Annotated in this window: 47 protein-coding genes and 1 riboswitch (1 of these 48 running past the window's edge); of the genes, 32 read left to right on the top strand and 15 right to left on the bottom strand. The window is 41.8% G+C overall.

What is annotated here, in order from left to right:
- Nucleotides 1–810 carry the 3' portion of an efflux RND transporter permease subunit gene (locus tag ACIQCO_RS06625; protein WP_400426911.1) on the top strand. 2,313 nt of this gene lie to the left of the window's left edge, so only the last 810 of its 3,123 coding nucleotides appear in the window; its start codon lies beyond the left edge, outside the window; the stop codon is at nt 808–810.
- Between the two features lie 142 nt (nt 811–952).
- Nucleotides 953–1,957 (top strand): DUF3231 family protein, encoded by a 1,005-nt coding sequence (locus ACIQCO_RS06620; RefSeq protein ID WP_400426910.1) that lies wholly within the window; start codon nt 953–955, stop codon nt 1,955–1,957.
- A 138-nt stretch (nt 1,958–2,095) separates the two neighbouring features.
- Here the strand turns inward: ACIQCO_RS06620 and rpiA are convergent, their stop codons facing one another.
- Nucleotides 2,096–2,782, bottom strand: coding sequence for a ribose-5-phosphate isomerase RpiA (gene rpiA, locus ACIQCO_RS06615; protein ID WP_400426908.1), 687 nt, complete (start codon nt 2,780–2,782; stop codon nt 2,096–2,098).
- Nucleotides 2,783–3,027: 245 nt separating this feature from the next.
- Between rpiA and ACIQCO_RS06610 the strand changes: the two genes are divergently transcribed.
- Complete coding sequence (locus ACIQCO_RS06610; RefSeq protein WP_400426906.1) at nt 3,028–3,498, top strand: SRPBCC family protein; 471 nt, start codon at nt 3,028–3,030, stop codon at nt 3,496–3,498.
- Nucleotides 3,499–3,631: 133 nt separating this feature from the next.
- Here ACIQCO_RS06610 and ACIQCO_RS06605 read toward each other — a convergent pair whose 3' ends face one another.
- Entirely contained in the window at nt 3,632–4,885 is a 1,254-nt protein-coding gene (locus tag ACIQCO_RS06605; RefSeq protein WP_400426904.1) for an SH3 domain-containing protein, read from the bottom strand.
- A 336-nt stretch (nt 4,886–5,221) separates the two neighbouring features.
- On the opposite strand from ACIQCO_RS06605, the gene ACIQCO_RS06600 reads away from it, so the two are divergent.
- From ACIQCO_RS06600 to ACIQCO_RS06585, 4 genes are all read left to right on the top strand, one after another.
- Nucleotides 5,222–6,172: a hydroxyacid dehydrogenase gene (locus tag ACIQCO_RS06600; protein WP_400426902.1), complete on the top strand. Its 951-nt coding sequence runs from the start codon at nt 5,222–5,224 to the stop codon at nt 6,170–6,172.
- A gap of 111 nt (nt 6,173–6,283) precedes the next feature.
- A complete protein-coding gene (locus tag ACIQCO_RS06595; RefSeq protein WP_400426901.1) occupies nt 6,284–6,628 on the top strand; it encodes a UxaA family hydrolase in 345 nt (114 codons plus the stop codon).
- A gap of 3 nt (nt 6,629–6,631) precedes the next feature.
- A complete protein-coding gene (locus tag ACIQCO_RS06590; protein ID WP_400426900.1) occupies nt 6,632–7,789 on the top strand; it encodes a UxaA family hydrolase in 1,158 nt (385 codons plus the stop codon).
- Between the two features lie 85 nt (nt 7,790–7,874).
- Complete coding sequence (locus tag ACIQCO_RS06585; protein ID WP_400426898.1) at nt 7,875–8,942, top strand: Ldh family oxidoreductase; 1,068 nt, start codon at nt 7,875–7,877, stop codon at nt 8,940–8,942.
- A gap of 46 nt (nt 8,943–8,988) precedes the next feature.
- On the opposite strand, the gene ACIQCO_RS06580 is transcribed toward ACIQCO_RS06585, so the two are convergent.
- Nucleotides 8,989–9,684: a FadR/GntR family transcriptional regulator gene (locus ACIQCO_RS06580; protein ID WP_400426897.1), complete on the bottom strand. Its 696-nt coding sequence runs from the start codon at nt 9,682–9,684 to the stop codon at nt 8,989–8,991.
- A gap of 472 nt (nt 9,685–10,156) precedes the next feature.
- On the opposite strand from ACIQCO_RS06580, the gene ACIQCO_RS06575 reads away from it, so the two are divergent.
- The 4 genes from ACIQCO_RS06575 (at nt 10,157) to ACIQCO_RS06560 (ending at nt 13,683) form a co-directional block, all read left to right on the top strand.
- A complete protein-coding gene (locus tag ACIQCO_RS06575; protein WP_400426896.1) occupies nt 10,157–11,158 on the top strand; it encodes a TRAP transporter substrate-binding protein in 1,002 nt (333 codons plus the stop codon).
- Between the two features lie 19 nt (nt 11,159–11,177).
- Nucleotides 11,178–11,756 (top strand): TRAP transporter small permease, encoded by a 579-nt coding sequence (locus ACIQCO_RS06570; RefSeq protein WP_400426895.1) that lies wholly within the window; start codon nt 11,178–11,180, stop codon nt 11,754–11,756.
- Between the two features lie 16 nt (nt 11,757–11,772).
- A complete protein-coding gene (locus ACIQCO_RS06565) occupies nt 11,773–13,047 on the top strand; it encodes a TRAP transporter large permease (protein WP_400426894.1) in 1,275 nt (424 codons plus the stop codon).
- Nucleotides 13,048–13,506: 459 nt separating this feature from the next.
- Nucleotides 13,507–13,683, top strand: a complete 177-nt coding sequence (locus ACIQCO_RS06560) for a hypothetical protein (RefSeq protein ID WP_400426892.1) — start codon at nt 13,507–13,509, stop codon at nt 13,681–13,683.
- 99 nt (nt 13,684–13,782) lie between these two features.
- On the opposite strand, the gene ACIQCO_RS06555 is transcribed toward ACIQCO_RS06560, so the two are convergent.
- Both ACIQCO_RS06555 and ACIQCO_RS06550 read right to left on the bottom strand, forming a co-directional pair.
- The gene (locus ACIQCO_RS06555) at nt 13,783–14,535 is read right to left on the bottom strand and encodes an ABC transporter permease (protein WP_400426891.1); all 753 of its coding nucleotides are present in this window, start codon (nt 14,533–14,535) and stop codon (nt 13,783–13,785) included.
- Nucleotides 14,532–15,263, bottom strand: a complete 732-nt coding sequence (locus ACIQCO_RS06550) for an ABC transporter ATP-binding protein (protein WP_400426890.1) — start codon at nt 15,261–15,263, stop codon at nt 14,532–14,534. Before ACIQCO_RS06550 ends, ACIQCO_RS06555 begins: the two co-directional genes overlap by 4 nt.
- Before the next feature lie 252 nt (nt 15,264–15,515).
- Between ACIQCO_RS06550 and ACIQCO_RS06545 the strand changes: the two genes are divergently transcribed.
- On the top strand, nt 15,516–20,444 hold the full coding sequence (locus tag ACIQCO_RS06545; protein ID WP_400426889.1) for a bifunctional 2',3'-cyclic-nucleotide 2'-phosphodiesterase/3'-nucleotidase: 4,929 nt from the start codon (nt 15,516–15,518) through the stop codon (nt 20,442–20,444).
- Nucleotides 20,445–20,581: 137 nt separating this feature from the next.
- Here ACIQCO_RS06545 and ACIQCO_RS06540 read toward each other — a convergent pair whose 3' ends face one another.
- Nucleotides 20,582–21,901, bottom strand: coding sequence for a cell wall-binding repeat-containing protein (locus ACIQCO_RS06540; RefSeq protein WP_400426888.1), 1,320 nt, complete (start codon nt 21,899–21,901; stop codon nt 20,582–20,584).
- A 363-nt stretch (nt 21,902–22,264) separates the two neighbouring features.
- Between ACIQCO_RS06540 and ACIQCO_RS06535 the strand changes: the two genes are divergently transcribed.
- Nucleotides 22,265–26,014 carry a S8 family serine peptidase gene (locus ACIQCO_RS06535; RefSeq protein WP_483873835.1) on the top strand — a complete coding sequence of 1,250 codons (3,750 nt, stop codon included), beginning with the start codon at nt 22,265–22,267 and terminating at the stop codon, nt 26,012–26,014.
- A 200-nt stretch (nt 26,015–26,214) separates the two neighbouring features.
- Here the strand turns inward: ACIQCO_RS06535 and ACIQCO_RS06530 are convergent, their stop codons facing one another.
- Nucleotides 26,215–27,249 carry a C40 family peptidase gene (locus ACIQCO_RS06530; RefSeq protein WP_400426885.1) on the bottom strand — a complete coding sequence of 345 codons (1,035 nt, stop codon included), beginning with the start codon at nt 27,247–27,249 and terminating at the stop codon, nt 26,215–26,217.
- 670 nt (nt 27,250–27,919) lie between these two features.
- Between ACIQCO_RS06530 and ACIQCO_RS06525 the strand changes: the two genes are divergently transcribed.
- Both ACIQCO_RS06525 and ACIQCO_RS06520 read left to right on the top strand, forming a co-directional pair.
- Nucleotides 27,920–30,517, top strand: coding sequence for a bifunctional 2',3'-cyclic-nucleotide 2'-phosphodiesterase/3'-nucleotidase (locus tag ACIQCO_RS06525; protein WP_400426884.1), 2,598 nt, complete (start codon nt 27,920–27,922; stop codon nt 30,515–30,517).
- A 210-nt stretch (nt 30,518–30,727) separates the two neighbouring features.
- The gene (locus tag ACIQCO_RS06520) at nt 30,728–31,447 is read left to right on the top strand and encodes a DUF421 domain-containing protein (protein WP_400426882.1); all 720 of its coding nucleotides are present in this window, start codon (nt 30,728–30,730) and stop codon (nt 31,445–31,447) included.
- 55 nt (nt 31,448–31,502) lie between these two features.
- Here ACIQCO_RS06520 and ACIQCO_RS06515 read toward each other — a convergent pair whose 3' ends face one another.
- The 4 genes from ACIQCO_RS06515 to ACIQCO_RS06500 form a co-directional block, all read right to left on the bottom strand.
- Complete coding sequence (locus ACIQCO_RS06515; RefSeq protein WP_400426881.1) at nt 31,503–31,688, bottom strand: hypothetical protein; 186 nt, start codon at nt 31,686–31,688, stop codon at nt 31,503–31,505.
- A 109-nt stretch (nt 31,689–31,797) separates the two neighbouring features.
- Nucleotides 31,798–32,016: a TM2 domain-containing protein gene (locus tag ACIQCO_RS06510; RefSeq protein WP_400426880.1), complete on the bottom strand. Its 219-nt coding sequence runs from the start codon at nt 32,014–32,016 to the stop codon at nt 31,798–31,800.
- Between the two features lie 71 nt (nt 32,017–32,087).
- Nucleotides 32,088–32,978, bottom strand: a complete 891-nt coding sequence (locus ACIQCO_RS06505; RefSeq protein WP_400426878.1) for a GGDEF domain-containing protein — start codon at nt 32,976–32,978, stop codon at nt 32,088–32,090.
- A gap of 408 nt (nt 32,979–33,386) precedes the next feature.
- Nucleotides 33,387–33,542, bottom strand: coding sequence for a hypothetical protein (locus ACIQCO_RS06500; protein WP_400426877.1), 156 nt, complete (start codon nt 33,540–33,542; stop codon nt 33,387–33,389).
- A gap of 295 nt (nt 33,543–33,837) precedes the next feature.
- Here ACIQCO_RS06500 and ACIQCO_RS06495 point away from each other — a divergent pair, with 295 nt between their 5' ends.
- From ACIQCO_RS06495 to ACIQCO_RS06420, 16 genes are all read left to right on the top strand, one after another.
- Entirely contained in the window at nt 33,838–34,470 is a 633-nt protein-coding gene (locus tag ACIQCO_RS06495; RefSeq protein WP_400426876.1) for an FMN-dependent NADH-azoreductase, read from the top strand.
- A 450-nt stretch (nt 34,471–34,920) separates the two neighbouring features.
- A complete protein-coding gene (locus tag ACIQCO_RS06490) occupies nt 34,921–35,649 on the top strand; it encodes an amino acid ABC transporter ATP-binding protein (protein WP_400426875.1) in 729 nt (242 codons plus the stop codon).
- Between the two features lie 17 nt (nt 35,650–35,666).
- Nucleotides 35,667–36,482, top strand: a complete 816-nt coding sequence (locus ACIQCO_RS06485) for a transporter substrate-binding domain-containing protein (RefSeq protein WP_400426874.1) — start codon at nt 35,667–35,669, stop codon at nt 36,480–36,482.
- A 72-nt stretch (nt 36,483–36,554) separates the two neighbouring features.
- Nucleotides 36,555–37,208: an amino acid ABC transporter permease gene (locus ACIQCO_RS06480; RefSeq protein WP_400426873.1), complete on the top strand. Its 654-nt coding sequence runs from the start codon at nt 36,555–36,557 to the stop codon at nt 37,206–37,208.
- A gap of 12 nt (nt 37,209–37,220) precedes the next feature.
- Complete coding sequence (locus tag ACIQCO_RS06475; RefSeq protein WP_400426871.1) at nt 37,221–37,871, top strand: amino acid ABC transporter permease; 651 nt, start codon at nt 37,221–37,223, stop codon at nt 37,869–37,871.
- Nucleotides 37,872–38,322: 451 nt separating this feature from the next.
- A complete protein-coding gene (locus ACIQCO_RS06470) occupies nt 38,323–39,435 on the top strand; it encodes a sugar ABC transporter substrate-binding protein (protein ID WP_400426870.1) in 1,113 nt (370 codons plus the stop codon).
- A 93-nt stretch (nt 39,436–39,528) separates the two neighbouring features.
- Nucleotides 39,529–41,049: an ATP-binding cassette domain-containing protein gene (locus tag ACIQCO_RS06465; RefSeq protein WP_400426869.1), complete on the top strand. Its 1,521-nt coding sequence runs from the start codon at nt 39,529–39,531 to the stop codon at nt 41,047–41,049.
- Nucleotides 41,050–41,068: 19 nt separating this feature from the next.
- On the top strand, nt 41,069–42,241 hold the full coding sequence (locus tag ACIQCO_RS06460) for a sugar ABC transporter permease (RefSeq protein ID WP_400426868.1): 1,173 nt from the start codon (nt 41,069–41,071) through the stop codon (nt 42,239–42,241).
- A gap of 134 nt (nt 42,242–42,375) precedes the next feature.
- Nucleotides 42,376–43,353 carry a sugar ABC transporter substrate-binding protein gene (locus ACIQCO_RS06455; protein WP_400426867.1) on the top strand — a complete coding sequence of 326 codons (978 nt, stop codon included), beginning with the start codon at nt 42,376–42,378 and terminating at the stop codon, nt 43,351–43,353.
- Nucleotides 43,350–44,795 carry a sensor histidine kinase gene (locus ACIQCO_RS06450; protein WP_400426865.1) on the top strand — a complete coding sequence of 482 codons (1,446 nt, stop codon included), beginning with the start codon at nt 43,350–43,352 and terminating at the stop codon, nt 44,793–44,795. Before ACIQCO_RS06455 ends, ACIQCO_RS06450 begins: the two co-directional genes overlap by 4 nt.
- Entirely contained in the window at nt 44,789–46,342 is a 1,554-nt protein-coding gene (locus tag ACIQCO_RS06445; RefSeq protein WP_400426864.1) for a response regulator, read from the top strand. The genes ACIQCO_RS06450 and ACIQCO_RS06445 overlap by 7 nt, the downstream gene beginning before the upstream one ends.
- A gap of 20 nt (nt 46,343–46,362) precedes the next feature.
- Nucleotides 46,363–47,433 (top strand): D-xylose ABC transporter substrate-binding protein, encoded by a 1,071-nt coding sequence (gene xylF, locus ACIQCO_RS06440; RefSeq protein WP_400426863.1) that lies wholly within the window; start codon nt 46,363–46,365, stop codon nt 47,431–47,433.
- A 258-nt stretch (nt 47,434–47,691) separates the two neighbouring features.
- Nucleotides 47,692–49,227, top strand: coding sequence for a glucose-specific PTS transporter subunit IIBC (ptsG, locus tag ACIQCO_RS06435; protein ID WP_400426862.1), 1,536 nt, complete (start codon nt 47,692–47,694; stop codon nt 49,225–49,227).
- Between the two features lies 1 nt (nt 49,228).
- Nucleotides 49,229–49,909: an N-acetylmannosamine-6-phosphate 2-epimerase gene (locus tag ACIQCO_RS06430; RefSeq protein WP_400426979.1), complete on the top strand. Its 681-nt coding sequence runs from the start codon at nt 49,229–49,231 to the stop codon at nt 49,907–49,909.
- 14 nt (nt 49,910–49,923) lie between these two features.
- Nucleotides 49,924–50,715, top strand: a complete 792-nt coding sequence (locus ACIQCO_RS06425) for a MurR/RpiR family transcriptional regulator (RefSeq protein ID WP_400426860.1) — start codon at nt 49,924–49,926, stop codon at nt 50,713–50,715.
- A gap of 161 nt (nt 50,716–50,876) precedes the next feature.
- Nucleotides 50,877–51,374 carry a PTS sugar transporter subunit IIA gene (locus ACIQCO_RS06420; RefSeq protein WP_400426858.1) on the top strand — a complete coding sequence of 166 codons (498 nt, stop codon included), beginning with the start codon at nt 50,877–50,879 and terminating at the stop codon, nt 51,372–51,374.
- A gap of 75 nt (nt 51,375–51,449) precedes the next feature.
- Here ACIQCO_RS06420 and ACIQCO_RS06415 read toward each other — a convergent pair whose 3' ends face one another.
- The 4 genes from ACIQCO_RS06415 to ACIQCO_RS06400 form a co-directional block, all read right to left on the bottom strand.
- On the bottom strand, nt 51,450–52,610 hold the full coding sequence (locus tag ACIQCO_RS06415) for a M20 metallopeptidase family protein (protein WP_400426856.1): 1,161 nt from the start codon (nt 52,608–52,610) through the stop codon (nt 51,450–51,452).
- A gap of 203 nt (nt 52,611–52,813) precedes the next feature.
- Nucleotides 52,814–53,278 carry a flavodoxin domain-containing protein gene (locus ACIQCO_RS06410; RefSeq protein ID WP_400426854.1) on the bottom strand — a complete coding sequence of 155 codons (465 nt, stop codon included), beginning with the start codon at nt 53,276–53,278 and terminating at the stop codon, nt 52,814–52,816.
- Nucleotides 53,275–54,321, bottom strand: a complete 1,047-nt coding sequence (locus tag ACIQCO_RS06405) for a ribonucleotide-diphosphate reductase subunit beta (protein WP_400426852.1) — start codon at nt 54,319–54,321, stop codon at nt 53,275–53,277. The genes ACIQCO_RS06410 and ACIQCO_RS06405 overlap by 4 nt, the downstream gene beginning before the upstream one ends.
- A 17-nt stretch (nt 54,322–54,338) precedes the next feature.
- On the bottom strand, nt 54,339–56,627 hold the full coding sequence (locus ACIQCO_RS06400; protein WP_400426850.1) for a ribonucleoside-diphosphate reductase subunit alpha: 2,289 nt from the start codon (nt 56,625–56,627) through the stop codon (nt 54,339–54,341).
- A 132-nt stretch (nt 56,628–56,759) separates the two neighbouring features.
- Nucleotides 56,760–56,959, bottom strand: a riboswitch (cobalamin riboswitch).
- Nucleotides 56,960–57,351: 392 nt separating this feature from the next.
- Here ACIQCO_RS06400 and ACIQCO_RS06395 point away from each other — a divergent pair.
- A partial coding sequence (locus ACIQCO_RS06395) for a hypothetical protein (RefSeq protein WP_400426847.1) occupies nt 57,352–57,671 on the top strand: 320 nt, incomplete at its 3' end.

Raw genomic sequence — 57,671 nt, 5'->3', positions numbered from 1 at the left:
AATCCGGAAAAAACGATTCTTTCAAAAATTGGACATGAAACGTTTACTGCCAAGGATGGTTCACAGGTGTCGCTGGCGGAAATTACGACGTTGGAGACGAGCAGCCAAACAGTTATCAGTGAACGGGAAGGCCGTCCATTTGCTGCCGTTACCGGTAACATTGTCACAAGAGACATTGGCAAGGTAACGAGACAAGTTAACGAAACAATGAAAGGGTTGAACCTTCCTTCTGGTGTTGACTATTCGCTTGGCGGAATCTCACAGCAAGTCACGCAAATGGTAATGGAAATGAGTCTCGCGCTCATCCTGTCACTTGCACTCGTTCTGATGATTGTAAGTGCGGTATTTCGTGGCTGGCATGCACCGGCTGCCGTATTGATTTGTATTCCGCTGGCCTTAATTGGGTCTGTTTGGGGCATGGCGATTCTTGGAATGGAATGGAATCTTGCCGCCTTGATTGGAATGTTGATGCTTGCTGGGATTGCCGTCACCAACGGAATTGTCCTCGTCGATAAAATTGAACGGAATCTTGCTGCAGGAATGGAAGTGAGACAGGCAATCCTTTTCGGAACTGCTACAAGGGCGAGGCCGGTGTTCATGACAGCGGGAACGACGATCCTGACCCTGCTTCCCTTAGCGGCCTCAAGTAATGGAAACACACTTGTTTCTCAAACCCTCGGGGTTGTCGTTGTCGGCGGCATGATCAGTTCCACTCTTATCTGCCTCTTAATTATACCAATTATGTATGAATGGCTGAGTGTAAAGCGGATTAAACGAAACACCGTTCAGCGGCAACAGGTATCAGCGTAAATAGGGCCGGTGCCTGTCAACCGCCCGATTACCGTTGTATCAGCGGAAATTCCCTCCAAATGAACTTGGGGATTTTTTCCGCTTACATATTTTATTTGATATAGGGAAAAATATGCCAATGTTACCGGTAGGAGGAAGAGATATGACGAGGGATCATGAGGTTGGTTTGACATCAGCTGAAATAACAGGATTATGGACCACCTATATTGGTGAATCTATGTCGATTTGCATGACCAAACATATGTTGAAATATTTGGAGGATGCCGACGTAAAGCCCCTCTTGGAGGAGTCTTTAGCAGTGTCTCAAAAGCAACTTAATGAAATTCAAACGATCTTTATGAAAGAAAAGTTCCCGATTCCTAAGGGATTTACCGATGATGATTATAATTCCGATGCGCCAGCTTTATTTTTCAATTTATTGCCGCTAAGCTACGTTTATGGCATGAGTCGTTTATCTATTGTAAATTATGGAATGATGGTTACGGCCATGGCGCGAGAGGATATACGTTTGTTCTTTTCAAAATGTTTGAATTCGTCCCATGACCTATTTAACAAGGCCATTACGATTATGCTGAAAAAGGGAATTTATGATCGGCCAGCGATGATACCTTATCCTGAAGGTATCGAATTTGCCAAGAATCGTGAAACTTTCTTGTCCAAATGGTTCGAACCGCAAAGACCCCTTAATGTGCTGGAGCTAACAGCTATTTTTTTCAATAGTGAAAGAAATTATTTTGGCTTGGTTTTTCTAACCGGGTTTATTCAGGTCGTAAAAGACGAGAGGATCAAGAAGTATTTGATAAAGGGGAAAAAATTAGCAGAAAAGCAAATTAAATTCTTAAATGATACACTAAGAAACGATGATTTGCCCGTGGCATCTATGGTTAATACGGAAATATCGACGTCTACCATCTCACCTTTTTCAGAAAAGCTGATTTTAAATTTGATTACAACGCTTAACTCAACGGCGTTAACCTTTTTAGGACATTCACTTTCCACGTCTTCAAGAGCAGACTTATCCGTTGAATATTCGAAACTTATGGTTGAGATTATGCAATATGGGAAAGAAGGAATGGATTTACTGATTGAAAGGCAATGGTTCGAGGAACCTCCCCATGCACCCAATCGAAAGGAATTGGCGAAATAGTGTTGGGATGTAGGACGAGGGACAGGGACCTCGTCCCATTTTATTTAGATCCACAGTCTCCTCCTCGAACATTCTTGTTTCACGACGTAAATGTGTCAAACAAACTCCAATTGTGGATTAGGGGCAGCTTCTCCCTATTTATTTATTTATGACTTTTACTCCGCTTTCTCCACCAATTATGATAGTGTCCGTCATTCCGATGAATAGACCAGTTTCTACTACCCCCAATAGGAGTTTTAATTGATTATGCAGTTCTGCGGGATTAGGGATGGACTGGAACTGGCAATCTAAAATATAGTTTCCGTTATTGGTAATAAAAACTTTCTCATCCGTTTTTCTTAAATGCGGAGTGACGCCAAGCTCTGCAATCCTTTTAGCTGTCAGTTCCCAGCCAAATGGGACAACTTCGACCGGGAGGGGGAAACCACCTAAGGTTGTGACCATTTTTGATTCATCGGCAATGATAATTAACTTCTTCGCATTGGCAGCTACGAGCTTTTCACGCAAGAGGGCGCCGCCCCCGCCCTTGATCAAGTTGAAATTGAGATCAATTTCATCGGCTCCGTCAATCGCAATATCAAGACATTGCACTTGGGAGAAATCAGTTAACGGAATATTAAATTCCTTGGCCCAGTCCTCCGTACCTAAAGAGGTAGGAATGCCTTTAATAGTAAGCCCTTGATCGACTAACTCGCCCAATTTTTTCAACAGCCAATAAACAGTTGAACCAGAACCTAAGCCAATCGTCATTCCATCCTGAATAAATTCTGCTGCTTTCTCACCAGCTGCTTTTTTTCTTTCATCTGTCGAGTTTAAGTTTAACAATGGGGTCACCTCACGTTTTTATTTAAATAATAGCATATGTTGTATTTACCATGAAATCTGCCACCCCTTGAACATCATGTTAGCTGATGAATGTTTCCGGATGTTCAGCACTAAAATCCCCAAAACTTTCACCTCTCTCGTTGTTCGAGTTTTTCATTTTGAACAGGCTCTTAAAGGAATTCGCCAATTAAAGAGGAATACTTATTAAGTAAGCATTTTTTAATGCAAATAAAAGAGGTGTTAAGATGAAGTCATGGTCAAAAGAAATAGAAATAGAGGCACCGATTGATCAAGTTTGGGGACTATTAGAAGGACCATTAGAGGAAATGCAAAAAATTATGCCACAAGTAGTAGATCATAAACCAGTAAAAGTGACGGACGTGGGCGTTGGAAGTATCTATCGACAAAGATATAAAGAGGGGAAACGTATAGAGGAGTACGATGTTGAGACATTAGAATATGATAATGCTCCTGATAAAAAGAAATTAAAGGTAGGCTTCACGCTTGCAAAAATGTTTGAGATTACGGCCTTGTATGAACTATACCAAATCAACCAGCAGAAAACGCGGTTTACTTATACCTGTACGAATCGCCCGTTGAAATCGTTCCTTAAATTATTTTTACTATTTGCAAGTGATAAGATTGTCGTGCAGTTTTGTGAGAGAGTCAAAAAAGTGGCTGAGGAAGATTATAAAAAAACAAATTTGTTAGTTTAATTGGGGCAGTCGATGGTATTTAAAAGTTTCCGTGAATTCGAGCCAAAAAAGTTGAAGCGGGACGAGGGGACGCCCGTCCCGCTTCATTTTTATTTTTTGAAGCACAAGAATCGCCATGACTCGCGTCCCTTTGTTATTGAAGAGAATGTAAAGTCATTTGTTGACCTCTGTTGCCTTCAAGTGTTAGTGTTACGTTTTTCCCTTGGTGGTTAAATAATTCATTAATCATGTTGCCTGAGGCTTTTGCCATATGAGTGTATCCATCAGGCGTGATGAAACGAAAAGTCCCCCCAGGGTCTACTCCACTTATTTGTACGGATGCTACTGTTATTTGATTTGGAGTAGATGCAGTTGTGGCAGGGATATTGATTGTTTGGCCAATTTTCAGCTTTGTTGGGTTTACTGTTGGATTTAGTGCTTGAATGGCCGAGACAGAGACCCCTAATGTTTTACCGATTTTTGTAAACGTATCACCGCTCTTAATCACATACACTGTGCTGTTCGTTTTAGTAGGCTCAATTTTTGTATTTGCCGGTGCGGTATTCGTTAAATAGGTTGCACTAACAAACGCTTTTTTTCCGCCCCACTGAATCTGTGCCCAACCATTGGAGGTTGATGTCACAGCTACATGATCGTTTAATTTTAACGAACCTAGTATAGGACTGCTCGTAGAAGCAGCTTCTCTTACCCTTAACGATGAGGCAGTGACAACCATTGTTTTTGCTTGAGATACAACTGCATGTTTTTGTGTAAGATAGTCAGCGCTGACAAAACAAACCCGGCCCTTGATCAGAATGCCGGCCCATCCGTTTTCTACGAATGCAACTTTGACAACATCCCCTTTTTTATAGGTTCCAATAATACTACTTGCAGTGGTTGGCTGCGAGCGAACATTCAGTGTTGTCGCGGTAACAGTCCTGTCTTCTACTTTTGGTAAAAGAATTTTTTTACCGTTAATGGAAGTAAGCCCATTGGCATCCAATATTTCCTGTGCAGTGACCCCATGTATCGCAGCGATTGTTTCAATTTTTTCGCCGCTTTTTACTTGATATGTATATTCCTGAATATATGCTGCATCCGCAGTGCTTGAATATAAGCCAAGCACAACGGTAAAAATGCCAGTCACAATCATTTTTTTTACGACATTTTTTTGAATCCATTGGTTAACCTGTGAAACATATGTATTCCAATCTGCTCGAATATCTTTTAAGAATCCTTTCACATCTAGTACATTTCGCAGATCAAACTGTATGCTTTTATAATATTCACGTTTTTCCATCCTCGAAGTGAAAACCGGTACACTTTTTGTGTGCTTGCTTTTTCCGTAAGTTTCTTTCCTGCTTAATGTTAATTCACCATTTACAGTTAATTCCTTCGTCAAATTCATCATTTCTCCAATTCTCTCTCTTTAGTTATAAATTAGACCATGACTCAGATGATCTCCCCATTGTAATATTCGAAATGTGAAATCGTTTTCTGTCTTAAAATTGTAATAATTAGTTGGAAATACATTGTGGAGGACTGTGTACCATTTTCGGATCACTTTACAGTAAAAAAGGAGAAGAAGGCTACTATCACATCAGCTATCTACCTTTTTAGTTTACTCATTTAATTTTTCGTTAGTAAGTTGAAAATGCTTGCCTCCTATTGACCAAACCAATCGAGGGTGTTTTAATATTGTTATAGTGGTTGGGTCACTGAACCAATGGTGAGGAGGGAATTTATGAAAGCCTTAATTACAGAATTAATTTGGAATGAAGGAATTGCGGAGTTGACTAGTCATGGGTTTGAGGTACATTATGATGAGGGCCTATGGGGGAACCGCAAAAAGCTGCTAGATGTGGTCAAAGATTATGATGCGATTATTGTTAGGAACCAAACAAAGGTGGATCAGGAACTATTAGATGCAGGAATACGCCTGAAAGCAGTTGGCCGCTTGGGAGTTGGAATGGATAACATTGATCTCGCTGCAGCGAAAAAAAGAGGGATTCAAGTGGTGTATGGCCGTCATGCTAATGCCACATCCGTTGCAGAATACGTGATGTCCGCAATGTTAAGTGCGAATCGGCCGCTTTATTCAGCAGCTGCTGAAAGTAGGGTGGGAAATTGGAACCGTATAAAGTTCACTGGTGGCGAGATTGCGAATAAAACACTCGGTTTAATTGGTTTAGGTGAAATCTCTCATCGTGTAGCGAAGCGGGCACTTGCTTTTGGTATGCAGGTGATTGGATATGATCCATTTATCACAGAGTACGACCACATAGTTTCAGAAACAGGTATCCAGCTAATAAAGTCTTTAGAAGACGTATTAACAGAGTCCGATTTCATTTCCTTACACGTTCCGTTGACAGCTGCAACGCATTATTTAATTTCGAAATCAGAACTGCAGAAGATGAAACCTACAGCGTATATAATTAATACTTCTAGAGGAGGTATTATCGATGAAACTGCGCTGGCAGCTGCATTGAATGAGCAAACGATTGCCGGGGCGTTTTTAGATGTCCTTGAAGTAGAACCTATCTCACAGTCTAATCAACTATTATCCTGCGAAACTGCCGTAATCACACCTCATATTGCAGGACTCACCAACGAATCTCAAATCAGAACATCATTATTAGTAGCCAAAGAAGTGGTGAAAATCCTAAAAGGTGAACGCTCTTTATGCGCCATTTAAATAAAATATTTTGAAAATTAAAACATTAATGTTGACTATCCGATGGTAAGGTGATTTAATAAATATATAGAAATTGGTTGGGTCACTCAACCATAAAAAGGAGGCTTTCTAATGAGTTTCAATAGCCAAGCAAGTACGATTACGGAAAAGCAGTCAGAGGCAGCTGGAAATGTAAGCACTCACAAGTTTTTAATCCATCATCGGGGTGATCATGTAGGTGTTGCTACCAGCCCGATTCAAGTGGGAGAAAAAGTAGTCGGGATTTATATGGATGATAATTCCGATGTGGTCGTAACGTCTAAAGGGGATATTCCTCTTGGCCACAAAATTTCCTTAGTCAATTTAGAAAAAGGGGAACCAGTATTAAAGTACGGCGTTCAAATTGGCTTAACAACAGAAAAGTGGGAAATCGGCGATTACGTTCATACCCACAACATTAAAACGGCGAGGTGGTAGAAAATGAGTCAACAGCTTTTTGGATATCGCAGGGAAAATGGTAAGGTCGGAATTCGGAATCACGTCATTATTTTACCGGTAGATGATATTTCTAACGCAGCTTGTGAAGCTGTTGCAAGACAAGTTCAAGGAACGCTGGCTCTTCCTCACGCATATGGCAGACTTCAGTATGGTCCAGACTTGGATTTACATTTCAGAACGATGATTGGAACGGGTTCAAATCCTAACGTAGCAGCCGTCGTCGTCATTGGGATTGAAGAAAATTGGTCGAAGAAAATCGCTGATGGGATTGCCGAAACTGGTAAACCAGTATCCTATTTTTCTATCGAAGGAAATGGTGATTTAGAAACAATCCGTGCGGCATCCTGGAAGGCGAAGGAGTATGTTCAATGGGCCACTGAACTTCAAAAGGAACCAATTGAATTAAAAGATTTAACGATCAGCATTAAATGCGGCGAATCGGATACAACCACCGGCATGGGCTCATGTCCAACTGTATCACAGGCAGTTGATCGTTTAATTGATGCTGGTGCGACCGTGTTCTTCGGGGAAACCTCTGAATTAACTGGCGGTGAGCATTTGATCAGCGAACGGATGGCAACACCGGAACTGCGTGACCGATTCATGTCCATCTATGATCACTACGTTGGAGAAATTGAGTCTAAAGGTGTTGATTTACTAGGATCGCAGCCGACCCAAGGGAATATCGCCGGCGGTCTGTCAACAATCGAGGAAAAAGCTTTGGGGAATATTGCTAAAACAGGATCGAAGGAAGTCGTTGGCGTCCTAGACCCTGCTGAAAAACCACTGAATGGAGCTGGACTTTACTTCATGGATACGTCTTCTGCAGCGGCAGAATGTATTACCCTAATGGCAGCCGGGGGAGCCGTACTCCACTTATTCCCGACCGGCCAAGGAAATATTATCGGCAATCCCATTGAACCGGTTGTGAAGATTACGGCCAACCCAATCACTGCTGCTACGATGAGTGAACATATTGATGTGGACGTGCAAGGTTTGTTATCCCGCAATATCTCTCTGGAAGAAGCTGGGGATCAATTGATGGAAATGATTTGCCGTACCGTAAATGGCCGTCTTACCAGTGCAGAGGCATTGGGCCATCGCGAATTTGTCATGACAAAACTATATCGCAGCGCTTAAATCACTTCTCCCTACACATGTTTATGCGTAGGGAGTTCCCTTTTTTGAAGCTTTTTTTATCATAAAAAACATGAGGAGATTACAAATGGGTACCTACCGTGAATCTGATCTTAAGAGGTTTTGTGAAAATGTACTGAAAAGTGTGGGGATGAATCAAGAGAATTCCTCTGTGGTTGCTGATTCTTTAGTCAAAGCAAATCTAGAAGGTGTTGACAGCCACGGAATCAGCCGGCTTCCTATCTATGTAAAACGGTTTAATGATCAGCGAATGAATGTGAATCCTGACATCCAAATGGCCGAGCCAACCGCATCTGTTTTGCTTGTTGATGGCGATAATGGCCTTGGCCATGTGGTCAGTTATCACGCAATTTTAAAAGGAGCAGATATGGCTAAACAAAGTGGACTGACGGCCATTGCGATTAAGAATAGCAATCATTTTGGCACCGCGTCTTATTTTTGTCAGCTGGCTTGTGAGCAAAATCTGGCCTGTATTGGATTCACCAATTCTCCCCCGGGAATTGCTCCTTGGGGAGGAAAAAATGCCTTTTTCGGAACGAACCCCATTGCATTTGGCTTTCCTACCGGAAATGAGCAGCCGGTCATTATTGATTTATCCACCAGCATTGCAGCAAGAGGGAAAATCATTTTAGCTGCAAAGCAGGGAAATCCCATTCCTGATGGATGGGCAATGGATGAAGACGGTCTCCCGACTAATGATGCAGAAGCAGCCTTAAGGGGTTCGGTCCTGCCATTAGGTGGAGCGAAGGGTTCTGCGTTAGCTTTAGCTGTCGAAATCATGACCGGTGTCCTTTCCGGAGCCGCTTTTGGCCCTCATGTTAAAAATCTTTATGATGAAGCGGAAACCGAACAGGCAAATGTGGGCCATTTCTTCCTCTTGCTAGATATCGAGAAATTTATGCATCTATCCACTTTTTTTGAATCGCTTGAACATCTGTTAACAGAGATGAAGGAAGTCCCCAAGGCACCAGGGACGAATGAAATAAGATACCCAGGGGAAAGAAGAAGGAGGGACAGGGAGCGGCGCCAGTTAGAAGGAATTGTCTTATCTCCTAGTGTGGAAGAGGAACTCTCCAAGCTTGGGGATTTTTATAACGTCCGATTTCCAGAGCCACTATCCTTAGAAAAAATATAAAATGAAAAGGCTGTTCTGAATCTTGCAGAACAGCCTTTCTTCATTATTATTCTATTAAAGCATTTGCCGTAATGGAACGTTCAACGCTTTCTAGATGTTCCTTCATACAGTGCTGCGCTAAATCTGGATTCTTTTGTTTGATGGCTTGTAAAATTTCCGTATGTTCCTGAACGGATTGTTGGGCTCTGCCGGGAATTTGAATCGATTTATTCCTTGCTTCAGATAATAAATCGATTAAATAATTCATAATCCCGATTAAGACTACATTTTTCGAATTATTGGCTAAGGTGATATGAAATTTATGGTCTAATTCCGCTAGACGCTTATAATCCACATTGCCTTGGACGATTTTATTTGCTTCATTGACAATTTGTTCTAACTCGGTCCATTGGTCTTCATTCGCATTTTCAATCGCCCACTTTACTGTCCATTCTTCTAGAATTTTGCGGACAGAGAAAAAGTCCTTGATTTGTTCAGTTGAGACAAAAAATGCTTCCGTCATCTTTTGAATTTGATGTTCAGGTGAGGCAATAAATACCCCAGTTCCATGTTTCACTTGTAGGTATCCGTAGGCTTCGAGGATTTTATAGGCTTCCCTCACCGTATTTCTGCTGACTGAAAGCTCAATCCCCATTTCTCTTTCACCTGGTATCCGCTCACCTGCTTGGTATTCTCCCGTTTGGATCTTTTTCTTTATACTGTCTGCTACTTGTTCAGAGATCCCTTTTCTATTAAATTCCATTTGACCCCAACCTCCTCCGTGACAATCAAAGTACGTCTCCTTTTTAAAAAAATAGTACTTTTTCCCTAGTGGCTCAACCTTTATTTAAACATTACGTTACTAGCTTGTAAATGAGCTATTTAACGAAAAGTATTACAAATTTAACATAGTGCATCTGCCGGTAGCATGTTGCTATACGGCGGATAGTCTCCTTTTTAATATTAGGAAGGTTCTATTTATAATATCGAATTTAGTTGGTTAGGTGACCCAACCAATATAGCTTCATTAAACCATTTTTACCGTTGCTAAGCAATAAATTTATTTATTGAAGAAATAATGTTTGATTTTTTAGAAAATTTAAATATAATTAAATTAGTGGTTGGGTGACTGAACCATAAAAGGAAGGAGGAGTACATAATATCTTCAGCTTACCTATGTCTAGGACTAATTTTAAAATATGAAAGGGCTTACAAACTAGTAGGGAGGTTAGGAAATGAAAAAATGGTCTGTCTTCATTCTAATAGGGTTAACCTGTTTATTCATGATTAGCGGCTGCTCCAGTATAGCGTCAAGTAAGGGAACGGATGCCGAATATGTTTTAAGGCTCGGGCATTTGCAGACAGATACTCATCCATATCATAAAGGAGCTTTAAAGTTTAAAGAGCTTGTTGAGGAAAAATCAAACGGAAGAATCAAAATTGATATTTTCCCTAGCAGTCAGTTAGGGAACGGACGGGATCAGATTGAGGGTGCCCAAATTGGCTCGATTCATTTTCACATCGGTTCCGTTGCTCCCGTTACCAATTTTGCCCCGCAGTTTAATGTACTCAACCTGCCTTATTTATTTGAAAGCCGTGAGCATGCCTTTAAGGTTCTCGATGGAGAAATCGGTGAGGAGCTAGGAGCCAATTTGGCGAATAGAGGGTTAATGAATTTAGGTTTTATGGAAAATGGCTGGCGGCATATGACCAATAATGTAAAGCCGATTAAAACAGCTAAAGATGCGGCTAGCTTGAAAATTAGGGTCCAGGAATCGCCGCCCTATATTTCATTTGTTAAGGCCCTAAAATCTACACCTGTACCAGTGCCATTCGGGGAACTTTATACCGCGCTTGAGCAGCATGTAGTCGATGGCCAGGAAAACCCGCTTGCGCAAATTTACTTGAACAAATTTAATGAAGTTCAAAAGTATTTGACGTTAACCAATCATAATTATGATGCAGCTGTTTTTATCATGAGTAAAACAACCTATGATACCCTTCCAAATGATCTACAAAAAGTGATAACGGAAGCTTCCAAAGAAGCGATCCAATTTGAACGAAAATCCGCTTTGGAGGATGAGGAAAAGCTGTTAGAGGATTTACGCAAATCGGGCATTCAAATTGAGGAAGACGCCGATTTAGACTCCTTTAGAGAAGCTGTTAAACCAGTATACAAAGAATTTGAAGCCTCAATTGGAAAAGATCTGCTGGACAAAATAGAGGACTTAAAATAAGCGTGTGGAGGTGCGATAAATGAAAGGGTTTATGACGGAAATGAGTAAAAAGGTTGATAAAGCCAGTAAATATCTCTTGATTTTATTTTTCGTTATTGCTTTCGTTTCTACTGTTTATCAAGTATTTTCCCGGTTCGTTTTACAGAGTTCCATCGTACAAAAAATGCTCCCAATGATTGACTTTTCCGTATTTAATTTAAGCTGGATTGAAGAACTGATTCGGTATATGTTTGTCTGGATTGTTTTCTTAGGAATCGGAATTGTTTATAAAAGCAAGGAACACGCTCAGGTGGAAATTTTGCTTCATTATATGCCTGAGAAGTTTAAGGGTAAGCTGCAAGTCCTCGTCGAAGTCATCAACTCCGCTGTTTTTCTATTTTTAATCGTTTATGGCTGGAGTATTTTAAAATTTACCAGTCAACAAATATCCCCTTCTATGGGATGGAATATGACCCTGGTTTACGGCTCGGTGCTTGTCTGTTCGCTCATCTGTCTTCTTCATTCCATTGATAATATACTTGGTTTGGTACTTGCAAAGGAAGATAAAGCTGAGATTGTACAGGTAGACGTGGCAAACGAGAAGCCCTTTTTAGGATAATGAAGGAGGAATATGAATGACAGTAGCAATTGTTGTCCTGGTCGTATTGTTTTTACTGATGTTTCTTGGTGTTCCTATTGCTATTTCGCTGATTTTAGCATCTATTTCCGGCTTTTTGACAAGTATCTACTATATTCCATTAGAAGTCGTTCCGCAAAGACTGATCACCTCCGTAGATTCCTTTCCGCTTCTGGCGATTCCATTTTTTATGCTCACGGGTGAATTCATGATGTCCGGCAGTATGGGGAAAAGGATTGCCGGGTTTGCTTTTGCATCGGTCGGCTGGGTCCGGGCCGGCTTAGCTCAGGTTTCTACATTAACAAGTATGTTTTTCGCTGGTATTTCCGGTTCCGGAGCAGCAGATACGGCCGCTGTTGGTAAAATGATGATCCCGATGATGGAAAAAAAGGGGTATGATAAAGGATTTGCGGCTGCCACGGTAGCAAGTGCAGGAACGATCGCAGTCGTGATTCCGCCTTCGATTCCGATGATTGTTTACGGTGTGACAGCAGGAGTTTCGATTGGTGATTTGTTTACGGCGGGAATTGTCCCCGGGATTTTAATTGGTATCTCGATTATGCTGGTAAACTATTGGCTGACCAAAAAGAATAACTATTCCCAGGAGCATACGAAATTTGAATTCGCCTCTTTCAAAAAGACTTTTTTCGAAGGAATATTGGCTTTGATTCTTCCATTGATTATTATCATTGGAATCCGCGGAGGTATTTTCACCCCGACGGAGGCTGGGGCGGTAGCTGCCGCGTATGCATTTATTATCAACAAATTTGTCTATAAGGATATGGATTGGAAGGATATCCCCGAGGCATTTATTAAAGCAGGAAAAATGACGGCGATGGTTGTGTTTATTATTGCGGCTGCTAACCTATTTGGCTGGCTCCTAACCGCTGAACAAATCCCGCAGCTGCTTGTTAACTTGGTAACAGGATTCTCTGATAATCGTTATCTGGTCCTGCTTATGTTCACGGTCATATTCTTTATCGCAGGCTGCTTCCTAAATGCATCAGCCGCTATTACGATATTAACACCACTATTGTTGCCAATTGCCTTAGCAGCAGGAATTGATCCTATCTTCTTTGGCCTTATCATGGTCGTCAACCTGTCAATCGGGCTCATCACACCACCAGTAGGGTTAGACCTCTTTGTCGTAAAAGGCATCGCCGACGTTTCTTATGATAAACTGATTCGATCCGTTGTTCCGTTTATCGCCGTCATGGTCGTCGACCTGTTAATCATCACCTACTTCCCAGCACTATCCATGTTTTGGGTTTAAGCACGGGGCAAGTTCTTTTGTTTCTATTTCACCTCCATTATAACAAGAAAGGGTCAGCCCTCTGCATTCGCAAAGGGGCTGACCCTTTTTATATTGTTGAGTAAATGATTGGGTTACCCCCAATCCGATTCTTTTGTCGCAAACCTCGTGAAGATTTAAAATATTATTATTTTTCCAAGCGAAGTTTTTATAATATAATGTGTTTCGGACGAGGGGATATACAGAAGAATCCTTATAAGGCACATGGCAAAAGAGATTGATATATCAATATTATTTACGGTTTTTGTAATATTTTTACTTTTCGCTTTCGCGTTCACATTCGCCCGTAACTGTGCTATTATCATTACGATTTTGGGCTGATTTTTTTAAAAAATAACTACCATGATGTTCGAAGGAATCTCTTCAAGCATTGATGCCTAAGGTAACATCGTGGGAAAATAATCGAGGAGTAGGATGGAAGTGAACACGATGGGTCTGGAGCAAAGTGAGAACCGGAATATCTTGGTGGAAATCAGAGAACTGAAAAGCAGGCTGAATGAACTGTATCGGCAAAAAGGTCCGGCCAGTTCCGATTATATTTCCATGTCATTAAAGCTGAATTATTTAATGAACGAATTTTTTGAGGCGAATCTTTAAGTACATTGGAGGTTCAACCGACAGTCTAAGAGGGATGGAAAATCCCCTCAGACTATAGCTAAACTTTATCCATTTTATCGCTAGAAAAGGTCTTACTATCTATCGCGCCCGTAGCATCTGCATTCTTTGGTTGAATAGTGATGGATAGGATAAAGTCCCAAGCATGATACTAGTGACGGCTGCGGTGGTTAAGAGCAAAAATAATATAAGCAATTGGAATTGTACGGCTTGAATTGGATCGGCCCCGCCGATGATTTGGCCGCTCATCATGCCTGGAAGCTGGACGAGCCCAATGGTTTTTTGGCTTTCAATTGTCGGTATCATGCTTGCTTTTATAGAAGTGATCAGCTGGGTGTTGATGGCCTGTTTCGGTGTTCCGCCAAGGGACAGGATGAGTTCCGTTTCGTCCTGACGTGATTCTATCTCGGCAGAAAACCGGTTAAGGAACAAAATGGCGAGGACCATGGAGTTGCCAATGACCATACCGCTGAGCGGGATGATATATTGGGCCGCCCGCGGCGTAATGTTGAAGCCGAGTATAATCCCTTGCGTCAGTACTTCAATAAAAATTAAAGTAACTGCCACTTTCCATGTGATGCCTTTAATCGCACTCCCTTTTTTCCTAGCATTTTGCGTGGCTGCGCCAATCATGACCATCACCATCAGGAATATATAGAGAGGGCTATCCGCTTCGAAGATGAATTGGAGAATATAGCCGACCGCTAACAGCTGGATGACGGAGCGAATGGTTGCGATCATCGTGTCTTTTTCCAGCCCTAGGTGGAGTGTTTTTGATAAAAAAAGCGGGATTAGGACGAAAACAAGCGCGATGGTTAGTGCGAGATAACTCATTGGCCTTCCCCTTTCACAAAACGTTTCACTTTTTCATTAACCGGCGCCTTCAGCAAGCTGCTTTCCCCCGTTTCAATCACTTTCCCACCCATCATCACCCAGGTGTATGCCCCGATTGTCAACGCCTGCTCCAGATTATGAGTAATCCAGATGATGGTCGTGTTGAATTTCCGGTTTATTTTTACAATCAATGCTTCGATTTCCTTCTGGGATGCCAGGTCGAGCGAAGATGTAATTTCATCGAGCAAAATGACGCGGGGACGGTTAACCAGTGTCCGGGCAATCGAAACCTTTTGGCGCTGCCCGCCCGATAGATCTTTACTATGTCGGTGCAAAAATGAAGCATCCAGGCCTACATCGGTCAATAAATTTATCGCTTCTTCCTCCGCTAGTTGTTTCCCCTGCAGTTCCATGGGCAGAGCCAGATTTTTGAGTACGCTGCCGCTGATCATTGGTGCACTTTGAAGCGCCATTCCCACGTAGCGCCGCAATTGGACCGGTTCGCAGCTATCGATGTTTTGGTCGTTAATAAAAATTTCCCCTGAATCAGGCGACAGCAGGCCGTTGCATAGTTTAAGCAGTGTCGTCTTTCCAGCTCCTGAAGGCCCGACCAAAGTGGTGATTTTACCTTCATGAAACGATCCGGTAATATCTTTTAAAATCGGCTGATTGTCAACGGAATAATACACATCCCGAAAATGTACAGCCGGTTTATAGTCCGCTGACATTATTTTCACTTCTTTCCAAGTTCCTTTTGGGAATGAATTATATCACAGATGTTACCAAATCCCCTACCCCAATTTATTATCCCACTATTTTTGATTCTCTAAGATGTAAAATGATTGCAATTAATGAATTTTTGTAAAAAATATTATATAATTTTAAAATTGTGTAAAATTTTATGAAATTTCTATCATTCTTCCATAAAGGTTAGTACAATAGGTTTGAAAGATCATAAACTCTTGAAAGGTGGGAAAAAGTTGAAAAGAAAGATTGCAAGAAACATTCGCAGCAAACTATTAAAAAGTTCTCTCGCATTAACTCTCGCAGCAAGTATGATCCCCTTCTCATTTAGCCCTGGAGCGGCTTATGCAGAGGCAGCAGGAAACACGGCGACTCTTCGCATCTTAGAAACGACGGACCTACATAATAACGTGTTGTCCTACGATTATTATCAGGATACGGGTGCAGGTCTCAACTATGGTTTATCCAAAACGGCAAGCTTGATTGGGCAGGCGAGATCAGAGGTACCAACGGAAAACTCCATGCTGTTTGATGCAGGTGACACGCTTCAAGGCAACCCTATGGCCGATTATGTGGCAAAAGTGAAGCCAATCACCAAGGCAGACACACACCCAATGTTTAAAGCGATGAATCTATTAAAATATGATGCTGCGATTGTCGGTAATCATGAATTTAACTTTGGTTTAGACTTTCTCGACACGGCGCTGGCAAATGCTGCATTTCCAATTGTAAACGCTAACATTTATATTGATGATAAGGACGGAAATCCTGATAACGATAAAAACTACTTTACACCATATGAAATCATTGATAAAAAAATCAAGGATAAAAATGGTCAAGAACAAACAGTTAAGGTAGGGGTTATTGGCTTTGCTCCTCCGCAAATTATGCAGTGGGATCGAGATAAAGTTGAAGGAAAACTAATCATTAAAGACATTGTTAAAACCGCAAACAAGTTTATCCCAGAAATGAAGGCAAAGGGCGCTGAAGTCATTGTCGCCATTGCTCACTCTGGCTGTGACATTGCCTCAGAAGGAAAAGAAGCGGCTGAAAATGCTGTTTTTGACTTAACGAAAGTCGACGGCATTGATGCCATGCTTTTTGGACATTCACATACGAATTTCCCTGGCTCTTCTTTTAATGGTAAAAAGGGAATTGATAATGAAAAAGGACATATTAACAATACACCAGCTGTTGAAGCCGGTTATTGGGGAAATAACCTAGGTGTTCTCGATTTAGAATTGGTTCAACAAGCAGATGGAACGTGGAAGGCTGACAGAGCTAATTCAAAATCTGTTAACCGCCCTGTTACCGCTGCAACGACTGCTGTTGACGAGATTGTAAATGCAGTAAAACATGAGCATGAAGCTACACTAGATTATGTACGTGGCAAGCTTGGAGAAACTCCGGCTCCATTAAATACGTTTTTTTCACGGGTAATTGATGACCCGGCGCTTCAACTTATTAATGAGGCACAGACTGACTTTGTAAAGAAATATATTGCCGAGCATCGTTCGGACTTGAAAGATATACCGATCATTTCCGCTGCGGCGCCATTTAAAGGCGGATCAAGTTATACGAATATCCCTAAAGGTGATATTTCAATTAAAAGTGCGAATGACCTTTATATCTATAACAATACGCTTAAGGCCCTTCAATTAACGGGTGCCGAAGTAAGAGAGTGGTTAGAATTGTGTGCGGCAGCATTCAATAAAATTGACCCAAACAAAGAAGGCAATCAAGATTTACTCGATAACGGTTTCACTCCTTACAATTATGATGTGATTGATGGTCTTAAATACCAAATTGATGTCACAAAAGATGCCCGCTATACAAGAAGTGGTGTGAGAACTTCTTCTCAGGAACATCGGATTATCAAGTTAACGATGATGGATGGAACACCTGTAAAAGATGATCAAGTATTTATTTTAGCAACCAATAACCACCGTGCTGGCGGTACTGGAAATTATCCGGGTACGGGTGCTGATGCAAAACTAATTCTTGATTCACTGCTCGAAAACCGCGAAGTATTGATGGATTATATTAAAGAAAAGAAGGTAGTCAATGCTGTTGCCGATAACAACTGGAAGATTGCTCCTGTTGGCGGTGTCGCTAAGTTGGTATTCAACTCGTCGCCAGATGCAAAAGCCTATTTATCTTCAGCACCAAATCTTAAGGATCTTGGCCCATCAACGATTAGACCGGGATATCAGCTCTATGAATTAGATCAAAATGTCCATGTGAAACTATTGGGCATCAATGATCTCCATGGACAATTGGATTATTCGACAACGGTTAGTGGACAGTTAGTGGGCGGTATTGAATATTTAGCCGGATATTTGAAAGAAAAAGAAGCAACAAACCCTTCCCATACGTTAAAGGTTCATGCCGGTGATGCGGTTGGAGCTAGCCGTCCGGTGTCTGCATTAATGCAGGAAGAACCGACTATTCGCTTCTTAAATGAACTTGGTTTTGATGTGGGGACTGTTGGTAACCATGAATTTGATCAGGGTGTTGCCGAGATGATGCGTCTCATCAACGGCGGAAGCCATCCTAAGACCGTTGATAAGTATGGTCCATTTGAAGGTGCGAGTTTCCCGTACACGGTAGCAAACGTTGTCGATGAAAAAACAAACGAGCTTATTTTACCTCCGTACGTTATCAAAGAGGTAGACGGAGTCAAAATTGGTTTTATTGGAGTTGTGACAACAGAAACTCCAACGATTGTTACGCCAAGCGGGGTAGCAGGAGTGAAATTTACCGATGAAGTAGACGCCATTAATAAATACACAGCCGAGCTTAAAGCAAAAGGCATAAAGGCAATCGTTGTTCTTGCCCATGAAGCTGGAAGCTCAGCTACTAATGGCTCGAACCCGACTGGAAAAGTGGTTGAGTTTGCAAAAAAGGTTGATGATGAAGTTGACGTAATTTTTGGCGCCCACAACCATGCGTATATGAATGCAACTGTAAATGGAAAATTAATGATTCAGTCGTATTCGTACGGAACAGCTTTTTCAGATGTTGATTTAACAATTGATCCAGTTACACAGGATATCGTGGCAAAAGAGGCCAAAATCGTAAGAACGGTACAAAACAAAGAACATCTTGATGTTAAAACGAAAACGAAGCTTGATGAATATCTAGAATATATTCAACCAATCACAAGTGAAGTAGTAGGGGAAGCCGCTACTGCGATTAGCCGTTCTACTAGTTCAGCCGGCGAATCGGCATTGGGTGACTTAATTGCCGATGGAATGCGCGCGAATACTGGCACGCAATTTGCCTTTATGAATTCAGGCGGAATCCGTGATGATATCAAAAAGCCAGGTCCGATTACTTGGGGTGATCTTTTTGCCATTCAGCCGTTTGGTAACGATATTGTTACGATGAAACTAACGGGTGACCAAGTAAGGATTTTACTCAACCAACAATGGTCTGCTTCTGGGTCGAAGATTATGCAGATTTCCGGATTGAAATATACTTGGACAAGTAAATTACCGATTGGAAATAGAGTGTTAGATATCTATCTTCCAGATGGTACGGAAATTGACCCTAAAGGCGAGTATACGGTCACTGTTAATAACTTTATGGCAGATGGCGGAGACGGATTTACCATCCTTAAAGAAGGTAAGGAAAGAGTAACCGGGACAACTGATTTTAAAGCATTGTTTAATTATGTTAAAGCTCAATCGGCTATTAAACCATTAGCCCCAGTTATTGAGGGAAGAATTTTAAGAGATGTTGTAAAAACCCCAACTGTTCAAGTGTCGCAATTTGATTCGATTTTACGCGGACAAACGAGCCTTGGGGCAAAGATTGTTGTATCTATCGGCGATAAGACTTTCGACGAAGTCACAGCTGATGAATCAGGTAAATTTGAAGTGGAGATTGGTAAACAAGCTGTTGGTACAGTGATTACGCTAGACATTACGGATGCACTTGGTAATAAAGGTACTTTCAAAGTGACGGTCGCAGCACCTGCAGCACCGGTTGTTAATCCGGTAACTGATGCGGACGTAGTGGTCACCGGAACTTCCGAAGCAGGAACAAAAGTAGTGGCGAAAGCAGGCGATATGGAACTAGGTACTGCCGTTGCGAATGCAGAAGGTAAATTTGCCATCACTATTGTCAAGCAAGCAGCAGGAACCGTCCTTACGGTAACAGCAACAGATGCAGCTGGAAACGTAAGTATCGCAACAGAAGTAACCGTCAGCGACGCAACAGCACCAGCAGCACCGCAAGTAAATGCTGTTACGGATGCGGACGAGGTCCTAACAGGTACAGCTGAAGCAGGCTCGACAGTGATAGCAATGGTGGATGGAAAGGAAATCGGCCAAGCGACTGCAGATTCAGCAGGCAAGTTTGAAATCAAAATTGCGAAGCAAAAAGCTGGCGTGAAAATTTCTGTAACGGCGACAGATGCGGCAGGAAATACGAGTGCAGCAACTGAAGTAACCGTAAGTGCTAAAGTTGTTGAGCAGCCAGCTAAACAAGGTTGGAAATTTGAAAACGGTAAATGGTATTTCTACGACAATGATGTGGCCAAAACTGGCTGGTTAAAGGACAAAGAGAAGTGGTACTACTTAGGTGCCGATGGGGCCATGGTAACGAAAGCCTGGGTTCAAACCGGAGCGAAATGGTACTACTTAGGTACTGATGGAGTCATGGCAACGAAAGCGTGGGCACAATCCGGAGCGAAATGGTATTACTTAGGTGCCGATGGCGTTATGGTCACAAAAGCATGGGTTCAAACCGGAGCGAAATGGTACTACTTGGGTGCTGATGGAGCTATGGTCACAAAAGCGTGGGCACAATCCGGAGCGAAATGGTACTACTTAGGTACTGATGGAGCTATGGTAACGAAAGCCTGGGTTCTATCCGGCGGCAAATGGTATTTCCTTGGCAGTGACGGGAAAATGCTCGAAAATGAATGGCTGCTTGATAAAAATAAATGGTACTACCTAGGTAAAAATGGTGCAATGGCTGCCACTTCATGGGTACGATCAGGAAGCAACTGGTATTTCATGGACAACAATGGCGTCATGAAAACTGGCTGGGTATTGACCGGCGGCAAATGGTACTATCTCTACACAAATGGAAAAATGGCAGCTAACACGGTTGTACAAGGTTATAAACTTGGAGCAGACGGTGCCTGGATTAAATAGTTGGCAATTCTATTAAGTAAAGGCCTTTTCTCGATATGAGAAAAGGCCTTTTTTTGTCGTTAAACTATCGGGGGGAAGTTAGATCTGCACTCCCAACTCAAAAAAACCAGCCCCCTAAAAAGGGACTGGTTCAAAAATTACTCGAATGTATTCTCCTCTAAATAATCTCCCCAGACAATCCAGAACTGCCCGGTCTCCGGATCATAGTCAATGAGCCAATTTTCAAATTCAACGCTCTGATTCAGGCGGATTGCTTTATCCAATTCAGCACTTAAAACGTCCGATGGTATCCGAATGCCGAGTGTATCTGCTACTTCGACGCCCAGTTTGGCATAATCTTTATGAAAGGAAACAACTCCCCCAGGAATGGCCCAGCCAACCCCTTGGTTCCCTTTGAAAAATAAGAATCCACGCTCACCGTTTTCGAGGAATTGAACCTTGACGCTGACCCCATATTTCACGGTAATATCCTTGAACCGATCTAAATATGGATCGTCATAAACCCGGGCGCCGTCAGCCCCGACCCTGCTCCCGTCAACAATCGTGTCGACAGCCATTTTGCCGCTTGAATAGAAGTAATACTCTTTATGATTAATCTCTCTCCAGCCCGTTGCCATCGCCCCGTTTTGATCAAGGTAATACCACACTCCCCCTGAGTAGAGCCAGCCTGTCTTCATAGCTCCGCTTGCATTTAAGTAGTACCACTTGCCGCCGGTATTGACCCATCCGGTTTTCATGATGCCGTTTTGATCAAGAAAATACCAATCGTGATTGGTGAAAACCCAGCCCTTGGCAGGTCCATCTTCGCCATAGTAGTACCATTTACCATTAAGGTTGAACCAACCAGTTCGCATTGCGCCGCTTCGATCAAACCAATACGTTACACCGCCTGTTGTCAGCTGTGCCGTTCGCATGACCCCGTTTTTTTCAAGGTAGTACCACTTGCCATTCTCCTTGACCCAGCCGGTTTTCATCGCCCCGTTTTGATCAAGGTAATACCACACTCCCCCTGATTGCAGCCACCCCGTCTTCATTGCACCGTTAGGGGAAAGGAAGTACCATTTGCCGCCAGTATAGACCCATCCGGTTTTCATAACACCGTTTTGATCTAAATAATACCAGCTGTTTAAATGATTTAGCCAGCCTTTGTAAGGTGTTTTAGAACCTGGCAGATAGTAATACCATTTGCCGCCGCTGGATTTCCAGCCATTAACCGTTTCAAGGAAAAAATCATAGCTCTCCTTCGTCACCTTACATGGGTAGCCATCCTTGTCGTTATCGAGGTTGTATGGGTCGTTGGTCGCGCTGTAGCCATTGGTGTACCAGAATACCATCAACTCTCTACTGTTGGAAAAATCATGGCAGGTTTTCCCGCTGATCGTTTCAGCAGAAACCTGTGAGTGCATGCCCCAGAAAAACATAAACGCAAAAAGGGCTGAAAAGAGTAGTTTTTTCATATAGACCTCCTAAAGCTAGTATATTTCATAATAACTATACAATATAATTTATAGGAAAAAAATAGTATTTTTTGATAATAGTAGAATGAGGGGCTGTGATCAGCCCCCTGCTCAGCTAAAGTATGAAAGTAAGGCAGAGAGCAATAGCTCTTTGCCTTTTTGCCTATTAAGAAATAGGTGACCATTGAATAGTCACTAGCTGAATTTTTTATACATTCAAACTATTGAAACAAATATCTGGGAAAATAGTGTATTTCATCCTATAATGGTAACTATTGAAAGTTAAAACAAGTGGGAGGAAACAAATTGAAGAAAAAGAAACAATTTCACGTACGTTTATTTAGTATTGTAGCAGCGGTTATTATGGTATTTTCATTGCTATCACCTGGACTTGCGAATGCGAAATCAACTAAGACACCCTACCTATATGTAAATGATTCGCAAAAGGCTGCAAAAGAAAAGATTAGTAATCGTTTACTAGATACGTATAAAAAAGAGGACAAAGTCACTTTTTTAATAAAATTTAAAGAAAAGGCAGATACAGCAAATGCTATCAAGCGGACGAAAGCGATCGCGAAGCAAGAAAAACTTACTGCGAATAAAGAAAAGTTTATCCAGCGCTCGGCAGTTGTCTCTGAATTAAAAGCGACTGCACAGGTTGAGCAGCAAAACGTATTAAAATATCTGAAACAAGAAGTACATAAAGGGAATGTCGAATCTTTTAATTCCTATTTTATCGTCAATGGTATGGCGGTTACAGCAACGAAAGAGGTTGCCGAAAAGATTGCAACTTTTTCTGAAGTTGAAAAAGTATTACCAAATGAAACAAGACAATTATTTGTTTCCACAACTAATGAGGAAAGTCCTCAGTCAAATCTAGCGAATGTCGAGTGGAATGTTGAGAGAGTTGGGGCTCCAGCTTTATGGGAAAAGGGAATCGACGGTACTGGTGTAGTGGTAGCAAGTATTGATTCCGGTGCTCAATGGGATCACCCCGCATTAAAAGAAAAGTATCGAGGCTATAATGCAGCAACGGGAGAAGTTGATCACGACTTTAATTGGTTTGATGCCACGGCTGGACGATCGATTCCATATGATGATTTAGCGCATGGAACACATGTGACTGGGACAATGGTCGGCAGTGAGCCAGATGGATCAAACAAAATTGGAGTAGCACCGGGTGCCAAATGGATTGCTGTTAAAGCATTCTCGGAGACTAGCGGAAGTGATGCGAATTTGCTTGCGGCTGCAGAGTGGATTTTAGCACCAAGAGATTCAAAGGGGAATACGCGGGTTGACTTGGCACCAGATATTGTTAACAACTCCTGGGGTGGCGGACCGGGTCTTGATGAATGGTATCGAGATGTGGTAAGAGAATGGAGAAATGCGGGAATATTTCCTACATTTGCAGCAGGGAACACAAGCATGACGAATATCGGCGGACCCGGGTCTGTCGCAAATCCAGCAAACTATCCCGAAGCCTTTGCGGTAGGGGCAACGAATAAAAATGATATAGTTGGAGATTTTTCATTACGTGGACCTTCCCCGTATGGTGAAATTAAGCCGGATATTTCAGCGCCTGGAGCAAATATTCGATCATCCATACCTCGCAGTGATTATGACGGCGGCTGGGATGGCACATCGATGGCGGCCCCTGCGGTATCAGGAATTGTTGCACTATTATATGGAGTGGATGCAAGTTTAACAGTTGATGAAATTGAAAAGATATTAATAGAAACAGCAACGCCTTTAACAGATAAGGAATATCCGGAATCACCAAATAATGGGTACGGCTATGGATTAGTTAATGCTTACAATGCTGTATCTTCTATTAGAGAAGGCCTGGGGACTTTGGAAGGAAAAGTCGTTCAAACGGTTGCGGATTCTGAACTGCCTATTAGAGGAAAAGTAAGTGCTCTTGAAAGCAGACAGTACGTCAACACAAGTCCTGATAACGGCTCATATAAATTTCCACATGCTGTCGGAAAATTTACCGTCCAAGCTGAAGCATATGGATATCAATCTAAACAACAATCAGTAACTTTTGAAAAAGATAAAGCTATACATGCCGATTTCACCTTGAACGAAATCCCAAAAGGAACTGTAAGTGGCGTCATTACCGATAAAATATCAGGGGAAGCTGTTGAGGGTGTGACATTACTCCTGATTGAAGATGCCAATATTGCACCTGTTGCAACGGATAAGGACGGTAAATATACCATTACGGCTTACGAAGGTAGTTATACATTGAGAGCAATGAGAAGCGGCTATCACAGTCAAGATATTACGATTACAATTAGCGGAGATAGCCGAGGCGTTGATATTGTTCTTGATCCATTTTACACGTATCCTGGTGGCGAAATTGGCTACGACAATGGAATCGTCGATAATGGCAGTATGTATTTTGGCGGTGGGGTTGGATGGGCAGTAAAAATGTCATTGCCAGAGAATAAGAAATCAGCGATTGTCACAGATGGAGTGTTTCACTTCAAGAAAAGTAAATACTCAGACACGTTTGGAACAGAATTTAATGTGGAAGTATGGGATGCTTCTGGCCGCGAGGGATTACCGGGTAAAAAACTTGCTGGACCGATAGCTGCCGATGCCATATTGGATGATTGGACAGTAATTGATTTAACTGATTACAATATCAAGGTTGATGGGGATTTTTATATGGTGTATGTCCAAACACTGAATTATCCAGATGCACTGGCTTTAGCAACCGATGATGGTAATCCCTATACAGAGCGAAGCTATCAATATCTTGATGGTGAATTTTATCCAGCATTTGTTGAAGACGGAAATTATATGATCCGTGCACGTGTAAGTTATGAAGTGGAAAAGCCGTTCATTACTTCGCCAAAACAGGCTGAAGTTTTTAAAGACGAAAACATCATAGTAGAAGGAACTGCCTCACCGACAACAACGATTAAATTGATGAATAACAATGAAGAGGCAGGTACGGCAAAAGTTGGCGATGAAGGCAAATTTTCAATCCCAATGAAAATTACAGACGGTGAAAATAGTTTAATAGCGGTCTCCATGTTAAATGGTAAGGTGACGGGAAAATCGGATCCTGTTATTGTTTCACTAATATCCGATAAACCTGTCATGAAAGATCTTAAACCGGCAGTTGACCAATCTATGTTCCCTGGTGAGAAGCTAGAAATCTCTTTCCAAAGTAATGTAATCGGTGGAGAAGCAAACTTTGAAGTGAAACTACCTTCACAAATGAATGCGAAACCTTCTTCTTCTAAAAATAAAATGGAAGAGGTGGAGCCGGGAGTCTATAAGGGTGTTTGGACCGTTCCAGATGTAAAAATTCAAGATGCTATTATTGAAGTGGAACTAACAGATGCCAATGGAAAAAGAGTTACACAGGAAGCACTAGGTAAACTAACGATTAAGCAAACTGAAGTGCCAGTCGAAGAAGTGAAAACAGGCTGGAAAGCCGAGAACGGCAATTGGTACTACTATGACAGTAGAGGCAGTAAAGTAACAGGCTGGGAAAAAGTAGATGCGAAATGGTACTATTTCAACAACAATGGAGTAATGCAAACAGGCTGGCTGAAAGACGGAGCGAAATGGTACTACTTAGGTACTGATGGAGTCATGGTAACGAAAGCGTGGGCACAATCCGGAGCGAAATGGTACTACTTAGGTGCCGATGGAGTCATGGTAACGAAAGCATGGGTTCAATCCGGAGCGAAATGGTACTACTTGGGTGCTGATGGAGCCATGGTCACAAAAGCGTGGGTTCAATCCGGAGCAAAATGGTACTACTTAGGTACTGATGGAGCTATGGTAACGAAAGCCTGGGTTCTATCCGGCGGCAAATGGTATTTCCTTGGCAGTGACGGGAAAATGCTCGAAAATGAATGGCTGCTTGACAAAAATAAATGGTACTACCTAGGTAAAAACGGTGCAATGGCTGCCACTTCATGGGTACGATCAGGAAGCAACTGGTATTTCATGGACAACAATGGCGTCATGAAAACTGGCTGGGTATTGACCGGCGGAAAATGGTACTATCTCTACACAAATGGAAAAATGGCAGCTAACTCGGTTGTTCAAGGTTATAAACTTGGAGCAGACGGTGCCTGGATTAAATAGTAGGGGAATTTGAAAGATTTATTGAGTAAAGGCCTTTTCTCGTTATAAAAGCGAGAAAGGGCTTTTTTCCTTTAGGAAACGATAGATTCTATTAGGTTCAGATAACTTTAACAAAGTTCTCTGAATCCAGCTACAGCCTATCAATATTCTAAAAAAACATCCACTCGGTTATTTGTAGCCTCCCGAGTGGATGTTTACTATTATTTTATATATCTCCGTGCACCCGCATATTCTTTCCCAAATCCGGAAGCTTCAATATCATCAATGCGAACATGAGTGGAGGAGTTAGGCGAGTGGATCATTTTACCATCACCTATATAGACGCCTACATGGTGAACGCTCCCTTTCCCCTCATTGTAGGCGAAGAAAAGCAGGTCGCCCGGTTGGAGATCTTTTCTATCAACAGGTGTGCCATATTTGGCTTGTACAGAGGAATCTCTTGGTATCAAAATGCCATTTGCTTGATAGATTGTGTAAGTAAATCCAGAACAATCATATCCAAAGCCTGACGTGCCAGCCCATAAATAAGGAAGATTTAAGAATTTTTTTCCGGTATTAACGATATCTTCTCCAGTTGGAGCTGGAATATCTGCTTCAGTTTTATAGACAGTGACATCTGCTTTTTTCAGCCATTTCTTGCCGTGACTTGGCGTAGCGACTAACACTTCGTTTTCGAATTCTTGCATAACCGGCAGCCGGGTATTGAAACTAAGCTCCAGGAATTCGCTTTTTGCATGTTTGTCCTCGTATAACCAAGCTGTTGGAGAAGTAACTAAGGCAAACGGGCGGTGCAGCTGATTTTCAAAGCTTTTTTCTTTCGATAATTGGGCCGCCGGCATCCAGCCTGGATAGCCTATGTCACTCTTAGGGGTAAATTGATTGTGAACCGCAACCTTCACCCAATCTCCTTGTCTTTCGAGCACGGTCGCTTTTGATCCATATAAGGCTTGTGTTTCAAGCTTCCCGACAAGGCCGAGTTTATCTTGATACGTCATACTCGTCGTCCATTTTCTTAAATCAGCTGGATTAGTGGTAGAAGGCGTATCGACTTCTCTAAAAATATTTGGTTTTGTCCATATAGTTGCCACAGAAACATCAATGTAGTACGTGTCAATCGTGTCAGTCGTGTCCGTTTCTATGTCTTTTGCCATCGCCCAGCCTGCTGACAAAAAGAAGACACCTGCTAAAAGTAATACAAATACAAATCGTTTTCTCCATAACACTGAAACTATCATCCTCTCTTTTATTGTTTTAATAGGAAAGAAAAACCTTCCTTTAATACCATTGCCTCTCTTCATGATGGAACACTTAATGAGGAAAAAAGATCTAGATAACATTTGTGTTTTCAACTGATGTGTATAAATAAATCATAATGGTAAGCGCTTCCATTAACAACGGTCAGATTTACCTGTTTTGGGGACTGACAACTCGTTCCATTTACCTATAAATGGGAATATTGTTGTAAGCGACCGAACCCAAGAAAATAAAATTATGAAAAATTATTTCCTGAGTAAACCAAATATATAGTAAATAAAATATATTGGCACATTTACAACAAACAAAGAGGCAATTAAAGATAACAGATTTATTGACATAGGATTTTCCCAGGGAGAAGAAATAGACATAACATAAGGAAATGGTGGGTCAAAGATGGATAGGTTTTGATTAACAAAAGGGAACGGAAAACCAAATGCAGTATTTTTTAAATCATCATAATTGCTTATGGAACTTTTGCTGAAATTCCACAATATTAGGATAGGAATGTAAATATGCGGTTTTATCCCCATTCCTTCTTCTGACAACAGGATGCGTAAACGCTATCAACCCATAACTTGTAAAAGTACTAGAGTCATTGTATAATTTTTCGGGGTACTAAATATTTTGTCGAAAGGTGGATGTTTTGTGTTGAAAAAAGGAAAAGTTTTTCTGACTGCTATTTTAATAGCTTTTCTTGTTGCTGCTTCTGTACAAGGGCTTTTTCCTGCTGGGGTAAAAGCAGATAGTGCAGCTGGTACAGGGAACACAGCAAATTTACGTATCTTAGAAACTACCGATCTTCATTCGAATGTAATGCCATATGATTATTATCAAGGTACGGATCAAGGAATTAAATATGGTTTGGCAAAGACTGCAACACTCATCAAGGCGGCACGAGAAGAAGAAGGAGTTAAAAACTCGATGCTTTTTGATGCCGGCGATTCCATTCAAGGGAATCCATTGGCAACGTATGCTGCCAAAAACCTGAAGGCTGGAGAAGTTCATCCATTGTTTAAAGCCATGAACACCCTTGACTACGATGCGGCGATTATCGGGAACCATGAGTTCAACTATGGTCTCGAGTATCTGGATCGTGTTTTAAAAGGTGTGAAATTCAATGTGATAAACGCAAACGTTTATCGTGCTGACGATGGTGAAAACTATTTCACTCCGTATAAAGTTTTAGATAAAACCATTATCGATGATGCTGGTAATGAATCTACGATTAAGGTTGGTGTCATAGGTTTTGTTCCACCACAAATCATGAATTGGGATAAGTTCCATCTTGATGGAAAAGTAACAGTTGAGGGGATTACAGAAACAGCAAGAAAATTCATCCCTAAAATGAAGGAAGAGGGGGCCGACATAATTGTCGCGATTGCTCACTCTGGATGTGACATTCAGGAAGAAGATGATCAAGAGGCTGAGAACGCTGTTTATGAATTAACGAAGGTTCCGGGCATCGACGTCATGCTGTTTGGACATGCGCACACAACGTTCCCAGGGGCAAAAGGCTTTAACGATAAACCGGGAATTGATAATGAAACTGGACATATTCATGGGGTACCTGCCGTTGAAGCAGGCAAATGGGGCGATAACTTGGGCGTCGTGGATTTAAAACTTGTCAATGAAGATGGCAAATGGAAGGTGGACAAAAACGCCTCCAATTCAAAGAATCGTCCAGTTTCCGTTGATACTCCATTGGATCAAGAGATTGTTGCTGGTGTAAAAGACATGCACGAGGCAACGATTAAATATGTGAATGAAAAAATTGGTGAAACGAAGCAGCCGTTGTTCAGCTATTTCTCAAGAGTAGCAGACGATGCTAGTTTACACCTTGTAAACCTGGCGCAAATCGATTATGCAAACAAATGGATTCCATTGAATAAGCCGGAATTAAAGGGAATTCCAGTTGTTTCGGCGATGGCACCTTTCAAAAATAATACGAATGTCGCTGTCGGCGATCTTTCCATTAAAAGTGCAACAGATTTGTACAACTTTGACAATACGATTAAAGCGGTAAAAATGACCGGGACTCAAGTGAGAGAATGGCTTGAATTTTCGGCTTCATCTTTTAAACAGATCGATCCAGCTAAAGAGGAACAACAAGAGTTACTTGATAACTCTTTCCCAGGCTACTTATATGATGTAATTGATGGTGTTAAATATCAAGTGGATGTTACCCAGCCTAGAAGATATGACTGGAGCAAGGGTGTCCTTGAGAACGCGGATTCACACAGAATCATCAATTTCAAGATGATGGATGGTACTCCGATTAAGGATGACCAAACATTCATCGTTGTGACCAATAACTACCGTGCAGGCGGCGGCGGGAAGTTCCCGGGCCTAGTTGACGGAACGGCTGAGCTAGTGCTCGATTCTACTGATGAGATTCGTGATATTTTGATGGATTATATTAGAGATAGAAAAGTCATTGACCTGAAGCCGGATTACAACTGGTCAATTGCACCAGTTGACGGAAATGTAACGATGACATTTACAGCCTCCGCGGCTGCAAAACAATATCTAGACTTAGTGCCTAACATTAATACTGTTGGTGAAGAAAACGGGGGCAGCCAAACCTATCAATTAGTCCCAAGTGCTAATGAAGAACAACCGGTACCGGTTAAAGAAGGTTGGCAATTAGAAGACGGCCATTGGTATTTCTATGAAGATGGCGCAGCTCAAACTGGTTGGTTAAAAGATAAACAAAACTGGTATTACCTTGGTACTGATGGAAAAATGCTTGAAAATGATTGGGTATTGTACAAAAATACCTGGTACTACTTGGGCAAATCAGGGAAAATGCTTGAAAATGTTTGGGTATTGTACAAAAATACCTGGTACTACCTAGGCAAATCAGGGAAAATGCTTGAAAATGGCTGGGTACAGGACAAAAATGTATGGTACTACTTAGGCAAATCAGGGAAAATGCTTGAAAATGGCTGGGTACAGGACAAAAATGTATGGTACTACTTAGGCAAATCAGGTAAGATGCTTGAAAATGGCTGGGTACAGGACAAAAACGTATGGTACTACTTAGGCAAGTCAGGGAAAATGCTTGAAAATGGCTGGGTGCAGTACAAAAATGCCTGGTACTATTTAGGCAAATCAGGCAAAATGCTTGAAAACAGCTGGGTTCAGTACAAAAACAAGTGGTACTACCTTAAAAAAGATGGAACCATGGCAGTAAACACAACCGTCCAAGGATACAAGGTCGGGGCAGATGGAGCATGGATTAAATAAGAAAACAATAAAAAAGCTTAAACAAGTAAAGGCCAATTCCCACGATAAATTAGGGAATTGGCCTTTTTGGAACACGGGACAGGCACCGTGTCCCGGTTCTGATCGGACATGGGCGGTGGGACTTGGGGACAGGCTCCTTGTCCCACCGGTAAATATTCATCTAATGTTTGGTCAATAATGAAATAGTGGTGATGTGATTAAAACTGAAGGATGGATAAATTGGAAAATTTAATCATTACTATTTCACGGACTTGTATTTCGTTTTTAATTTTGATGATGGTGTCGTTATGGATTGGAAAACAAGTGAACTCCGGTAATAACCATTACAATTTTGCTTTATCGATTACAATTGGTTCGTTCATTGCTAATATGGGATTTGATACGAATTTAAAATTTATTCCGATGCTGACAGCCTTCCTTGCCCTTATTACCATTTATTTTCTCAGTTCTCTCATTTCTACGCACAGCAGACGCTTTCGCTTGTTGCTTTCCGGAGAACCGACAGTCATTATGGAGAATGGAAAAATTCTCGATGCGAATATGAAAAAAATAAGGTATACCTTAGACGATTTAAATCAGCAGCTGCGGGAGCAGGGGATATTTGATGTATTTCAGGTGGAATATGCTCTTTTAGAGGTTAGTGGCAAGTTATCTGTCATGAAAAAGGAAAAGTTTCAATCTTTAACGAAAGGAGATTTTCATCCAACCCATCTAAATTCAGAAAAACAGCTTCCAATCGAACTGATTATGGATGGGATGGCTGTTGAGAAGAATTTTAACTCCCAATATTCGAGCACATGGCTGAACCAGGAATTAAAATTAAGAAATTTGCAAATGCAAGAAATTCAATACGCCGTCATCACATCAAATGGTTCCCTATTTATCGATCTGTTTGAGGATCATATAAATGCTCCATTAGACCGCGAATAGGGGACAGGCACCGTGTCCCATTAAAAAAGTGTGACACGGTGCCTGTCCCCCGTCCTTAGTTATTAACTAGATAGCGGTCATACATTTCTAAATCCTCTAGTAGGTTGTGTGTATAGACTAATAACGCTTTTTTGACGATGATGCTATGATTTCCGGAGTTAAGCTCCTGCTCACAATCATCCAATTCCTTGTTTTTGACTAATCTAAGCTCATTAAAAATGCTTCCTAATTCTCTCCCCATTTTTTGACCCCCAACTCTCCTGACTATAAAACTATTTCATAGCTTCAGCATCGCCAAATTTTTCATAGATTATACAAAAAAAGGGACGAGGTCCTGTCCCTTCGTCCCACTAAAATTTAGAGTTGTATTGCCTATCCCATTCTTCATCGGATTTTGTCAGATAGAGTATTCCTTCAATTAATCCAATAAGGCCGGGGATACCTGTCCAGCTAAATAAAATATAAATGATGCCCATTCCGATTTTACCAAGGTAAAATTTATGTATCCCCAAACTGCCTAATAAAATACCTAATACTCCAGCAGTTACTTTAGATTTCATGTAAATCACCTCCTAATTATCATAATATACAATTGTTTACCACTTCGTCTATATCTTTATTATGGGAAATTTCGGATTATTTAAAAATGGGAAGGGTAGGTGTCGTGACTGCCACCACCAACAGCATTCTTTCCCGATGATTTCACTTTATACATCGCTGTATCAGCACTTTTAAATAAGGATGAAGGGGTATCTCCGTGTTTCGCGAAGGCGATACCGATGCTGGCGGAAATCAGCAAATCATTGACCTGAAGCTGTAATTCCTTCAAAATGTCCGCTGCAATTTCGGAAACCTCTTTTTTATCGGTTCCCAATAACATGACAATAAACTCATCACCGCCAAGGCGGCTTACAAAGGTAACATCATTTCGGAACCGTTTTAATCGGCTGGCTACTTCTTTTAATATGTGATCTCCCTGTTCGTGTCCATACGTATCATTCACCTGTTTAAATCCGTCCAGATCAATGAACATGAGGGAAACGGATTGCTCTCCCTGTAAAGAGGCCGATAACTTTTCCATAAAATAATGTCGGTTGGAAAGGCCCGTTAGCGAATCATACAAGGCTAATTTTTTCAATTTCCGATTCAAACTTTGTAACTGTAATTGTTTTTCCGTTAATTTCTCCGATAATAATCCCACACTAATTGAACATAAAAAAGTGACGATGGCAACACCGAGATGGAGTGATAGTTCTTGGTTAACTAATTCGGCCATTTGTAGGTACTTTTCATAAAGTAACCAAAACAAGTGGTAGATATTAACGGTCAACGCCGCAAAGAGCCCGCCTGCAAATCCTAAATAATAGGAAAAGATAAAGCATGGAAACAGCAATAAAAACCAAACCATATCATCAATATAAAATATATCTAACCTCGCCAAAAAGCCTGGACTAATTGTTAATAAAACGCACAAAGCGATGACAGCCTTAGGTATTTTCCGCAGCGATTCCATATTGATACTTAACATCATTGATACTCCCCCCTTTGAACTGCCCCATTTATCTTAATCAATCAAATCAGCACTAACGGCACCTTTTTCATGATAAAAATTTGCATAAATAGTGATACCCCAAATACTCCAACGCTTCCTTTATCTTCTTTAAATCTTAGCATAATTTGTCGGATTTTAGGATAAAAAAATTATTCCCGAGTCATTCACGCTTAACCATTTGTCGAAGATTGATAGGACATTAGATAGGGGACGAGGGGAGCCTGTCCCTCTGGTCTTCTAAATTTCGTTTTTAAAACAAAACAGTAACCTAAATTTTATACATTATTTTTTTAGAAGTAATCCAAAGGTATTCCGTAGACGGGAGACGATTTTAATAAAAGAAAAACGTCTAGGGAAAAAAGCCTAGACGTTGTACTGTGCTATTTTCTAATCCGTAACGTTTTGCACTTCAGATTCATGCACTAATTCAATATGAAATTTGTTCCCGTTTTCTCTAATTTCCCAATAGCCGGACGTATACTTGTGAATAACTGTATAAAGCTTCCCGTTGTACTGTACTTCTTCTAATTCCATACCTATCATCCTATCTTTAAAAAAATGAGTGATATTATATATATTCGTTATCAATCCGTTTATTCCAAATACTAGATTATAGGTGAAAAGAACCGTTTAGTGAAAAAAAGGGTCAAAAAATGTTTAAATGGCTCGAATGCTGTTTATATAGGGCAGTGGGAGAAGTCTCTTTTTCGTTTTTTAATAGTAGAGGAAATTGCTTCTATTCCTTCCAAAAACATTTCGGTTGACGGAAGGTCTTATGTAGGATATTATCAATTCGAGATACTTACTTCAAAGATAACTAAAGGAGATTTTTAATATAATGAACATTTTAGTAGTTAAAGCAAATAACCGTCCAGCTTCACAAGCTGTATCAAGTAAAATGTATGAAACCTTCATGGAGAACCTAGAAGGCGTGAACGTAACAACTTACGATGTGTTTGCAGAAGATATGCCTTACTTTGGCCAGGATTTATTCGATGCTTTTGGAAAAATGCAATCAGGTGAAGAGCTGACAGATGTTGAACAACGTATTTTAGCAGCTAAACAAAAAGCGATGGATGCCCTACAAGCAGCCGACGTTGTTGTCTTTGCCTTCCCACTATGGAACTTAACAATCCCTGCTAAATTACAAACATTCATCGATTATGTATACGCAGCAGGTTTCACCTTTAAATATGACGAAAATGGCCAATTGGTCAGCTTAATGACGGATAAAAAAGCCGTTATTCTAAGTGCGCGTGGCGGTATTTACTCCACACCAGAAGCAGCACCAATGGAAATGGCTGCAAGCTACATCAAAAACGTTGTTGGCGGCGTATTCGGGATGGAAATCGTTGATGAAGTCATTATCGAAGGCCATGCTGCAATGCCAGCACAAGCTGAAACTATTGTTGCAGATGGTTTAGCAAAAGTGGCAGAAGTTGCAAAAAGCTTTTCCGCAGTTCTAGCATAAAAAAGGGTCAGTCCTCCACTGCTTTTATAAGCAGCGAGGGACTGGTCTTTTTTTTTTAGGCTGTGTTAAAGAATATTTTTGATTTTGATCACAATGTTGATTGGAGTGGAAGGCGCGAGACTCCTGCGGGAGCAGCGGGACAGGTGAGACCCCGCAGGCGCTTTAGCGCCGAGGAGGCTCACCGCCCGCCCCGCGGAAAGCGAAGCGCCTGGAACGGAAATCAACATTCACTTTTAACACAGCCTTTTTTAAAAAATCAACAAAATAGGGTTTTTACAATCGGAAATATTTGCAAACTTCCGAATTATCGTTTACTAAAATGCAAATTAAATGTAGTATGTTTATATACCTGCTAATTATTTGTCAATTCGAAAAAATCGCATTTTGGCGACGGATGACAAACAGACAGGCCGCATACATAGTAAAAAAACAACAGGGAGGAGGAGTGGAATGATTCGGTTTGATTCTGTTAACAAATATTTTGGGGACTTTCATGTTCTCAAAAATATTAATCTAGAAATTAATAAAGGGGAAGTAGTCGTTGTTATCGGACCTTCTGGATCGGGGAAAAGTACGATGCTTCGCTGTATTAATCGGCTGGAAACCATCACTGACGGAGAATTAACCGTTAACGATTTGAAAGTGAATGACAAAAAAACGGATATCAATCAGTTAAGGCGAAATATTGGGATGGTATTTCAACATTTTCACTTATATCCGCATAAAACCGTTCTTGAAAACATTACGACGGCACCCATGAAGGTATTAAAGCAATCAAAAGAGGAAGCAGAGAAAGTAGCAAGATATTATCTTGAAAAAGTGGGTATACCAGAAAAGGCAAACTCCTACCCATCTCAGTTATCAGGGGGCCAGCAGCAAAGGGTTGCGATTGCAAGAGGCCTTGCCATGAAGCCCGAAATTATGCTGTTTGATGAGCCTACATCCGCTCTGGATCCGGAAATGATTGGTGAAGTGCTGGATGTTATGAAGGCGTTAGCAAAAGAAGGGATGACGATGGTGGTCGTTACCCATGAAATGGGATTTGCGAGAGAAGTTGCTGATCGCATCATCTTCATGGACCACGGACAAATTCTTGAACAAGGAAAACCGGTTGATTTTTACGCGAATCCAAAAGAAGAAAGAGCGCGCCTATTTCTCAGCCGTATATTAAATCATTAAACTTTAGGGGGAATACTATGTTTAAGAGTAAGGCAAGTAAAATCGCGGGAGTTCTTTTATTATCGGCTTCCATGCTGCTTTCAGCATGCGGCAAAGGGGGAGATAAAGAAACGTCAGGTTCAGCCAAAAACGCTTTAGAGCAAATTAAATCAAAAGACAAAATTGTCATCGGTGTAAAATATGATACAAGATTATTTGGACTTAAGAACCCATCTACCGGCGAAGTAGAAGGTTTTGATATTGATATTTCAAAAGAGTTGGCAAAAGACATTCTTGGTGACGCTAAAAAGGTAGAGTTTAAAGAGGTTACATCTAAAACCCGTATCCCAATGTTAAACAATGGCGATATTGATGCAATTGTCGCAACGATGACGATTTCTGAGGAACGCAAAAAAGAAGTTGATTTCTCAGAAGTTTACTTTGATGCTGGACAATCACTGCTTGTCAAAAAGGGAAGCGCAATCAAAGGACTTGAAGATTTGAAAAAGGGTACGAAGGTTCTTGCCGTTAAAGGCTCAACATCCGCGATCAATATTCGCGAAAAGGCTCCTGATGCAACTGTATTAGAATTTGAAAACTATACAGAAGCCTTCACAGCATTGAAATCCGGCCAGGGTGATGCCTTAACAACGGATGACTCGATTCTTTATGGAATGGCGGACCAGGATTCCAATTATGAGTTAGTCGGCGGTACGTTTACGGAAGAGCCTTACGGAATTGCTGTTAAAAAAGGAAATAAAGAATTAGTCGACGCGATTAATAGCGCATTAAAGAAGATGAAAGAGAACGGAAAGTACGATGAAATTCACAAAAAGTGGATCAAATCCCACTAACAGCCACTGATATCGGGATGGGCAGACCATGCTCATCCTGACCACTTCTAGGAAAAAGGAGGGGAGATCAATATGCTTGATTTTTCGATACTGATTAATAACTTGGATACATATTTAGAAGGATTTAAGAATACCGTGCTGGCAAGTATCATCGCCCTAATCGGAAGCTTTATTATTGGGGTAATTGTAGCTGTTATGAGAATTGCACCCATTAAACCTTTGAATTGGATTGGCAGCGCGTATGTTGAGTTTATCAGAAATATTCCTCTTCTCATCATCGCTTTCTTCTTTTATATCGGTCTTCCTGCAATCGGTGTAACGTTATCCGGATTTGTGGCAGGGACGATTGCCCTTGCCATTTATACGGCATCATTCATTGCGGAAGCGATTCGAGCTGGAATACAAGCTGTACCAAAAGGACAAATGGAGGCAGCGAGATCATCAGGCCTTACCTATTTGCAGGCGATGAGGATCATTATTTTGCCGCAAGCGATCAAAATAGTCATTCCTCCAATTGGCAACCAGTTTATTAATCTTGTAAAAAACTCCGCTATTTTGGGAATGATTGCTGGGTTAGATTTAATGTACTTCGGTGATCTTGTATCCTCCCATACATTCGTTACATTTCCCGTATACATTTTTGTAGCGATGTTTTATCTTGTGTTAACAATACCATTAAGTCTGGGCGTTGGTTATTTAGAAAAACGCTTGGCTAGAAGTCATTAAGGAGGGGGAATTATGGATATTGCAGGCGCTCTCTCAGTCGATCATTTAAAATTCCTCGCCGATGGGTTTAAGTTGACGCTTTATGTTGCCTTTATTTCTATTATACTAAGCTTTATTATTGGAATCGTGTTTGGGACCTTACGATATGCAAACATTCCGTTCCTATCAAAGGTCGTGGCAGTAATCGTCGAAACGATTCGGAATCTGCCATTGCTGCTTATCATTTTCTTTATCTTTTTTGCCCTGCCGGAAGTGGGACTAAAGCTAAGCCCAACGGTTGCGGCGATAGCGGCATTGACTGTGTTTGAGTCAGCGATGCTGGCTGAGATTGTAAGGAGCGGCTTGAATTCCATTGATAAAGGACAAATTGAAGCTGCCCGTTCATCAGGGTTAACGTATATCCAAACATTAGTGTCTATTGTCATGCCACAAGCACTTCGGCGCATGGTTCCACCGATTGTCAGTCAATTTATTTCGTTATTGAAGGACACTTCATTGTGTGTGATTATTGCCCTGCCGGAATTCATGCACAATGCCCAAATCATTTATGCGCAAAATATTAATTACATTATTCCAATCTTTGTTGTAGTGGCTTTCATGTACTTTATTGTTAACTATTGTTTGTCATTAATCGCGCGCAGGCTTGAAAGCAGGCAAGCATAAAAGTAGAATATCTCCTTTACCGATTTTCTTTTTAGATAAGAGAATCGGTTTTTTTTATTTTTGGGCTGTGTTAAAAGGGAATGTTGATTTCCGTTCCAGGCGCGAGCGGTTCGCGGGGCGGGCGGTGAGCCTCCTCGGCGAATTGCGCGCCTGCGGGGTCTCACCTGTCCCGCTGCTCCCGCAGGAGTCTCGCGCCTTCCACTCCAATCAACATTGTGTTCAAAATCAACAATATTCTTTAACACAGCCTATTTTCGAAAGGAATCTCGTCCGATTTCTAGAAGACAGGAGAACCCCTCGAGTAGCTTCCCCCAATTTATTGTGATTTTCCTAGAAAGCATAAAAAACTCCAGATGATGATAAAAGAATACCCTTTGTTACCGCTTACATTCGTTACCCACCCAGATATAATTGAACTGTAATCATAAAAATAGGTCGGAGGGAAACTAAAATGAAAAAACTAGTAAAAGTGATTTCTTTGCTGATGGCAGTTATGCTCATCACTGGTATGCTGGCAGCTTGCAGCGGCAAAACTGGCGGTAAAGCAGGTAAAGTGGATGTTGGAATCGTATTGCCGACAAAAGATGAGCCAAGATGGGTCCAGGACGAACAACGATTTAAAGATGCTTTAAAAGGCTCTGATTATACAACAGAAATTTTATTCAGCCAAGGTTCTTCTGCTAAGGAAAAAGAGAACGTTGAAACTCTTATTAACAAAGGTATTAAAGTTCTAATTATCTGCCCGCAAGATGGTGATGCGGCTGCTGCAGCAGTGGAAGCAGCTAAAAAAGAGAAAATCACCGTTATTTCATATGACCGTTTGATCACACATACAGATGCTGTTGATTACTACGTTACATTCGACAGCGTAGCAGTAGGCGCAGCACAAGCGCAATACTTGATTGACCATGTAAAAGGTAAAGATATGCCATTATATCTTTATGCTGGCGCGGCTTCTGACAATAACGCATTCTTGTTCTTCCAAGGAGCATGGAGCGTTCTTCAGCCAAAAATCGCTGATGGAACATTTAAAGTGGCTAACTCCAGTGCAGCTGAAGGTTTAAAAGAGAAGCAAGAGCTTTCACGTGAAGAATTAAGTAAAATATTAGGTCAAGTTACCACAAACTGGGATGCAAACGATGCGAAAAACAAAGCGCAAACCCATTTAACAGCTGCGAGTGCGGCTTTAAAAGGAGATGTAGCCGTATTAGCTCCAAACGATGGAACGGCACGTTCAATCGCTGATGTATTTGCTTCTGACGGCGATATTAAGAGCTATGTTGTAACAGGTCAAGACGCTGAAAAAGCATCGATTCAATACGTCATTGACGGCAAACAATCGATGACCGTGTTCAAGGATGTCCGTACACTTGTTAAGGATGCAATGGGGATGGCTGTTACGATTTTAGATGGAAAAAAACCTGAAACAACAGGAACTTACGACAATGGCAAGATTAAAGTAAATGCAAAACAAACGGACGTTATTATTGTCGATAAAGAAAATGTGAAGAAAGAACTAATCGATTCAGATTACTACAAAGCAAGCGACTTTAAAGGGTTGTAAAAAGCATAAAGCAATGGTTGTTGCGAAATAGTGGTAGACCTATCTATCACTATTTTGCAATTAAAACCGTGTTTTAGGTTAGGGGTGTTTAGTATGAGTGAATATATTTTGGAAATGAATCAAATTTCCAAACACTTTAGCGGAGTCAAGGCACTTAGTAATGTTAATTTTAAAGTGGAAAAAGGTGAGATTCACTGCTTAATAGGCGAGAACGGAGCGGGGAAGTCAACGCTGATGAAAGTACTCAGCGGTGTGCATCCTTATGGGACTTATGAGGGTGATATCGTTTTTGAAGGTAATGTGCAGCAGTTTAACAAAATTAGTGATAGCGTGAAGGCGGGCATCGGAATTATTTATCAGGAGCTGGCGTTGTTTCCTGATCTTACAGTCTACGAAAATATCTTTGCAGGTAACGAAGTGAAGCGCGGGGGAATTATCGACTGGAACCAGACGATCGTCAAAGCAAAGAAAATGCTGGAAAAAGTAAAGCTAGATGTAAATCCTGATACGTTAATTAAAGACTTGGGTGTTGGAAAACAGCAGCTTGTCGAAATTGCCAAGGCGTTAAGTAAAGATGTAAAGCTGCTTATTTTGGATGAACCGACTGCCGCACTTAATGAGGATGATAGTGAAAATCTTCTTGAGTTATTAGGTGAGCTGAAAAATCAGGGAATCACCTGCATCATGATTTCACACAAATTGAAAGAGGTCATCTCGATTGCTGATAAGGCGACAGTACTCAGGGATGGACAAACCATCTGCACGTTGGATGCCACAAAAGGAGAAATTCTCGAAGGTCTCATCATCAAAAATATGGTTGGGCGCGAGATTGATGATATTTTTCCGAAAAGAGAAAAGAAAAGAACGAGCGAGAAAATTCTCGAATTAGCTAACTGGTCCTGCTATGACCCTCAATTAGGCAGAAAAGTCGTTAAGGACGTAAATCTTCATGTTAAAAAAGGCGAAATCGTCGGGATTGCAGGTTTGATGGGCTCTGGAAGAACAGAACTTGCTCTTAGCATTTTCGGTAATGCCAGGTCCTACAAGCTGCAGGGAGATTTAGTGTTGAATGGCGCATCAACGACACTTAAACACCCAAGTGAAGCAATCAAGGCAGGAATCGCATATGTAACGGAAGATCGCAAGGGCGATGGACTGTTTTTAATACAAGATATTAAAAGTAATATTTCAGCGGCAAATCTAAAGGGCATCTCCACAAGGGGTGTCATAAACGACAATGAAGAAATCAAAATAGCAGAAGACTATAAAAATTCCCTAACCATTAAAGCGTCCTCCTTGGAGCAAATGACAGGGAATTTAAGTGGCGGCAATCAACAGAAAGTGTCCTTAGGTAAATGGTTATTTGTCGGGCCGAAGCTGCTTATATTGGATGAACCCACCCGCGGAATCGACGTTGGTGCTAAATTTGAAATTTACACAGTGATGAATAAGTTGATTGACGAAGGTATGAGCATTATCATGATTTCTTCTGAGCTTGGTGAAGTACTTGGAATGAGTGATCGCGTGTATGTTATGGCTCAAGGCGAAATTAAAGGTGAAATGAACGTCGAAGCGGCCAACCAGGAAAAAATTATGCAGCTGGCAACGCAATAGGCAATAGGAGGTTAAACCAATGAACTTATTTAAGGAATTAAAAACGCTAATCAGTGAAAATATTCGTGAATACGGTATGTATATTGCCTTATTTGTCATTTTCCTAACTTTCTCCATTATGACGGATGGACTCTTTATGTCTTCCCGTAATTTAAGTAATCTACTCGATTCCACCGGTTACATTGCTGTGCTGGCAGTCGGAATGACTCTTGTTATTGTGATTCGGCATATTGATTTATCCATCGGATTTTTGGCGGGATTCCTTGGCGCCATTACCGCTATTCTCCTTATGCAAGCGGGAATCCCTATCTATATTACGCTCCCTATCATTCTTATTTTAGGAATTATCATTGGATTGTTCACCGGCTTACTAGTTGCCCAGATTGGCATACCCGCCTTTGTTGCAACCCTGGCAGGGATGCTGATCTTCAGAGGAGCCCTATTGCAGGTCACAGAAAAAACTGGAACGATTATTATCCAGAACGATGCTTTTAATAAAATCGGAAACGGATATATACCTTCACTTCTCGAAGTGAACGGTCTTCATTTGCTTTCGCTGATTGTCGGGTTTTTAGGTATTTTACTATATATCTACAGTGATATATCAACGCGTAAGAACAAGATTAAGTATGGATTTGAAGTGATTTCTAAAGAAATTTTTGCGCTGAAAGTTGTATGTGTTTCAGCTATCATTGCCTATATTACTTGGATTCTAGCCGGCTATAACGGATTTTCCTGGACGGTCATCATCATGGTAGTGATTGTTGTAATCTATCACTTCCTCACAACAAAGACGGTGCTTGGGAGACATATCTATGCTGTAGGAAGTAACCCGGAAGCCGCGCATCTTAGCGGTATGAACGTAAAGAAAATTACCTACATTGTATTCGGATCAATGGGAATGCTGGCAGCACTCTCAGGTATTCTATTTACCTCTCGTTTGCAATCGGCTACTACAACTGCAGGTACATTGTTTGAACTTGATGCCATTGCAGCAGCATACGTCGGTGGTGTATCCTCTGCCGGTGGTGTTGGTAAAGTAACTGGGGCTGTAATTGGAGCGATTGTAATGGCTGCCCTTACGAACGGAATGAACTTACTTGGAGTCGGAATCTCTTATCAGTATATGATTCGCGGCGGCGTATTGGCTGGAGCTGTTATTTTTGATGTAATGACACGGAAAAAGAGATAGGTTAATAGTGTACGGTTATAGTTACTGGAGGGACCCAAAAGTTCCTCTTTTTTAATTTATTCGTTGTCTTGAAGAATGGCAGTTGGATGATATGATGAATTTAGCCGATTATTTTGATAAAGGAGACACTTCCCGTGCGAAAAACTAGCATTCTCATATTATCATGTATCTTCATCCTCCTTTGTTATTTAACATTCCTATCAGCTAAAAAAGTTTTTCACTCCGATTGGCAATTACCTCTATCAATCGACCAAAAGCAGGAGCAATACCGTCTTGTTCTCATTACACAAGATATGGAAACTCCCTTCTGGGATAAGGTTGGTCATGGTGCCAGGAAGCAAGCTAAGAAGGATGGAATCAGCCTTGAAGTATGGGGGATTTATGGAAACAACCAAGAAGATTTCTTGAAGAAAATAGAAATTGCGATCCATTCCAAGGTGGATGGTATTATTATCCAAGGCCTCGATACCGAAGCGTTTAAAGAATTAACGAAGATCAAAGCTTCGTTTTATGGAATTCCTATCATTACAGTTGCGAACGATGTTCCAATGGCGGAAAGCCTTAGAAGGACGTACGTTGGTTCTGACCAATATATGGCGGGGAAAATGATTGCACAGCAATTGCTTACTGACATGGGTTCAGCAGGAACGGTCGTCCTCATGTACGACAGCCACCAGGTATACTATCAGACAGAGCGGCTCAGGGGTATTCAAAATGTTTTGAAGGATTATCCAAACGTGAAGATCATCAATGCGGAAACGACTGATACAAGAGAGCAAATAATGGCCGCTACCCGGGACGTGCTCAACCGTACACCGAATGTAAATGCCTTTATCGTGGTCAATGCAAATGCCGCTGGGGCAATGGCCCAAGAAATTAGAAATCGCTATCAGGCAGATCACTATCACCTTTATTCATTTGACGATAGTCCGGAATCGTTATCACTGCTAAAGCAGGGGAGGCTGGACGCGATGATTGAGCAGTCCCCGGAGAAAATGGGCGAGATAAGTGTAGAGCGGATAATGGAATGGTTAAATGGTGACACGGTACCGCTTAATATTGACGGTTATTTTACTGATATCAAAATTGTGAAAGCGAATGAAGTACAATGATCGGGATTCAAAAGAAAATATTAATGCTTACCACAGTTGTTTTAGTCATCATGTCCGTTATTTGGATAGGGCTAACCTTATATAATCATCAAACCCAAAAGCAATATAATAAAATTCTTCAACGATATTTAAGTATAAATGAAGTCACCGGTGCAAGCCAGCACGTGATAACAGATCTTAACAACTATATGCTGATGCCGTCCACTAAGAATCTAGATCGGCTTAATCAGAGTAAGGACGAAATTCAAACAGCAAAAATGGGCGTTTACGCGTTAAGAAATGTTGAGAATAATTTCACATTGACTAATTATCTTAATTTGATTGATAGTCTTATTGAAACATCGAATCGTTTACTGTTGTTTTATTCGGAGAAGGATACCGAAGCTTCTGTGAAAGAATTTGGGGAGGCAATGCGTATCTCTAGCTACATTTCTGAGACGTCACTCACACTAATCGACACAGATCTGAAATCGTATGAACGCTTCTATCGCGGCATCATCGAACAATCCGGAGAAGTAATGAAACTGGGTATCTGGCTGTTACTGCTGATTACGTTCCTGCTTCTGTTAGTGACGTATAGGATGTCATTGAGTATTACGAAACCGGTATTTAAATTGACACAAGCAGCAAATGAATTGTCAAAAGGCAGGTTCGATTTGCAAATCAAGGTAGAAACCAATGATGAAATTGCCTTTCTCGCTAGGACGTTTGATCGCATGCGAATCAATATCAATAATTTAATATCGGAAATCAAGCAAAAGGCGCAGCTTGAACGTGAGCTGCAGCAGAATAAGATTCTGTTGCAGGAAAGTCAGTTTCGAAGCCTGCAAAGTCAAATCAATCCACACTTTTTATTTAACACACTCAATACCCTTTCAAAGAAGGCCTATCTAGAAGGCTCTGAAGAAACAAGCGATCTTCTCGTAAACGTCGCTGGTTTATTGCGCTACAATTTAAAGCGGATTGACAGATCTGTCACGCTGTTTGAGGAAGTCGAAGTGTTAAGGCAGTATATGGATATCCAAAAAGCAAGGTTTACAGATCGTTTACAACTATATATGGAAATAGATGAATCCTGCTTGAATGTTAAGATTCCGGCCTTAACCTTACAGCCAATCATCGAGAATGCTGTCATCCATGCAATTGAGCCCAAATCGGATGGCGGGGTCATATGGATTCGGGTTATCGATGGAAAGGATCAAATCACAATAGAAATTGAAGATGATGGCATGGGGATGGCAGAGGATACAATCAAACAAATCCTCGAGGAGAATCTTATCCAAACAGAAGGTCATTCTACAGGGATTGGCTTTAGTAACGTGGTAAAGCGTTTGCGTTTCTTCTACGACTATGCGGACGTAATCGATATCGTAAGTAAAAAGGGTCAAGGTACGAAAGTGATCATAAACATACCGAAAGAAGGAGTGAAAAATGGATGCTAAAGCTCCTGATTGTTGATGACGAACAAGTAGAGCGTGAGGGAATGCAGGCCATTTTAGAAAAAGCTTACCCGGAACTCGTCATCGAACAGGCGAAAAGTGGGGATATGGCAATAGAATTGGTACCAGAATTCATACCAGATGTCATATCAATGGATATTAAAATGCCAGGGATGAATGGGCTTGAAGCGGTTGAACGAATCGCGGCAGAGTATCCAACTATTAAGTTCATTATGGTCACTGCCTATGATACGTTTGATTTCATGCGTCAGGCGATTAAGCTGGGTGTTAAGGACTATTTGCTTAAACCGAGCAAAGCAAGCGACATTACAGCGACAATTGGCAAGGTCCTGAAGCAGGTTGAAGAAGAGCGAAAATCGCTTAGGAAAAGCAGGCTTGAAAAGGAAGCGCTTCAAAAAACAATGACACTTGTAGAAACCGATGTGGTTACCCAACTGTTGTTTGATCACGTACATGAAGTTCATGTAAGCATGTTGGTAGAGATGTTGGACAATCCATCCACGAACGAGATGTTTGTCATGATTGTTCTGTTACCAGCAGGTTCGGAAAACCTATATTCTGCCATTAAAGAAAAAGTAAGTCAGACGAGGAGCGGATGGGTGGGCGCGTTGTACGGCAATCAACTTCCCATCATTGTGTTCCGGCAGCCGGAAAGATCGTTCAGGTCGGAGGCCAGTACTCTTGCCCGTGAGATTCTTTCCTTAGCGAAAAATGGCCGCAGCTCGGGCTGGTTTATCGGAATAGGGAATGTCTGCGGTTCACTGGATCAGATTCGTCAATCCTATCAGGAATCACTGATCGCTACTATTGACACCTCACTTCCGCTGAAGTTCCGTTTTTATTCAGATGTACCTGTTCTGAGTGATTTGAACAATGGGCTTCCCCTTCTACATCACAAAAAAGAATTTTTTGATCAAATTCGTCTCGGGCAGTGGGAGCCAATTCGTATGGACGTTTTGAAAATCATTCAATGCTACGAAAGTGAAGGTGCGAATCTTTTACAAACGCAGCAGCGGATGCTCGAAGTACTCTGGATTATTACAAGGGTCATGAGTGAAATGGGAGTAGAGACAGTGACGCCGCTATTCTCCTATCAAACGATTGATTACCGGCAGCTTCGCTCAGAAACCATCCAAATGCTTGACCGCATGATGGGGTCGTACGTGAATCACTTTGACAGGCTTGGTGCAGATTCAATCCATCAAATTAAACAATATATCTTTGAACACTCTAATGAGGATATTTCTCTGGAGGCGTTAGGGAGGAAGGTCGGCTTAAGCCCGATGTATATAAGTAAAATATTCAAAGAGAAGCTAGGTGTCAATTATATTGACTTGCTGACTGAATACCGAATCGAGAAAGCTAAAAAACTATTGGCTGATCCTGTGAAAAGTATAAAAGAAATTACATTTGAGGTAGGTTACCACGACCCGAATTATTTCAGCAAAGTGTTCAAGAAAATGTGTACCGTTTCCCCGAAGGAGTATCGGAGTACAATCCTCGGAAAAAAGATGTTGATGCTTGATTAGAAAAGGAGGGAGAGAGATAGATGGGACGGGCTTTCATTGGAACAAGGCTGATCGTACTCACACTCGTTTTCGTATTTTTTGTCTCGGGCTGTGTTGGCGGCAACAAACATCCAGAATCTAAAGCTCCTATGAAAATACCAAAAAGCGAAACACCCTCTAAAGATCGGATTACAATTGGCTTCTCAATGGATACATTAAAGGAAGAGCGTTGGCTAAAGGACAGAGATTCCTTCAAAGAGGAAGCTGAAAAGCTGGGTGCAAAAGTGGAGATCATGGAAGCCGACGGAGACGACGCCTTACAAATATTCCAAGCCGAGGAGTTAATCAAGAAAGGTGTTGACGTCCTAGTAGTCGTTCCCTACAATGCGGAATCGACTGCTTCCATTGTTAATAAGGCGCATTTAGCAGGGATTAAGGTCATTTCATACGACCGGCTAATTAAAAATGCAGATATTGACTTATATATTTCCTTCGATAATGAAAAGGTAGGAGAATTGCAAGCGGAGGCAATGACAAAGTTGGTTCCAAAAGGTAAATATGCTTACATCGGGGGCGCGGTGACAGATAATAATGCTCATTTATTCAAAAAGGGAGTATTTAACGTGCTGAAGCCGTTCATTGAAAACGGTGACATTACCGTCGTCTTTGACCAATGGACCCAAAACTGGACTCCTGCTAATGCCTATTCAAATATGGAGGCTGCGCTAATCGCCAATCATAATCAAATTGACGCAGTCATCGCTGCAAATGATGCAACGGCTGGAGGTGTCATTAAAGCACTCGAATTACAGGGACTCAAAGGAAATATTCCAGTTGCCGGTCAAGATGCCGATCTGGCTGCTGCAAAGCGGATCGTCGAAGGGACTCAAATCATGACTGTCTACAAGCCGATAAGGACACTGGCCCAAACAGCAGCTGAGCTTGCCGTTAAGCTAGCAAAAGGTGAAAAAGTAGAAGCGGACAGGAAAGTCAACAACGGGAAAATCGAAGTCCCTTCTGTCCTACTCTCACCAATCGCAGTCGATAAGCACAACATCGACGAAACCATTATAAAGGACGGTTTCCATTCGAGGGAAGAGGTTTATAAATAGGTGTCAGGCACCATGTGAAAAATTCACATGGTGCCTGACACCTTCTTTTTTTAAAAGGTACGATAGTGACGTAAATTAGAGGAAACAGATTAAAATAGGCGCTTTTATCAAAAGATACAGAGTGAAAGGATTCTTTAGGGAATCTTCCAAAACTTACATAGGGAATAGTTGCCGCATTTGAAAACCCTTTCTTGATTTTTATAAATAAATATTTTATACTAACGGATGAAAATAATTTTCATATTGGAGGTAAGTTTGATGAATAATTTCTTCGAGAAAGCACAACAGTTTGGTAAGTCATTCATGCTTCCGATCGCAGTGCTTCCGGCAGCGGGTTTGTTGCTTGGAATCGGTGGAGCATTGTCGAATCCAAACACGGTTAAAGCCTATCCGTTTTTAGATATTTCTTGGCTGCAAAATATATTTACCATTATGTCTAGCGCCGGCTCCGTGGTGTTTGCCAACCTAGCATTACTGTTTGCCGTTGGTATTTCTGTTGGACTAGCGAGAACGGATAAAGGAACAGCAGGTCTTGCCGGTGTGTTAGCATTCCTCGTTATGAATGCAACGATCTCCTCTTTGTTAACAATTACTGGCAAGATGAATGTAGAAAATCCTGCAGCTGTTGGGCAAGGAATGACACTTGGCATTCAGACACTTGAAACGGGTGTTTTCGGTGGTGTAGTTGTCGGGATCTTGACATCATGGCTGCACAATCGCTATAACAAAAAACAATTGCCACAGTTTTTAGGATTTTTCAGCGGTTCGCGCTTTGTTCCGATTATTGCTTCCTTTGCGGCCATTTTTCTTGGTGTAGCGGTTTTCTTTGTTTGGCCATTTATTCAAAAGGGAATTTTTCAAATGGGCGGCCTTGTTGAGGCAACAGGTTACATTGGCACGTTCATTTATGGATTTGTTCTTCGGATGCTTGGACCATTTGGTTTGCACCATATTTTCTATATGCCATTTTGGACAACCAGTCTGGGCGGCGCGTTAACAGTCGATGGCAAGCTTGTGGAAGGAACACAGCGTATCTTCTTCGCACAGCTGGCGGATCCTGAGACACAAAAGTTCTATATTGGTACAGCACGATTTATGTCCGGGCGTTTTATTACAATGATGTTTGGATTAGTCGGTGCCTGCTTGGCGATGTATCATACAGCCAAACCGGAAAATAAAAAGAAAGTTGCCGGCCTGCTCGCTTCAGCCGCACTTACTTCTTTCTTAACAGGAATCACAGAACCAATTGAATTTTCATTCTTGTTTATTGCTCCTGCACTTTATGTATTGCATGCGTTCTTGGATGGTATGGCCTTCATGCTTGCTCATATTTTCCAAATTACAATTGGTCAAACGTTCTCAGGCGGATTTATTGATTTCATTTTATTCGGTGTTTTACAAGGAACGGCGAAAACCAATTGGTTAATGGTTCCTGTGATTGGTATTCCATGGTTCTTCGTTTACTATTTCTCATTCAAGTTCATGATTAAGAAGTTCAATTTCAAAACACCAGGACGTGAAGATGCAGGCGAGGCAGTTGTCCATGTCACGAATAAAAGTGAACGGGCTCAAACAATTGTCGAAGGACTTGGCGGTAAAGAGAATCTGCAAAATGTCGACTGCTGTGCCACTCGTTTACGTGTGACGGTTACGGATGTGGGACGTGTCAGTGATGATATTTTGAAAAAGACAGGTGCAAGAGGTGTCGTGAAAAAAGGTAATGGCGTTCAGGTCATTTATGGACCAGAAGTAACTATTATTAAAAATGAAGTTGAAGAATTGGTTGGTGAATAACATGCTAGAAAACATTAAACGAGGTCTCGTAGTTTCCTGCCAGGCATTGGAACAGGAGCCTCTTCACAGCTCAATAATCATGTCAAAAATGGCGCTGGCGGCGAAACAAGGCGGTGCCGCTGGAATCCGAGCGAACTCAAAAGCGGATATCCTGGCCATAAAAGAAGAAGTTTCCCTCCCCGTGATCGGCATCGTGAAACGGGATTATGACGATAGTGAAGTTTTCATTACCGCAACGAAAAAGGAAATTGAGGAATTAATCGAAAGCGGCTGTGAAATGATTGCCATGGACGCAACGATGAGAAACAGACCGAATGGTTTATCACTTGAAGAACTTGTCTCTTTTGCCCGTGAAAAGAATTCAGAGGTCCAGTTAATGGCGGATATATCCTCGGTTGAGGAAGCTGTAAATGCGGAAAAGTTGGGATTTGATTGTGTAGGTACGACCCTTTATGGTTATACAAATGAAACAAATGGGAGTAAACTATACGAGAATGACTTTGCTTTTTTAAAAAATGTTCTTAAAGCAGTGAGCATTCCAGTCATAGCGGAAGGAAATATTATGAGCCCTGAAATGCTGAAAAGAGCGTTTGAAATTGGGGTGGATTCCGTTGTTGTTGGCGGTGCGATTACGCGCCCGCAACAAATTACGGCCCGCTTTGCTGCTCAAATTCCAAAGTAAAAGGATGTTTTCTTGTGTCGCAGGTGTTGAATGAGATCCAAAGTATTTACTCATCCCTATCCGATAAAGAAAGAAATATTGCTAACTATATTCTGGCCAATCCAGAAGAGGTGTCACACAGTCATATCCAGGAGCTCGCGGATTTAACAGGTGTTTCGATCAGCACGATCACCCGTTTTGCTAAAAAGGTTTCTTGCCGCAACTTTGTTGAAATGAAAGTGAAGCTTGCGGGCGGTTCGGAATCGAAGGAAGAGGAAGGGATCGAACAAACCTTGTTTTCTTCCTACCGCGATATGCTGGCGGATGTGCAGTCGTTAATAGAACCGGAGCCTTTTGACAGGGTGTTGCATTTTATGAAAGAGGCCAAGCGGATTTTCATTTACGGCTTAGGAAGTTCAGGATTGGCAGCCCAGGAATTGAATTATCGCTTAAGTCGAATGGGTTTTATTTCGGAAGCAGTGACAGATCCACATTTGATGATTATTCGAAGTACCTTGCTGCAAGCAGGCGATTTGATTTTGGCCTTTTCGCGGTCCGGGCAAACGACAGATTTGCTGCAATCTGTCAGAAAAGGTAAGGGAAAAGGCGCCAAGCTTATTGCATTTACCGCCTTTGGGCAGACACCGCTGACAGAACTATCGGATGAGGTCTTGTGGACGGTTCACCCGCTGCGAAACAATTTTCTCTTAACCGGGCTGGATATGAGCACCTTGTATCTGATTGACAGAATCAGTTTGCATTTCCTTGCGGATATGGAGCGGGAAAAAATGTATCTCCAAACAGTCGAAGCGATAAAAAATCGATGAAAAGTAGAATAGCGGTGCCTGACACCATCAAGACTATGTTGGTTTAGCCTATTTTTGCTGCAGGAAACTGTTCATTGCCGCGGGATCTTTTTATATGTATAGAAAATAATAAAATTATGCTTTCTTTGCACGTTAAGCATGCCGGTAAGGAGATTATGATGATGTTTAAAAAATTATTTGGAATGGCTCCAACGAAAAAACAAGAAACCATTTTAGCCCCGGTCACTGGCCGGTTAGTCCCAATTGAAGAGGTGCCAGATCCAACGTTTGCTGAAAAGATGCTAGGTGATGGAGTTGCCATCGTACCGTCTGAAGGGGTGGTCGTTGCTCCTATGGATAGTGAAGTCGTCTCTATTTTTCCAACAAAACACGCCATTGGTCTCAAAACCAAGCAGGGTTTGGAAATCCTGATTCATATTGGCCTTGATACGGTCAATATGCAGGGAGAGGGATTCGAAGCGTTTGTTGAGGTTGGCGACAAAGTAGCAGCCGGTACAAAGCTCATCAGCTTCTCCATTGATTTAATCCAACAAAAGGCTACCAATATCATTACCCCAGTAGTGATAACCAATTCTGAGATTTTGAAGGAACTGCACCACGGAGACACCTCAGAAGTAATTAGCGGGAAAACAGAAATCATGAACATGGAACTCAAATAAATTTTAAGGGTGTCAGGCACCATGTGAACTTTTCACATGGTGCCTGACACCCTTTGTACTATATTCATAGTTGATTTATGCGTTCAAAGCCAATTGAATCATCAGTTCGATTCCGGCGGGGATGGCGGCTTCGTCGATGTCAAACTTAGGATGGTGGTGCGGGTATTGGCTTTTTTCGCTTTGCATGCCGACGTTGATGAAGGCTCCGGTCTTTTCCTTTAAATAATAGGAGAAATCCTCTGCGCCCATCACTGGTTCCTTTTCCACAAAGACCTCTTCGCCAAATGATTTTACAATGATGTCTTTAGCCACAACACATGCCTCCGGGTGATTGTACAACGGCGGCGTTCCCTCAATAAAGTGGTAGTGCCCTTTTGCGCCAAAGCTTGCACATATCGATTCCGTTAACTGAGCCGTTTTTTGATGCATCAGCTCTGCTCCATCAAACGACATCGCCCGAATCGTGCCTTGCAGTGTAACCTTTTCAGGAATGACATTATAGGAATTGCCAGCCTGCATCCCGCCAAACGAAATCACTCCTGCATGCAGCGGGTTCAAATTTCTGCTGACAACCGATTGAAACGCCTGAATCAGGTGGGTCGCAATGTAGATCGGGTCCACTGTTTGATGTGGATAGCCGCCATGTCCGCCTGTTCCTTCAATCGTAATGTCAAAATCATCACTTGAGGCCATGGCATAGCCGGTGGCAAAGCCAATTTTTCCAAGAGGCATACCGGAGATATAATGAATGCCATAGATGACATCGACTCCGTCCAATATCCCCTCTTTTACAAGCTGCTGTGCACCGCTTGGTGAGGCTTCCTCTGAGCTTTGAAAAATTAAGACAATATTGTTTTTTACGAGATGTGGATTTTCACTCATCCATTTAGCAGCCGCAAGCAAAGTGGCAGTATGGCCATCATGGCCGCAGCCGTGCATAACGCCGGGGACGGTTGAAATATAAGGCTTGTGGTCCCCTTCTTCATGAAGCGGAAGGGCATCCATATCGGCTCTAAGCGCAATGGTTTTGTTTCCTTCCGTTCCTTTAAAAAAGGCAACCACATTTGGTGCTGAAAACCTGGAATCTAGCGGAATCCCAAATTCAGCTAATTTCTCTTTTACATAGGCAGCTGTCTTATATTCTTGTCCTGATAGCTCAGGGTGCATATGAAAATGTCGGCGCTGCTGAATGGTCCAGGCGACTAGCTCTGAATCTATTAATTTTGTCTGTAACATGATTGCTCCTCCAAGTGGCTATTTTTCTAAAAACGGCGGTGAATTTTTATACAATAATTGTAATTTATATTCAGTGAAAATGCAACTAAAAAACAACTAGTAAGAAGTGTCAATCGCAAATAGTAGATCCATCCATAAGGGCCACGAAAAGGAAGAGGCCTGACATTTCTTGAAGAGCCAACATATGGTGTCAGGCACCAATTTCAAATTAATTCCAAATGGTGCCTGACACCATTTTCAAGTTTTTTCCAAAATGTTTCGACGAATCGCCGGCATCGTTCATGGTCTTTTGTTTGTAGGGCGATTTCGATCTTTAGTGTGACTGCTAAGTTGCTGTGCACGTAGAGCATGTCGCGAAAGGCATCGACTGCGCCGCAAAATTTAGGATAAAAGCTATCGCCTGTGCCGACTATACCCGTAACGACATGCTTAACATTCGCGGTTTCAAAAGCGCAATACAGGGCGTGCATTTCACTCGGAATTTCTCCATCACCCCATGTATACGTTCCAACAATGACTCCATCAAAGGCGCCGAGGTCCAGTATAGGGAATTCCTCAATTCGAAACAGACGGACCTCTATTTTTTTCTCAAAAAATAAATCCCTTATGAAATGAACGAGTTCTTCTGTATGTCCCGTTTTTGAGGTATACATGATGGCGAGCTTCATAGTTCATCGAAACCATTCGATTGCGATACCTTCGCATAGGTCCGTGATTTTTGTTCAAAGAAATCCGATTTGGTTCCGTTCATCATGTCATCGCTGAACACTTGAATCCATGGCATCGGATTGGTTCGTTCCACATAAAGATTCGCTAAACCAAGCTGGCGCAACCGTTTATTAGCCAGGTATTCCGTGTAATCATCGCACTCATCCAAATCAATTCCCGTAATATCTTTAAGGATGAAAGCGGCCCACTCTTTTTCAAGCTCGACGGCTTTTCCAATGGCTGTATAGACATAGTCGATATTTTCCGGATGATTCAATTCTGGATTTTCTGTTAAGAGAATCCGGATAAACTGGGCGATGAAATACGCGTGCTGCATCTCATCCCGCTGGATGTAGCTGATCATTGTGCTCGTTTTGAGCATTTTTTGCTGACGGGCAAGGTGATAGAAAAAGGCAAATCCCGCATAAAAATAAATCCCCTCGAGATTTATCGAATTGACCGCTAGTTGAAATAAATGCTGTGGTGTCGGATTCTCGCGAAAGCTTTCATAAGCGTGCAAAATCAACTGGTTCCGTTTTTGCACGATAGGGTCACTTTTCGCTTGATTGAACCGGGCCTTTTGCTCGCTTAAAGGGACAAGTGAGCTAAGGATGTAAGAATAGGATTCATTATGAACCGCTTCCTGCTGGGCAATGACGGCAAAAATCGCCTTAAAGCTGGAATCGGTCACATAATCCATCACTTGTGTCATCGTTGGTGTTTGCAGACTATCCAACGAGGCCAGCTGGGTATTGATCCTTAGAAATACATCTTTTTCGGCCGCACTAAGCATATCCCATTGTTTAATATCATCCTGCATATTAATTTCCTGTGCCTTCCAAAAATTCCCCAATAATGTTTGATACAAATCGTACATCTGCGGGTAGGCGATGTCATTCCAGTTCAGCAGGCCGGAAGATTCACCGTTAATGATCCCGGTTGATTTATTAGGAAACTCGGGGTTCAACAATTTTATTTTTGCTAATGGTGCATGAATATCCATCTGAAAAAACCTCCTATTTAGCTTTGGCACGCTTCACATTCTGCTATTTCTGCTTGTGAGGTACTTCTAACGTAGTACGTTGTTTTTAGCCCATGTTTCCAAGCTTCCAAATGCAGGTTTAGTAATTCTTTCGCTTTAATATCATGACGAACATAAAGGTTGAAGCTGATCCCTTGGTCGATGTGGCGCTGCCTGGCTGCATTTTGTTTAATGCTCCATACTTGATCTAATTCATGTCTTGCCCGGCGGTAATATAGGTATGTTTCATGATTCAAGTCCGGTGCTGTGACTTTAAATTTAAAATTCTTCTTCTCTTCGGCATATTCAACGGAATAGATTGGGTCAATCCCATCTGTGGATCCGCCTATTTTCGCCGTTGATGAGTTAGGCGCAACCGCCATTAACCAGCCGTTGCGGATTCCGTGTTTCGCGATATCCGCCTTTAAATCCATCCACCGATCAGAATGATAGTTTTTCCGCTCAAAATAGGCCCCCGTTTGCCACTCAGATCCTTGAAACTCCCGATAGGCGCCTTTTTCGATTGCCAATTCTTTAGAGGCACGGATTGTATAGTAGGCAATGTCCTCATACAGGTGGTCGGCCAATTCAACCGCAGCTGCTGACTCCCAGTGAATGCCTTTGAGTGCAAGCAGATGGTGCCAGCCGAACGTTCCGAGGCCAACTGCTCTAAACTTTTGATTGGTTACCTGGGCCTGTCCAACCGAAATCGTATTTAAATCGATGACGTTATCCAACATTCTCACTTGAATGCCGATTAAACGCTCGAGAACATTGGCCGGTACCGCTTTTGCCAGATTGATAGAAGACAAATTACAAACCACGAAATCACCGGGCTTCCGAACGATGACGATGTTTCCGTCTTCATCCTGATATTCGTTTACAATCGTTGTCGCCGACATGTTTTGCGCGATTTCTGTGCATAAGTTACTGCAAAAAATCGAAGTGCGGCCCGCTCCTGCCAGGTGCTTATTAGGATTTTGTCTGTTTACATCGTCACGGTAGAACATGTAAGGGGTACCCGTTTCCAACTGGGACACCATAATCCGAGCCATAATATCCATCGCCCGGTACGATTTCCTTGGCAGCAGCGGATGATTCACGGCCTCTTCGTATTTTTTTGAAAAATAATGCTGATCGATTTCATCATAAAAATCCTCGAGTCCCAGCAGGTTCCCGTTTTCATCTTTCCAGCCCATATATTGCTTCACTTGATGGGGACAAAAGGTATACCACTCACCGATACTTCTTCCATTCTCATCTGTTTCCTGCAGTTTTTTCATAAATAGATCGGGTATGGTCACACCGGTAAAAATATCATGGGCTTTACGGCGTTCATCACCATTATTCGTTTTTAAATCAAGAAAGCCGTTCATAATATCTTTATGGAAGACATCCAAGTAAACAGCAATCGCACCTTGCCGCTGACCGAGCTGGTCGACACTCACTGCAGTATCATTGACCAGCTTGATCCACGGAACAACCCCTGAAGAGTTGCCTTTGAATTTCTTAATATCGGAGCCGAGAGCGCGGACTTTTCCAAAATAGAGGCCAATGCCGCCCCCATCTTTACTCAACCTCGCAGTATCCCAATTATTTAAATAAATACCGTCAAGGGAATCGTCAACGGTATCAATGAAACAAGAGGATAGCTGGCCGAAACTTTTGCCGGCGTTAGCAAGTGTTGGCGTCGCAACGGTCATATAGAGATGACTTAGGGCCCAATATGCTTCTTTGACAAGCTGTAATCGTTTTGCTGGACGTTCATTTTTCATAATTGTCATCGCAATAATCATGAAGCGCTCTTGTGGCAGTTCATAGACATTTCGGTCATGATCTTGGGCAAGATAGCGATCGGCTAGTAAAAATAATCCGATGTAAGTAAATAGAGTATCCCGTTCGGGGGCAATCTCACTAGCTAGTTCATCGATTTCGTCTTTCGTATAGATGCTTAGTAGATTACTAGAGTAAATGCCGATTTCTGTTAACTGTTTAATAAGGTGGAAAAAATCTCCGTATTTTAAGGTGGGGTCGTATCCGCGGTTCTGGGCTGCCTTTTGAAACAATTCATTCAAAAATAAACTGGACGCGACAAAGGTCCAATCAGGCTGGTCCATGGCAATCTGATTGACTGCATAGAGGAGTGCCTGCTGGTTAGCTTCAGCCTCCGGCACGTCCATTTCTCTGATTTGTTTTTCAAGCATGGTTGTATCCAATTGGAATCTTTCTGAAGCTCGTTTGATACAAGCTAATACTAATTGGATTTCATCCTTTACTTTTGTGGTCATCGTCATATCCCCTTTAATAAAAAAATCCGCTCAAGGGATTTGAGCGGATGAAACGGATCACTTTCCAAAAGGAAAAAAGAAGACTTCCTGCCTTTTGCTGCCACCGTTCATCTCCTCAATCCCCGAAGAAGTGATACTACTTAAGAAAGACAGGTCTCCTGACTTTTGCTTCATTCTACTTTGAGCCCTTCCCATATGAGCGTCTATTTTCATAAACTCTCTCATACAGTGGTTTGCTCATTTCGTCAGCAATTACAGTTGCGGGGGCAGTTCCGGATTCTCACCGGATTCCCTATTAAGCCGCTAGCGGCATCTTTTCCTAAGGCAAATACAATATATAGTTAAAATTCTAAAAAACAAAACAATATGTAGATGAGAAACTAAAATCAATCATAGTATAAATAGTTTTGTATTTCAAGTATTTTTGTAGTGGCTATCCTGGAAATTGAAGGGAGAAAACCCATACAAACTTAAAATCTAGACATATACTGTTCTGATAGACTTGAAGAGGGAAAAAATAAACCCAGAAAACTGCTGCTTTGATTTCCATTTTCCGAATGATGGAATTTACTGAGGTTGCAATGTTTATTGTGAAGGACAACCCTTATTTTTGCTTTTCTAACTGCCGGATGTTTGGAGGTAGGAAATCATCTCTAACGACGAGAACTATTGTTCAATAAATTGGAAAACGGAATTAGAGATTTCTTTAAGAAAGGAGAAAAACATGAGTAGGTATAAGTGTTTTTGTGGACGTCTTGACGAACCGACGGGACCGACTGGAGCAACCGGGCCGACTGGACCGACGGGAGTGACAGGAACTACGGGAGCAACAGGGCCAACTGGACCAACAGGCGAGACGGGAACTACAGGAGCAACAGGGCCAACTGGACCAACAGGCGAGACGGGAACTACAGGAGCAACAGGGCCAACTGGACCCACGGGAGTGACGGGAACGACCGGAGCGACAGGACCAACCGGACACACGGGAACGACCGGAGTCACCGGCCCAACCGGACCAACAGGAGTGACCGGAACCACCGGAGT

Source organism: Neobacillus sp. NPDC093127 (assembly GCF_044754175.1).
Lineage (GTDB): Bacteria > Bacillota > Bacilli > Bacillales > Cytobacillaceae > Neobacillus.
Note: the sequence above shows the minus strand (reverse complement) of the source record. Positions and strands in the feature narration are given on the sequence as shown.

Coding starts and splice junctions, on each gene's coding strand:
- ACIQCO_RS06620 (WP_400426910.1), top strand. CDS start 953: ATGACGAGGGATCATGAGGTTGGTTTGACATCAGCTGAAATAACAGGA.
- ACIQCO_RS06610 (WP_400426906.1), top strand. CDS start 3,028: ATGAAGTCATGGTCAAAAGAAATAGAAATAGAGGCACCGATTGATCAA.
- ACIQCO_RS06605 (WP_400426904.1), bottom strand. CDS start 4,885: ATGAATTTGACGAAGGAATTAACTGTAAATGGTGAATTAACATTAAGC.
- ACIQCO_RS06600 (WP_400426902.1), top strand. CDS start 5,222: ATGAAAGCCTTAATTACAGAATTAATTTGGAATGAAGGAATTGCGGAG.
- ACIQCO_RS06595 (WP_400426901.1), top strand. CDS start 6,284: ATGAGTTTCAATAGCCAAGCAAGTACGATTACGGAAAAGCAGTCAGAG.
- ACIQCO_RS06590 (WP_400426900.1), top strand. CDS start 6,632: ATGAGTCAACAGCTTTTTGGATATCGCAGGGAAAATGGTAAGGTCGGA.
- ACIQCO_RS06585 (WP_400426898.1), top strand. CDS start 7,875: ATGGGTACCTACCGTGAATCTGATCTTAAGAGGTTTTGTGAAAATGTA.
- ACIQCO_RS06580 (WP_400426897.1), bottom strand. CDS start 9,684: ATGGAATTTAATAGAAAAGGGATCTCTGAACAAGTAGCAGACAGTATA.
- ACIQCO_RS06575 (WP_400426896.1), top strand. CDS start 10,157: ATGAAAAAATGGTCTGTCTTCATTCTAATAGGGTTAACCTGTTTATTC.
- ACIQCO_RS06570 (WP_400426895.1), top strand. CDS start 11,178: ATGAAAGGGTTTATGACGGAAATGAGTAAAAAGGTTGATAAAGCCAGT.
- ACIQCO_RS06565 (WP_400426894.1), top strand. CDS start 11,773: ATGACAGTAGCAATTGTTGTCCTGGTCGTATTGTTTTTACTGATGTTT.
- ACIQCO_RS06555 (WP_400426891.1), bottom strand. CDS start 14,535: ATGAGTTATCTCGCACTAACCATCGCGCTTGTTTTCGTCCTAATCCCG.
- ACIQCO_RS06550 (WP_400426890.1), bottom strand. CDS start 15,263: ATGTCAGCGGACTATAAACCGGCTGTACATTTTCGGGATGTGTATTAT.
- ACIQCO_RS06540 (WP_400426888.1), bottom strand. CDS start 21,901: ATGAAAAAACTACTCTTTTCAGCCCTTTTTGCGTTTATGTTTTTCTGG.
- ACIQCO_RS06535 (WP_483873835.1), top strand. CDS start 22,265: ATGGTATTTTCATTGCTATCACCTGGACTTGCGAATGCGAAATCAACT.
- ACIQCO_RS06530 (WP_400426885.1), bottom strand. CDS start 27,249: ATGATAGTTTCAGTGTTATGGAGAAAACGATTTGTATTTGTATTACTT.
- ACIQCO_RS06520 (WP_400426882.1), top strand. CDS start 30,728: ATGGATAAATTGGAAAATTTAATCATTACTATTTCACGGACTTGTATT.
- ACIQCO_RS06515 (WP_400426881.1), bottom strand. CDS start 31,688: ATGGGGAGAGAATTAGGAAGCATTTTTAATGAGCTTAGATTAGTCAAA.
- ACIQCO_RS06505 (WP_400426878.1), bottom strand. CDS start 32,978: ATGATGTTAAGTATCAATATGGAATCGCTGCGGAAAATACCTAAGGCT.
- ACIQCO_RS06500 (WP_400426877.1), bottom strand. CDS start 33,542: ATGATAGGTATGGAATTAGAAGAAGTACAGTACAACGGGAAGCTTTAT.
- ACIQCO_RS06495 (WP_400426876.1), top strand. CDS start 33,838: ATGAACATTTTAGTAGTTAAAGCAAATAACCGTCCAGCTTCACAAGCT.
- ACIQCO_RS06490 (WP_400426875.1), top strand. CDS start 34,921: ATGATTCGGTTTGATTCTGTTAACAAATATTTTGGGGACTTTCATGTT.
- ACIQCO_RS06485 (WP_400426874.1), top strand. CDS start 35,667: ATGTTTAAGAGTAAGGCAAGTAAAATCGCGGGAGTTCTTTTATTATCG.
- ACIQCO_RS06480 (WP_400426873.1), top strand. CDS start 36,555: ATGCTTGATTTTTCGATACTGATTAATAACTTGGATACATATTTAGAA.
- ACIQCO_RS06475 (WP_400426871.1), top strand. CDS start 37,221: ATGGATATTGCAGGCGCTCTCTCAGTCGATCATTTAAAATTCCTCGCC.
- ACIQCO_RS06470 (WP_400426870.1), top strand. CDS start 38,323: ATGAAAAAACTAGTAAAAGTGATTTCTTTGCTGATGGCAGTTATGCTC.
- ACIQCO_RS06465 (WP_400426869.1), top strand. CDS start 39,529: ATGAGTGAATATATTTTGGAAATGAATCAAATTTCCAAACACTTTAGC.
- ACIQCO_RS06460 (WP_400426868.1), top strand. CDS start 41,069: ATGAACTTATTTAAGGAATTAAAAACGCTAATCAGTGAAAATATTCGT.
- ACIQCO_RS06450 (WP_400426865.1), top strand. CDS start 43,350: ATGATCGGGATTCAAAAGAAAATATTAATGCTTACCACAGTTGTTTTA.
- ACIQCO_RS06445 (WP_400426864.1), top strand. CDS start 44,789: ATGCTAAAGCTCCTGATTGTTGATGACGAACAAGTAGAGCGTGAGGGA.
- xylF (WP_400426863.1), top strand. CDS start 46,363: ATGGGACGGGCTTTCATTGGAACAAGGCTGATCGTACTCACACTCGTT.
- ptsG (WP_400426862.1), top strand. CDS start 47,692: ATGAATAATTTCTTCGAGAAAGCACAACAGTTTGGTAAGTCATTCATG.
- ACIQCO_RS06430 (WP_400426979.1), top strand. CDS start 49,229: ATGCTAGAAAACATTAAACGAGGTCTCGTAGTTTCCTGCCAGGCATTG.
- ACIQCO_RS06420 (WP_400426858.1), top strand. CDS start 50,877: ATGTTTAAAAAATTATTTGGAATGGCTCCAACGAAAAAACAAGAAACC.
- ACIQCO_RS06415 (WP_400426856.1), bottom strand. CDS start 52,610: ATGTTACAGACAAAATTAATAGATTCAGAGCTAGTCGCCTGGACCATT.
- ACIQCO_RS06410 (WP_400426854.1), bottom strand. CDS start 53,278: ATGAAGCTCGCCATCATGTATACCTCAAAAACGGGACATACAGAAGAA.
- ACIQCO_RS06405 (WP_400426852.1), bottom strand. CDS start 54,321: ATGGATATTCATGCACCATTAGCAAAAATAAAATTGTTGAACCCCGAG.
- ACIQCO_RS06400 (WP_400426850.1), bottom strand. CDS start 56,627: ATGACCACAAAAGTAAAGGATGAAATCCAATTAGTATTAGCTTGTATC.